This window comes from Antribacter sp. NEAU-D49, from assembly GCF_057158775.1.
This window is the reverse complement of sequence record NZ_JBXTSN010000014.1, coordinates 57,334-115,004: the sequence shown is the minus strand read 5'-3', so window position 1 is coordinate 115,004 and position 57,671 is coordinate 57,334. Positions and strand designations below refer to the sequence as shown.

At 72.5% G+C, this 57,671-nt stretch carries 48 protein-coding genes and 1 pseudogene (2 of these 49 only partly in view); 14 read left to right on the top strand and 35 right to left on the bottom strand.

The features are described 5' to 3' along the window. The 3 genes from AC060K_RS12655 to AC060K_RS12645 form a co-directional block, all read right to left on the bottom strand. On the bottom strand, positions 1-536 hold the beginning of the coding sequence (locus AC060K_RS12655; protein ID WP_483765767.1) for a DUF5719 family protein. Its footprint begins 1,045 nt before the window's first position; only the first 536 of its 1,581 coding nucleotides appear in the window; it begins with the start codon at positions 534-536; its stop codon lies off the left edge, out of view. Then, entirely contained in the window at positions 533-3,961 is a 3,429-nt protein-coding gene (locus AC060K_RS12650; RefSeq protein ID WP_483765766.1) for a glycosyltransferase, read from the bottom strand. The genes AC060K_RS12655 and AC060K_RS12650 overlap by 4 nt, the downstream gene beginning before the upstream one ends. 72 nt (positions 3,962-4,033) lie before the next feature. After that, positions 4,034-4,363, bottom strand: coding sequence for a WhiB family transcriptional regulator (locus tag AC060K_RS12645; RefSeq protein ID WP_125774468.1), 330 nt, complete (start codon positions 4,361-4,363; stop codon positions 4,034-4,036). A gap of 256 nt (positions 4,364-4,619) precedes the next feature. On the opposite strand from AC060K_RS12645, the gene AC060K_RS12640 reads away from it, so the two are divergent. Then, a complete protein-coding gene (locus AC060K_RS12640; protein WP_483765765.1) occupies positions 4,620-5,357 on the top strand; it encodes a TIGR03089 family protein in 738 nt (245 codons plus the stop codon). Positions 5,358-5,378: 21 nt separating this feature from the next. Here AC060K_RS12640 and AC060K_RS12635 read toward each other — a convergent pair whose 3' ends face one another. From AC060K_RS12635 to AC060K_RS12610, 6 genes are all read right to left on the bottom strand, one after another. Continuing rightward, positions 5,379-6,269 (bottom strand): hypothetical protein, encoded by an 891-nt coding sequence (locus AC060K_RS12635; RefSeq protein ID WP_483765764.1) that lies wholly within the window; start codon positions 6,267-6,269, stop codon positions 5,379-5,381. 166 nt (positions 6,270-6,435) lie between these two features. Next, positions 6,436-7,173, bottom strand: a complete 738-nt coding sequence (locus tag AC060K_RS12630) for a class I SAM-dependent methyltransferase (RefSeq protein WP_483765763.1) — start codon at positions 7,171-7,173, stop codon at positions 6,436-6,438. A 67-nt stretch (positions 7,174-7,240) separates the two neighbouring features. Next, on the bottom strand, positions 7,241-8,131 hold the full coding sequence (gene rfbD, locus AC060K_RS12625; protein ID WP_483765783.1) for a dTDP-4-dehydrorhamnose reductase: 891 nt from the start codon (positions 8,129-8,131) through the stop codon (positions 7,241-7,243). A 44-nt stretch (positions 8,132-8,175) separates the two neighbouring features. Beyond that, positions 8,176-9,120, bottom strand: a complete 945-nt coding sequence (locus AC060K_RS12620) for a lysylphosphatidylglycerol synthase domain-containing protein (RefSeq protein WP_483765762.1) — start codon at positions 9,118-9,120, stop codon at positions 8,176-8,178. Then, positions 9,117-10,277 (bottom strand): glycosyltransferase, encoded by a 1,161-nt coding sequence (locus AC060K_RS12615; RefSeq protein WP_483765761.1) that lies wholly within the window; start codon positions 10,275-10,277, stop codon positions 9,117-9,119. The genes AC060K_RS12620 and AC060K_RS12615 overlap by 4 nt, the downstream gene beginning before the upstream one ends. Continuing rightward, a complete protein-coding gene (locus tag AC060K_RS12610) occupies positions 10,274-11,353 on the bottom strand; it encodes a glycosyltransferase family 2 protein (RefSeq protein WP_483765760.1) in 1,080 nt (359 codons plus the stop codon). Before AC060K_RS12610 ends, AC060K_RS12615 begins: the two co-directional genes overlap by 4 nt. Positions 11,354-11,404: 51 nt before the next feature. Between AC060K_RS12610 and AC060K_RS12605 the strand changes: the two genes are divergently transcribed. Then, positions 11,405-12,811: a hypothetical protein gene (locus AC060K_RS12605; protein ID WP_483765759.1), complete on the top strand. Its 1,407-nt coding sequence runs from the start codon at positions 11,405-11,407 to the stop codon at positions 12,809-12,811. On the opposite strand, the gene AC060K_RS12600 is transcribed toward AC060K_RS12605, so the two are convergent. After that, positions 12,777-14,432, bottom strand: coding sequence for a DUF2142 domain-containing protein (locus AC060K_RS12600; protein ID WP_483765758.1), 1,656 nt, complete (start codon positions 14,430-14,432; stop codon positions 12,777-12,779). The two genes, AC060K_RS12605 and AC060K_RS12600, sit on opposite strands and share 35 nt — an antisense overlap. A gap of 86 nt (positions 14,433-14,518) precedes the next feature. Here AC060K_RS12600 and AC060K_RS12595 point away from each other — a divergent pair, with 86 nt between their 5' ends. Together AC060K_RS12595 and rfbA are read left to right on the top strand one after the other, a co-directional pair. Continuing rightward, positions 14,519-16,180, top strand: coding sequence for a peptidoglycan recognition protein family protein (locus AC060K_RS12595; RefSeq protein WP_483765757.1), 1,662 nt, complete (start codon positions 14,519-14,521; stop codon positions 16,178-16,180). Positions 16,181-16,270: 90 nt separating this feature from the next. Beyond that, positions 16,271-17,113, top strand: a pseudogene (gene rfbA, locus AC060K_RS12590) (glucose-1-phosphate thymidylyltransferase RfbA); the annotation flags it as partial. A 120-nt stretch (positions 17,114-17,233) separates the two neighbouring features. On the opposite strand, the gene AC060K_RS12585 reads toward rfbA, so the two are convergent. The 7 genes from AC060K_RS12585 to AC060K_RS12555 form a co-directional block, all read right to left on the bottom strand. Then, complete coding sequence (locus tag AC060K_RS12585) at positions 17,234-18,787, bottom strand: DUF2142 domain-containing protein (protein ID WP_483765756.1); 1,554 nt, start codon at positions 18,785-18,787, stop codon at positions 17,234-17,236. Beyond that, positions 18,787-19,188, bottom strand: a complete 402-nt coding sequence (locus tag AC060K_RS12580; protein WP_483765755.1) for a DUF2304 domain-containing protein — start codon at positions 19,186-19,188, stop codon at positions 18,787-18,789. Before AC060K_RS12580 ends, AC060K_RS12585 begins: the two co-directional genes overlap by 1 nt. Then, complete coding sequence (locus tag AC060K_RS12575; protein WP_483765754.1) at positions 19,185-19,928, bottom strand: glycosyltransferase family 2 protein; 744 nt, start codon at positions 19,926-19,928, stop codon at positions 19,185-19,187. Before AC060K_RS12575 ends, AC060K_RS12580 begins: the two co-directional genes overlap by 4 nt. After that, positions 19,918-20,427: a GtrA family protein gene (locus tag AC060K_RS12570; protein WP_483765753.1), complete on the bottom strand. Its 510-nt coding sequence runs from the start codon at positions 20,425-20,427 to the stop codon at positions 19,918-19,920. Before AC060K_RS12570 ends, AC060K_RS12575 begins: the two co-directional genes overlap by 11 nt. After that, on the bottom strand, positions 20,424-21,419 hold the full coding sequence (gene rfbB / locus AC060K_RS12565; RefSeq protein ID WP_483765752.1) for a dTDP-glucose 4,6-dehydratase: 996 nt from the start codon (positions 21,417-21,419) through the stop codon (positions 20,424-20,426). The genes AC060K_RS12570 and rfbB overlap by 4 nt, the downstream gene beginning before the upstream one ends. 76 nt (positions 21,420-21,495) lie before the next feature. Beyond that, complete coding sequence (locus tag AC060K_RS12560; protein WP_483765751.1) at positions 21,496-22,458, bottom strand: NAD-dependent epimerase/dehydratase family protein; 963 nt, start codon at positions 22,456-22,458, stop codon at positions 21,496-21,498. Then, entirely contained in the window at positions 22,455-23,462 is a 1,008-nt protein-coding gene (locus AC060K_RS12555; RefSeq protein ID WP_483765750.1) for a glycosyltransferase, read from the bottom strand. The genes AC060K_RS12560 and AC060K_RS12555 overlap by 4 nt, the downstream gene beginning before the upstream one ends. A 112-nt stretch (positions 23,463-23,574) precedes the next feature. Between AC060K_RS12555 and AC060K_RS12550 the strand changes: the two genes are divergently transcribed. Together AC060K_RS12550 and AC060K_RS12545 are read left to right on the top strand one after the other, a co-directional pair. Then, entirely contained in the window at positions 23,575-24,141 is a 567-nt protein-coding gene (locus tag AC060K_RS12550; RefSeq protein ID WP_483765782.1) for a GtrA family protein, read from the top strand. Further along, positions 24,138-24,986 (top strand): glycosyltransferase family 2 protein, encoded by an 849-nt coding sequence (locus AC060K_RS12545; RefSeq protein WP_483765749.1) that lies wholly within the window; start codon positions 24,138-24,140, stop codon positions 24,984-24,986. The genes AC060K_RS12550 and AC060K_RS12545 overlap by 4 nt, the downstream gene beginning before the upstream one ends. A gap of 73 nt (positions 24,987-25,059) precedes the next feature. Here the strand turns inward: AC060K_RS12545 and AC060K_RS12540 are convergent, their stop codons facing one another. The 8 genes from AC060K_RS12540 to AC060K_RS12505 all read right to left on the bottom strand — a co-directional run bounded on the left by AC060K_RS12540 (position 25,060) and on the right by AC060K_RS12505 (position 36,180). Further along, a complete protein-coding gene (locus AC060K_RS12540; RefSeq protein ID WP_483765748.1) occupies positions 25,060-27,366 on the bottom strand; it encodes a hypothetical protein in 2,307 nt (768 codons plus the stop codon). A 42-nt stretch (positions 27,367-27,408) separates the two neighbouring features. Continuing rightward, positions 27,409-29,460, bottom strand: coding sequence for an acyltransferase family protein (locus tag AC060K_RS12535; protein WP_483765747.1), 2,052 nt, complete (start codon positions 29,458-29,460; stop codon positions 27,409-27,411). Beyond that, entirely contained in the window at positions 29,457-30,176 is a 720-nt protein-coding gene (locus AC060K_RS12530) for an ABC transporter ATP-binding protein (RefSeq protein WP_483765746.1), read from the bottom strand. Before AC060K_RS12530 ends, AC060K_RS12535 begins: the two co-directional genes overlap by 4 nt. A gap of 8 nt (positions 30,177-30,184) precedes the next feature. After that, positions 30,185-31,048 carry an ABC transporter permease gene (locus tag AC060K_RS12525; protein WP_483765745.1) on the bottom strand — a complete coding sequence of 288 codons (864 nt, stop codon included), beginning with the start codon at positions 31,046-31,048 and terminating at the stop codon, positions 30,185-30,187. A 5-nt stretch (positions 31,049-31,053) separates the two neighbouring features. Further along, positions 31,054-33,081, bottom strand: coding sequence for a glycosyltransferase (locus AC060K_RS12520; protein WP_483765744.1), 2,028 nt, complete (start codon positions 33,079-33,081; stop codon positions 31,054-31,056). Beyond that, complete coding sequence (glf, locus tag AC060K_RS12515) at positions 33,078-34,265, bottom strand: UDP-galactopyranose mutase (RefSeq protein WP_483765743.1); 1,188 nt, start codon at positions 34,263-34,265, stop codon at positions 33,078-33,080. Before glf ends, AC060K_RS12520 begins: the two co-directional genes overlap by 4 nt. Before the next feature lie 107 nt (positions 34,266-34,372). Further along, a complete protein-coding gene (locus AC060K_RS12510; RefSeq protein ID WP_483765742.1) occupies positions 34,373-35,206 on the bottom strand; it encodes a glycosyltransferase in 834 nt (277 codons plus the stop codon). Then, positions 35,203-36,180: a glycosyltransferase gene (locus tag AC060K_RS12505; RefSeq protein ID WP_483765741.1), complete on the bottom strand. Its 978-nt coding sequence runs from the start codon at positions 36,178-36,180 to the stop codon at positions 35,203-35,205. Before AC060K_RS12505 ends, AC060K_RS12510 begins: the two co-directional genes overlap by 4 nt. A gap of 111 nt (positions 36,181-36,291) precedes the next feature. Between AC060K_RS12505 and AC060K_RS12500 the strand changes: the two genes are divergently transcribed. Together AC060K_RS12500 and AC060K_RS12495 are read left to right on the top strand one after the other, a co-directional pair. Further along, on the top strand, positions 36,292-37,581 hold the full coding sequence (locus AC060K_RS12500; RefSeq protein WP_483765740.1) for an LCP family protein: 1,290 nt from the start codon (positions 36,292-36,294) through the stop codon (positions 37,579-37,581). A gap of 7 nt (positions 37,582-37,588) precedes the next feature. Continuing rightward, a complete protein-coding gene (locus tag AC060K_RS12495) occupies positions 37,589-39,118 on the top strand; it encodes an LCP family protein (protein WP_483765739.1) in 1,530 nt (509 codons plus the stop codon). A gap of 36 nt (positions 39,119-39,154) precedes the next feature. On the opposite strand, the gene purE is transcribed toward AC060K_RS12495, so the two are convergent. From purE to AC060K_RS12470, 5 genes are read right to left on the bottom strand one after another with little or no spacing between them, the layout of a single operon-like run. Beyond that, on the bottom strand, positions 39,155-39,667 hold the full coding sequence (gene purE / locus AC060K_RS12490; protein ID WP_483765738.1) for a 5-(carboxyamino)imidazole ribonucleotide mutase: 513 nt from the start codon (positions 39,665-39,667) through the stop codon (positions 39,155-39,157). Continuing rightward, positions 39,664-40,875: a 5-(carboxyamino)imidazole ribonucleotide synthase gene (locus AC060K_RS12485; RefSeq protein ID WP_483765737.1), complete on the bottom strand. Its 1,212-nt coding sequence runs from the start codon at positions 40,873-40,875 to the stop codon at positions 39,664-39,666. The genes purE and AC060K_RS12485 overlap by 4 nt, the downstream gene beginning before the upstream one ends. A gap of 25 nt (positions 40,876-40,900) precedes the next feature. After that, positions 40,901-41,476 carry a dTDP-4-dehydrorhamnose 3,5-epimerase family protein gene (locus AC060K_RS12480; protein ID WP_483765736.1) on the bottom strand — a complete coding sequence of 192 codons (576 nt, stop codon included), beginning with the start codon at positions 41,474-41,476 and terminating at the stop codon, positions 40,901-40,903. A gap of 34 nt (positions 41,477-41,510) precedes the next feature. Further along, on the bottom strand, positions 41,511-42,872 hold the full coding sequence (locus AC060K_RS12475; RefSeq protein WP_483765735.1) for a sensor histidine kinase: 1,362 nt from the start codon (positions 42,870-42,872) through the stop codon (positions 41,511-41,513). 4 nt (positions 42,873-42,876) lie between these two features. Beyond that, positions 42,877-43,560, bottom strand: coding sequence for a response regulator transcription factor (locus AC060K_RS12470; RefSeq protein WP_125774524.1), 684 nt, complete (start codon positions 43,558-43,560; stop codon positions 42,877-42,879). Positions 43,561-43,710: 150 nt separating this feature from the next. Between AC060K_RS12470 and AC060K_RS12465 the strand changes: the two genes are divergently transcribed. The 4 genes from AC060K_RS12465 to AC060K_RS12450 all read left to right on the top strand — a co-directional run bounded on the left by AC060K_RS12465 (position 43,711) and on the right by AC060K_RS12450 (position 49,625). Then, positions 43,711-45,183, top strand: coding sequence for a sensor histidine kinase (locus tag AC060K_RS12465; protein ID WP_483765734.1), 1,473 nt, complete (start codon positions 43,711-43,713; stop codon positions 45,181-45,183). Beyond that, positions 45,180-45,935 (top strand): response regulator, encoded by a 756-nt coding sequence (locus tag AC060K_RS12460; protein ID WP_483765733.1) that lies wholly within the window; start codon positions 45,180-45,182, stop codon positions 45,933-45,935. Before AC060K_RS12465 ends, AC060K_RS12460 begins: the two co-directional genes overlap by 4 nt. Before the next feature lie 223 nt (positions 45,936-46,158). Beyond that, positions 46,159-46,926 carry an ABC transporter ATP-binding protein gene (locus AC060K_RS12455; RefSeq protein ID WP_483765781.1) on the top strand — a complete coding sequence of 256 codons (768 nt, stop codon included), beginning with the start codon at positions 46,159-46,161 and terminating at the stop codon, positions 46,924-46,926. After that, complete coding sequence (locus AC060K_RS12450; protein ID WP_483765732.1) at positions 46,926-49,625, top strand: ABC transporter permease; 2,700 nt, start codon at positions 46,926-46,928, stop codon at positions 49,623-49,625. Before AC060K_RS12455 ends, AC060K_RS12450 begins: the two co-directional genes overlap by 1 nt. Here the strand turns inward: AC060K_RS12450 and AC060K_RS12445 are convergent. From AC060K_RS12445 to AC060K_RS12430, 4 genes are all read right to left on the bottom strand, one after another. Further along, positions 49,572-49,889: a lactococcin 972 family bacteriocin gene (locus AC060K_RS12445; protein ID WP_483765731.1), complete on the bottom strand. Its 318-nt coding sequence runs from the start codon at positions 49,887-49,889 to the stop codon at positions 49,572-49,574. The genes AC060K_RS12450 and AC060K_RS12445 overlap by 54 nt on opposite strands. A 27-nt stretch (positions 49,890-49,916) precedes the next feature. Then, entirely contained in the window at positions 49,917-50,555 is a 639-nt protein-coding gene (locus AC060K_RS12440; RefSeq protein ID WP_483765730.1) for an ATP-binding cassette domain-containing protein, read from the bottom strand. A gap of 65 nt (positions 50,556-50,620) precedes the next feature. Further along, positions 50,621-52,678 (bottom strand): bacteriocin-associated integral membrane family protein, encoded by a 2,058-nt coding sequence (locus AC060K_RS12435; RefSeq protein WP_483765729.1) that lies wholly within the window; start codon positions 52,676-52,678, stop codon positions 50,621-50,623. Positions 52,679-52,768: 90 nt separating this feature from the next. Next, the gene (locus AC060K_RS12430) at positions 52,769-53,083 is read right to left on the bottom strand and encodes a lactococcin 972 family bacteriocin (protein ID WP_483765728.1); all 315 of its coding nucleotides are present in this window, start codon (positions 53,081-53,083) and stop codon (positions 52,769-52,771) included. A gap of 245 nt (positions 53,084-53,328) precedes the next feature. Between AC060K_RS12430 and AC060K_RS12425 the strand changes: the two genes are divergently transcribed. Both AC060K_RS12425 and AC060K_RS12420 read left to right on the top strand, forming a co-directional pair. Beyond that, positions 53,329-53,997: a hypothetical protein gene (locus AC060K_RS12425; protein ID WP_483765727.1), complete on the top strand. Its 669-nt coding sequence runs from the start codon at positions 53,329-53,331 to the stop codon at positions 53,995-53,997. 106 nt (positions 53,998-54,103) lie between these two features. Beyond that, the gene (locus AC060K_RS12420) at positions 54,104-57,250 is read left to right on the top strand and encodes an FtsK/SpoIIIE domain-containing protein (RefSeq protein WP_483765726.1); all 3,147 of its coding nucleotides are present in this window, start codon (positions 54,104-54,106) and stop codon (positions 57,248-57,250) included. Positions 57,251-57,279: 29 nt separating this feature from the next. On the opposite strand, the gene AC060K_RS12415 is transcribed toward AC060K_RS12420, so the two are convergent. Then, positions 57,280-57,671, bottom strand: the end of a protein-coding gene (locus AC060K_RS12415; protein WP_483765725.1) for an HNH endonuclease signature motif containing protein. 1,228 nt of this gene lie beyond the right edge of the window; 392 of the gene's 1,620 nt are visible here — the last part of the coding sequence; the start codon falls outside the window, past its right edge; the stop codon is at positions 57,280-57,282.

Genomic DNA, 57,671 nt, shown 5'->3' with positions numbered 1-57,671 from the left:
GTCGAGCCGCCCACGAGCCAGCCGTCGATCCCGGGGACCGCGCACGCGCCGGCCGCGAGCCCCCGCAGGTCGCCCGCCGTCGTGAGGGACGCGCTCACTCCCGCCACGGCCGAGGTCCCGTCGCCGGACACGTCGGCCCGCACCACGCGGGCGTCGCCGGGCAGGCTCCCGCCGGTCGTGGCGGCGTCGGGACCTGCCGCGAGCGGCCCGGTCAGCGGGGCGGCCGTGCCGCCGGCCAGCCCGGTGGTGCGGGCGCCGTCCGCGCTCCAGGCGACCGCCGCCAAGGCGCCCGCCGTCTCGACGGGGCTCGCCGCGAACTGGTCGTCGCCCACCTCCGGCTGGACGAGCCGCACGGGCGTGGGGCAGACGAGCACCGACTCGGCGGGGCGGACTGCGACCTCGCGGACGGCGCCCGCAGGAGCGTCGCCGCTCGCGGCGGGGGTAGCGGCCAGGGCCGCGACGGCGGCCACGCAGGCCGCTCCCGCGACGACGGCTCCGGTTCGCCGCAGGAGGTGCCGGGCGCGGGCGGGGATCATCGGTTCCTCCGTCGGACGACGGGCAGGGCCAGCATGGTGAAGACGGCGAGCGTCAGCACGCCGACGGCGAGCCACGGGGCCCGGTAGGCGGTGTCGTGCGTGACGACGACGTGCCCGCCGCCGGCCCCCAGAGCGAAGGCCTGGAGCCCGTCGGCCCCCACCGAGGCGCCGTCGACCTGGTCCAGCGGACGGCCGTCGAGCGTCGCGCGCCAGCCCGGGCCCGCGCTCTCCGCGAGCACGAGCACCCGCGCCGGGTCGCCCGGGTCCACCGGGGTGCGCACCGCCGGCCCTGCCGACGGGAGCACCGCGACGGTCCCCTCCGCAGGGACCTCGACCCGGGCCCAGCCGGGTGGCGGCCCGGTCTCGGGAACGACCCGCCACACCGTGACGGCCTGCCCCTCCGTGACGCGTGCCAGTCCGGGCACGAGGTCGAGCGTCGCCACCAGCTCGGCCGCGGCGGCGTCGGACGACCGCACCTGGACCGCCCCGAACCCGAGCGACGCCAGCCGCGGTCCGAGGTCGGGCGCGGTGCCGGCGACGAGCTCGGCAGCGAGCGTGTCGAGCTCGCCCTCCGGCTCGCTCGCCGGGCGCCCCGCCGTGGCGACCGACGCGTCGAGGAGCTGGGTGCCGTCGCCCCGCAGCGGCGTGTGGGTCACCGAGCCGTCCCGGCCCACGGCCAGCTCGAGCACGCGGGCCTGTCGGGGCGGCGCCTGCATCTGCCGGCCCACGGCGGACACCACCGGGTCGGCCGTGACGTGCAGCGTGCCGGGCGCCGAGCCGCTGACCGGCCCCTGTGCCACCCAGGCCACCACCCCGCCGACCGGGGCGAGGACGGCGAGGGTGCCGAGCACGCTCACCGCCACGAGGCGGGACACCCGTCCGGCCCGATGCCACCCGGCGCGCGGCTCCCCGGGCTCGGCGCGCGACTCCTGGTCCGCACGACGCGGCGAGGGCGCCTCGCGCAACCCGGCCGCGCCGCGCAGCGCCGCCGCGCCCAGACCGAGCAGGACGAGGGAGAGGCCCGGCCCCGTCCAGGCGCCGACCTCCTGGCCGGGACCCTGCGCGAGCACGGCCACGCCGAGGCCCGCAGCGGCGACGAGCCACCCCGTCCGCGCTCCCGCCCCGGACCGTCGGGCCAGCGCCGCCAGCGCGAGGCCCACCACGACCGCACCCGCGACGTAGGGGCCCACGCGGGCCACGGCGGCCAGGACGGAACCCAGTGCGCCGGGCACGTCGGCCGAGAACAGCGGTCCCGGGTCGTGCGGCAGGCCCAGCAGCAGCTGCCAGCCGGCGGCGGCGCCGGACGTGGCGCCCCGGCCGGACACCGGCTCGGCGAGCAGCAGCCGCCAGGCGCCCTCGGCACGGACCGCCTCCCACCACAGCGGCGCCCCCGCCACGAGGGCCGGGACGAGCGCGAGCGCCAGGTAGCGCCGCCGGGCCCGGACCGCGAGCGCCGCCCCGGCGAGGACCACCACCGCGACGGGCAGCAGCACCGGGGCTCCGCAGACGGCGACGGCGAGGAGCAGGCCCGCCGCACCCGCCGCCCCCAGCGACGGGCCCGGCCGGGCGGCGCCGCTGTGCGCCCCGTGCTGTGCGCTACGGGACCCGCGCGCCTCCGGGGTGGCCCGGGTCTCCGCGACGTCCACGACGTCCACGGCCTGGGCGCCGACCGCGCGCGCGAGCGCGAGCGCGGCCCACGGCAGGACCAGGTGCGCCACGAGGGCGCCGAGGCGGCCGGTGCCGACCGCGACGAGGAGCACCGGCGCGGCCGTCCACAGCAGGGCGGCCCAGGCTCGGAGCCAGGGCGACCGGGTGACGGCGCCGGCCGCGGCCCAGGCCCCGAGCGCGGCGAGCGGGAACGCGGCGACGAGCACGGCGTGCACCGCCGTCTGCAGCGAGCCCCCGGCGAGCGCCGACAGGAGGGTGAGCGGCAGCAGGATCGGGTCGGCGGGGGCGGAGGCCCCCAGCCCGTCGCGGACCCAGCCGGAGGTCGCGGCCGCCCAGACGTCGCCCACGGTGCCCCCGGCCGGCAGCAGGGCGCCGCCCACGAGGCGGCCGCCCGCCGCCACGGTTCCCAGGACCGGGCCGAACGCCACGAGCGCGAGGCCCACGGCAGCGAGGAGCGCGGTGGTCAGGGCTGTCCGGCGCCGGGCGGCAAGCCGCCGCAGCTCCGCCCGCTCGAGCTCCGACGGCACGGCCCCCGTGCGGTGCAGCTCCGCCCGGGCGAGGCGGCTGTCGCGCTGCTCGGACCACACGTCGCGCCAGGATGCGACCAAGGGGCGCAGGACGCTGCGCGGCACCACCTGGGTCCGCGCTGCGTTCCGGCGGGCCCGGACCAGCGGCGCCACCCGCGTGGCCACCCACAGGGGAGCCAGGAGCTCGTCCCGGGCCTGCACGGGCTGCTTGAGGGCCAGCCGGTAGGCCGCCTGCACCGGCGCCCAGAGAAGCATCGCGAGCGCCACGACTGGCACCAGCACAGCGGGGGCCGAGACGAGCCGCAGGTAGAGCTCTGCACGTCGCCGGGCTGCGCGGGTTCGGCGCGCGGCGCGAGCCGGGTCGAGCCGGGGCACCGGGCCCGCCCCGGGGGGCTCCGTCACGGGTGCCGCACCGCGCGCGGGCCGCCCGCGCAGCCCGAGGAGCGAGGCCTGCGCATGCCGCACCACCGCCTGCGGCACGACGACGACGCGGTGACCGGCCAGGCGCACGCGGCGGCAGAAGTCGGTCGAGTCACCGAAGGGCCCCAGCTCGGGGTCCGTCCCGCGCAGGGCCCGCCACACCTGGGTGCGGACGAGGGCTCCGGCCAGCCCGACGGCGAGGACGTCCTCCGTCGCGTCGTGCTGGCCCTGGTCGATCTCGGTGTCGTCGACCCGTGTGGTGCGACGGGACAGCCGCGTCACCGTGTGCCCCACCTCGAGGAGGACGCCGCGGTCGGCCGCCGAGGGGTCGAGGGGCGAGCCGTCCGCGGCGAGCTCCCAGCGGCGCTGCTTGCACCCGGCCACGGCGACGGCCGCGGAGTGCTCGATCGCGCGCATCAGCGCCGCGAGAGCGCCGGGCGCGGGAGCCGAGTCGTCGTGGAGGAGCCAGATCCAGCCCCGTTCCGGGACGCCCGCGGCGGCCAGCGCCGCGTCGACACCATCGCCGAACGTGCGGGCGCCCGCACCAGCCACGAACCGGGCGTCACCGAGCTGGAGATCGGGGTGGGCCGAGGTCGCCGGGGCGGTGTCCACGTCGACCACCACGACCGCGTCCGGGGCGTACGTCTGCGCGCGCACCGCGGCGAGCGTGGCCGCGAGGTACGGGCTGCGGCCGCGCGTGACCACCACCGCTGTCACCGTGACGACCACCGGAACAGAGCCGGTGACGGCCACCACGGCACCCAGCGACGGGTCGACGGGGGACTCGAGGTCCGTGCGTGGAGCGATCATCTCGCTCCACATCATGCGTTCCCGTCCCGCCGGCGCGTGGGACGTGGTCCCCGGCGCGTCGGCGGCGTGTTGCTATACGGCGCGGCGCTTCAGCTTGCGGCGCTCGCGCTCCGAGAGCCCGCCCCAGATGCCGAACCGCTCGTCGTTCGCCAGCGCGTAGTCGAGGCACTCGGCCCGGACCTCGCACCCCTGGCAGACCTTCTTGGCCTCGCGGGTGGACCCGCCCTTCTCCGGGAAGAAGGCCTCCGGGTCCGTCTGGGCGCACAGCGCCCGCTCCTGCCAGCCGAGCAGCGAGTCGTCCATCACCGGCTCACCGAACAGCGGCAGCACGGGCGCGACGCGCTCCGGGCGACGCCCGACATCCGACCCGAGTCCCACGTCTCCATCCAGCATGTTCCACATGGTGTGCCCCTCCATGCCGTCTTACGTGATGCGTTCTTACGAAAACTGCATACCTGGAATTACACGCGTGTCGTCTGGAGTCGTCAAGCGGAAGTGTGCTATCGACCCCGATCTCCACTAGGAGTTCACCACCCCTATGACCAGCAACGGTGCAGGTCCGCAACAGGTTCCGCCCCCAAGAGACGGATGAGGAACGAGTTTCGTACGATGTGCGCGGAAGAAAATTTCTGCAGCCCGCGCCGCCTACTCTGAGGGCATGCCTGTCGCTCCTGTCGCCACCCTGCTCGACCGCCTCCTGCGCGAACCCGGCCGCCCGCGCCTCACCTGGTACGGCGACGACGGCGAACGGGTCGAGCTCTCGGGCGCCGTCCTCGGCAACTGGGTCAGCAAGACCGTCAACCTCCTCGTGGAGGAGTTCGACGCCGCCCCGGCGACCTCCGTGGCGCTCGACCTCCCGGTGCACTGGCGCACCGCCGTATGGGCCCTCGCTGCCTGGCGGTGCGGGGCGACCGTCGTCGTTCCCGGACCCGGCGCCGAGGACGGCCCTGGGTCACGGGCCGACGTCGTGGTGACGTCCTCGCCCGACCGGTGGGCAGGGCACCCCGGCGAGCTCGTGGTCGTGTCCCTCCCGGCGCTCGCGCGGCGGTTCGACGGGGACCTGCCTGCCGGCGCCATGGACGCCGCGTCGGCGGTCATGACCTACGGCGACGTGATCGGCTGGGTGCCCGACGTCGACCCCGCCGCCACGGCGGTGGTCGCGCCCGGCGCCGGGACGCGGGTCACGCACGCCGACCTGGTGCCGAGCCCTGGTCCCGCCGGTGCCCGATCGCTCGTCGACGGCCGCGGTCCGGTCGACGCGGTGCTCCGCGAGCTGCTCGCGACCTGGGCGGGCGACGGCTCGGTCGTGCTGACGTCGCCCGCCACCGCGGCGGCCCTCGAGTCCGACGCAGCGCGCCTGACGCGGCTCCGGGACTCGGAGCGCGTCACGGCCTGACGGTGCCCCGGGCCCGTTCGGCTAGCTCCAGCAGCCGCCGGGCGGGGCCGGCGGCAGGGCTACCGGCACGACGTCGGGCACGGGTCGTCCCCCGGCGGCCCACTGCGCCTCGGTCAGGTGGACGTAACCGGCCGGGCCGTCGTAGACGACGGCCTCGGGCGGCAGCGCGCCAGGCTGCTCGCTCATGAGGTAGCGGTCGTACGTCGTCGACGACACCGTCACGGGGACCGGCGACCCGCCGTGGACCCACTCGGCGTAGGTCACGCCGTGGTGGCAGGACTCCCCGAACACGGTGGAGGTCGAGTGTCCGGCCGGGCCGATCGCTCCGGCGTCGACCAGGAAGACCGTGGTGCTCCACGGCAGCCGGTACACGCCCAGCGGGGAGAAGTAGTGGAACGGCGGCTTGAACCCGAGGGCCGCCCACTCCTCGTACGTGAGCTGGTGCCACGGCTCGACGTCGGACATCACGTAGAGGTGGGGAGAGGTGCTGTACCTCCCGATCTGGCAGTTGAGGTCGCGGCACAGCAGGATGTCGCGCGCCGGCCCGGGCCGCCCCTCCGCCTCCCACTGCTGGTGGCTCAGGTGGTAGACGCCGGAAGCGCCGAAGTCCGGCCAGTGCGTCCTCGCGAAGATCCGGTCGCTCCACGGCAGCGCCACGAACGTGTCGCTCTGCCACACGAGCGGCTCCGGCTCGCCGAGCTCGCGCCACGCCTCGGGCGAGAGGTACTCGCGGGGGGCGCGCGTCTCGGCCCACCCCTCGGCCGTCCCCGGGACCGTGTAGATCGTGTCGTTGTACTCCCACTTCACCAGGAAGTAGTCGTCCTGGGTGGCAGCGGCCGGGGCGGTCACGGTGGCCGAGAGCAGCGTCACCAGCAGCGCGGCCACGGCGACGACCGGGCGGGTCCTCGTCATCGAGTCCTCCATCGTCGGGCCGGCCGGACGGCACGCCCTCCGTCGAGAGTAGCCACCCGGTGGCCCCGGCAGGAAGCTCGGGGCCGGGGTTCACCCGGGCGGCGCTCGCGGTCCGCCGCCGCGGGGGGGCGCGGCCCGGGCGTGCGCCCGGGCCGCGCCCTCGCGATCAGCCGGTTGCGCTCCCCCAGGCCACCAGGCCCGTGCCGGTGCGCGGGAAAGCTCGCTGCGCCATCCGGAAGGGCCAGGTGGCGGTGGCGGTCGCCGCGCCCGCGAGCGCCGTCGACGGCTGGAACAACCGCCCGCTGCGGGCCGTCCGGTCCGCCACCGTGCCCTCCTCGCGCAGGCCGGAACGTCCGCGCGCCACCTGGTTACGCACCGCCTCGAGCGCGTACCCGAGGGGCATGCCGTACAGCCGGGTGCCGACCGAGGCGAGCCCGGCCCCCTCCAGGGCAGCGCGGAGCCGGTCCGGGTCGTAGCGGCGGAAGTGCCCGACGGCCTCGTCCATGGGCCCGAAGCGTGACTGCCACGCGGGCGTGGAGAGCAGGAGCACCCCACCGGGTCGAAGCCTCCGCACCCACTCGTCGAGGGCCTTCTCGTCGTCCTCGATGTGCTCGAGCACCTCGAACGCGCAGACCAGGTCGAAGGTCTCGTCGGCGGGCAGGGTGCCGAGCGCCCCGTGCACCAGGGTGCCGTCCAGGCCGGCGTCGGCCATGCGCCGGGCTGCCACCTCGACGCTCGCACCGTCGAGCTCGACCCCGGTGTACTCGTGCTGGGTCGCGAGCCGCACGCCCACGGCCCCCTGGCCGCAGCCGACCTCGAGGACGCGGGAGCGCTCGCGCGGGAGCAGCCCGCGGACGACGTCCCAGCGCAGCTGCGCGTAGAGCGTGAGAGGCGGGAGGGACACGGTGGCTCCTGCGGTTCGAGGTGGCGAGGAACGTGGTGCGGAGCGGGCGGTCGCCCGGCGCGGCGGGTCAGCCCTTGAGGATTGCGGGGTGCGCGACGGCCCAGCGCTCGGACCAGTCGCCGATCGGTGCGACGCCGGCCGCGTGGAGCGCCGCGTGCGACAGCACGGAGTAGGCGGGCCGGGGCGCCGGGCGCGCGTACTCGGCGCTCGTCACGGGGTCGACCCGGGTGGCGAGCCCGGCGGCCCGGACCACCTCCTCGGCGAACCCGTACCAGGTGGTGGAGCCGGACGAGGTGCCGTGGTAGGTCCCCGCCGGCACCTGGGCGGCGACGAGGCGTACGACCAGGTCGGCCAGGTCGACCGTCCAGGTGGGCTGCCCCTCCTGATCGGCCACCACGGTGATGACCTCCCGGTCGGCCGCGACGCGGGCGATGGTGCGGGGGAAGCTCGTGCCGTGCTCGCCGTAGAGCCAGGCGGCCCGGACGATCAGGTGGTCGGGTGCCTCCGACCGCACCGCCCACTCGCCTGCCGCCTTGGTGCGCCCGTAGGCGGAGCGGGGCGCGATCGGCGCGTCCTCGGGATACGGCTCGGTGGCGTCCCCGTCGAACACGTAGTCGGTGGAGATGTGGACGAGCCTCGCGCCCGCGGCGTGGGCCGCCCGGGCGAGGTTGGCCGGGCCGACGGCGTTGACGAGGAACGCCGCGCCCTCCTGCGTCTCGGCGTCGTCGACGGCGGTCCAGGCGGAGCAGTTCACGACCACGTCGTGCCCGGCCGCGGCCGCGGCCGTGGCCACCGGGTCGGTGATGTCCAGCTCGGCGCGTCCGAGCGCCGTGACGGTGGCACCTGCCGCGCGTGCGGCGTCCACCAGGTCGCGGCCGAGCATGCCGGCGGCCCCCGTCACGAGCCAGCGGCTCGCGGTGGGCAGCGTCGCGGCGGCGGTCGGCGTGGGCTCGGTCAGTTCGGCGCCGGGGCCGGTCGTCGTGTCGTGGGCCGGTTCGTGGGTCACGGCGTCGATCCTAGGTGGTTCCGCGTACGGCGCCGGGCGAGCAGGGCGCCGGCCCCCGCGAAGGCCAGGTCCGCGAGCGTGAGGAGCACGCGGCTGACGATGACCGTGAGCGCGACCGCGGGCGCGGGCAGGGCGCCGCCCAGCGCCGCGGCGAGCACCAGCTCCCGCACCCCCGCGCCCGCCGGCGCGAGCACCGCGACGAAGCCGACCACCCAGGCCGCCGCGTACCCCCCGACGGCGAGGGCGAGGCTGCGCGCCGACGGCGGCAGCCCGAGCGCCGTCACCAGCAGCCACACCTGCGCGCCTGCGAGCAGCCAGCCGACGACGGACCACGCCGTGGCCGCCCCCAGGCCCTGCCAGGTGAGCGGGTGCTCCAGCGCCGGCCGCCGGGCGAGCCGGAGGGCGAGGTCGATGACCCTGTTGAGCACCGCCGGGACGAGGAGCACGAGGACCAGGGGCGCGGCCCACGCCGCGGCCCGCCACGGGCCGAGGTCGCCGGTGACGAGGAACGGCAGCGACGCGGCGCCGACGGCGCAGCCGGACACCACGCCGATCAGCACCCCGACCGCCATCGCCGCGAGCGACCGCCGCCGCGGCACGTGGTGCTCCGAGCCGAGCTCTGCGGCAGCCACGACGTTCCACACGGCACCGGGCACGTACTTGCCGACCTGGCTGATGCCGAACACGCTCACGGCCACACCCAGCGGGAGCGGCGACCCGAGGTCGGCGAGCACCCTGCGCCAGGCCACGAACGTGCACGCCACGTACGCGACGCCCAGTGCGAACGCGGCGACCAGCAGCCCCGGCGACAGCTCGCGCCAGGCGACGCCGAGCTCCTCGCGGTAGGCCAGGACGGCCCAGACGGCGCCCCCGAGCGCCACGACCAGGAAGCCCCAGCGGACGGCGGGCGACCGCAGCAGCGCGAGCAGCCGGGCGGTCACGCGCCTGCCCCGGCGCCGTCGGCGGCTCCCTGGTGCGTGGAGCGGGTGGCCTGGGGCACCCCCTGCGGGCGGCGCAGCACCTCGACGAGCGGCCCGACGACGGCGCTCGCCCGGGTCCGGTCCCTCCCCTCCGCGGCCCTCGCCCGGGCGGCGGCGAGCCGCTCGGGCCGCGCGAGGTCGGCCAGCGTGGCCGCGAGCGCCGCCGGGTCGGCGGGTGGCACGAGCTCGGCGACGTCGCCGACCACCCGGCGCTGCGGCGGGGTGTCCGACGTGACCACGACGCATCCCGCAGCGAGGCCCTGGTAGACCTTGTTGGGGACGACACGGAGCCCCTTCGGGGTGTCGGAGAAGATGCCGAGGCAGACGTCGTGCGCCGCGACGAGGGCGGGCAGCGTGGCGGGATCCGTCCAGCCCAGCCACGAGACCCCCGGCACGTCGGCGGCGAGCTCCCTCGTGCGGGCGAGGTCCTGCCCTTCCCCCACCATCGTGACCTCGAGGCGCGTGCCCGCGGCTGCGGCGAGGGCGAGCGCCTCACCGATGACCGGCGCGCCCTGGAGCGGTGTGAAGAGCCCGTAGAAGACGACCCGGAGCGGGTCGCCGTCGCTCCGCGGCGCAGGCGGCAGAGCGGCGTCGAACCACTCGTCCCGCGCACCGACCGGGACGACGACGCCCCGGCCGGGCTCGCGCAGCATGGCCCGGTGCTCGTCGGTGTCGGTCACGACGACGTCCGCGCACGCGGTCGCGACCCGGTCCAGCAGCCGCAGGAGCCGGACGCGCAGGCCGTGCGCTCCCCGGTCGGTCGCGGTGTCGCCGGCGAACACGAGGTGGTCGAGGACGACCGTCGTCCGGGGGTACAGGGCGCGGGCCAGGAGGACGTCGAAATGACCGAGGTATCCCACGAGCACGGCGTCAGGAGCACCGGAGCGCCTGCGCAGGCGGACGGCGTCGCCGACGAGGTGCCACCAGCAGGTGACGAGCCGGGCCAGCAGGCTCACCACCCGCCAGGGCTGCTGCAGCATGCGCACCCGCTCGGCGGTGGAGAAGCCGAGCGGGCGGTTTAGCTCGGTCACCTCGATACCGCGCCCGCGCAGCCCGTCGACCAGGACCGCGACGCGCGGGTGGCGGGACGCGTCGTACGTGCCGAACGCGACGATCACCGGGTGGCCGCCCGGCTCGGCCTGACGCCGAAGGCCGCGGAGGCGGGGGCGGCGTCGGACGCACCGTCCGAGGCGGTCCCGTCCGCGGCGGGCACCGCGACCGGGGCGGTCGTGGCCGGGAGCACCCCGGGGACCGCACCGCCGTACTGCAGCTCCTTGAGCCGTTCGAGCGTCTCCTCGGCCAGGGCCCGGTTGGACTGGAGCAGGTCGGCGAGGACCAGCAGCGCGAAGCACAGCAGCGAACCGACGAGCATGGCCGCGCCGAAGACGAGCGACTGGACGTGCCCGCCCGAGTCGCCCATCGCCGCGAGCACCGCGAACCGCACGAACGGCACCAGGGCCCCGACGAGGAAGATCAGGCCCAGCCCCACGAAGACGAAGTGCGGGCGGTACATGATGTAGCTCCGCGCGATCGCCTGCGCGGACTTGAGCATGTGCTGGCCGATGCTCTTGAACAGCCGCGACTCCCGGGTCTTCGGGTTGGTCGTGACCGGGACGCTGAGGATCCGCATCCGCTTGCTGCCCGCCTGGATGATCGTCTCCATGCAGTAGCTGAACTGCGTGACGACGTTGAGCCGCAGGAGCGCGGCGCGCGAGTAGGCGCGGAAGCCGCTCGCCGCGTCCGGCAGGTCGGTTCCCGCCGCGAAGTTGACGACCTCGCTGCCGACCCGCTGCATCGCCTTCTTGAAGGGCGAGAAGTGCTCGATGGTGGCCGTCTGCCGGTCGGCGATCACGATGTCGGCCTCGCCCCGCACCACCGGCGCCACCAGGTCCCCGATGCGTTCCTGGGGGTACTGGTTGTCGCCGTCCGTGTTGACCACGATGTCGGCGCCGTGCCGCAGCGCGTAGTCGATGCCGTCGCGGAAGGACCGCGCCAGGCCCATGTTCCGGGTGTGCCGCACGATGTGCCGCACCCCGAGGCGCCGGGCCACCTCGGCCGTCCCGTCGGTCGACCCGTCGTCGACGACCAGGATCTCGATCTCGTCGATGCCTTCGATCTCCCGGGGGATGGTCGCCAGGACGAGCGGGAGCGTGGCTTCTTCGTTCAGGCAGGGGATCTGGACGAACAGTTTCATCAAGGGTCCGTTCGAGCTGGTGCCGCGGGCGGTGGCCCTAGGCTGTTCCGTGTGCTCCACACGATAGTCAGGTCGTGGGGTCCCGGGCGCACGGCGGTCGTCATGTCCGTGCTCGCGGGCGTCCTCTTCGCCCTGACCCAGTCCCTCGCCGTCTCGCCGTACGCGTCGGCCGACGAGGCCGCGCACGTCGACTACGCCTACCAGGTCTGGCACGGCGAGCTCCCCGTGTTCGAGGAGGGGCTCGACCTGCGGCCGGAGCACGCCTTCGTCCCCCCGGTGCAGTGGACCGCGCAGCACCCGCCCCTGTACTACCTGCTGCTCGCGCCGCTGGTCGGACCGCTCGCGGACGCAGGTTGGCCGGTGGCCGCCGCGTACGCCGCCCGGGCCGTCAGCACCCTCCTGCTCGCGCTGCTCGTGCTGGCGTCGTGGTGGGGAGCCCGGGAGGCGACCTCCCCCGCCAGCCCGGTGCCGGCGGCGACGGCCCTCGTGGTCGCCTGCACCGCGTGGGCGGCCCGGCTCGGCGGCTCGGCCTACAACGACATCCTTGCGGCCCTCCTGGTCACCCTGCTGCTGGGGCTCACCCTCCGCGCCCTCCGGCGCGGGCTCGACCCGCGGCTCGTGACGGCGCTCTCCGCCGTCGCGGCAGCGTGCGCCCTGGCCCGCGCATCGGCGCTCGTCCTGGCCGTCGTGTGCCTGGGCGCCGCCCTCCTCGCCCAGCTCGTGCGCACCCGCCCGCCGGTCCTGCGCCCTGCCCTGGCCCTCGCCGTCGTGGGGCCCGTCGCCGTGCTCCTGACGGCAGGGTGGTTCTACCTGCGCAACTGGCGGACCACAGGAAGCATCACCGGCGGTCACCCGGACTGGTCGACGGAGCACCTGGGCCGCAGCACCCGAACCTTCGGCGAGGCGGTGACCGACACCAGCACGTGGGCCCAGCTCCTCGACGTGTTCCAGTGGGACGGCGTGCTCCCGCGCGGTGCGGCGGCCGTGGTGCTGCTCGTGGTCCCCGCGGCCGCCGGCGCCGTCGCGGCGGTCCAGGGCCTGCGCCGCCGGCCGCTGCCGGTCGTCGCACCAGGCCAGGTGCGCGGCGACCGGACGGTGCCGCCGGCCGCGTTCCTGGGAGCCGTGACAGCCGTGGCGCTCACCGTCCAGGTCGCGTACACGACCACCAACGGCTCGGCGCACCCCCGGTATCTGCTCCCCGTCGTCCTGGCGCTCGGGCTGGCGGTGGCCTGCTGCCTCGTGGCCTGGCCACGGGTGGCCGTCACGCTCTGGACGGGCCTGGTGCTGGTCGACTTCGCCGTGTGGCTCTCCGACCGGGTGACGGCAGCCCCCGTGGACGGGCGCTACCCGGTGCTCGCCGGGCCTGCCCTCGTGGTGGGCTGCGCCGCGGTGGTCGCCGCCCTGGTGGCGGCGTTCCTGGTCGTCAGGACGGCACGGGATCGGGCTCCGGCCGCCTGAGGGTCACCCGCCCGTCGAGGTCGGCCACCACCCGGCGCGCCAGGATCGCCGACACCGACAAGGCCGCCAGGCCTACGCCGAGCACCCCGGCCAGGACGGCACCGAGCGCCCACCCGCCGAGCGGGCTCCACCCAGCCCACCGTTCCAGCACCGTGACCAGGTGCTCCCCCGGACCCCGGTACATCCCGGTGAGGCCGAACCAGAGACCCCACGCGGCGACCAGGCCGCCCAGCAGCACCACCACCGGGAGCGCCACGGCACCCTTGCGCGGGTCGCCGCCCAGGCACCACCACGCGCCCAGCGCGAGGACGGCGCTCACCGCAACGAGTGCCCCGAAGAGGTACCGGCCCTGGATCCCCGCGTACCAGCCGTGCTCCGAGTAGAAGCGCCAGGCGTTGCCGAGGACGGTCACCGCGAGCAGCAGCGGGAAGGACAGGAGCGTCACGACGGCGCGGCGCGTGCCCCTCGCCCGCACCGCCGCGGCCGTCAGGGCCACCACGGCGAGCGCGGCGACGACGAGGAACGGTACCGGCGCCCGCAGCTCGAGCCACCCCAGGTCGCCGAACGACGACCGCACGAGGCGACCCACCGCCGTCGGCCAGAACGTCCAGAACGGACCGGGCGGGACGTCCTCGAACCGCGGGCCCATCCCGTCCGGCTGGACCGTGCCGTACACCAGGAGGTTCCGCGCCCACCACCAGCCGCCCACCACGAACGCGACACCGAGCGTCGTGGCTGTCCGGGTGAGGCGGACGACCACCGGGGCGCCGCTGCCGGCGAGCGCGTAGGCGAGCACCACCATGGGCAGGGCCAGGCCGGCCATGACCTTGGTGAGGAGGCCCAGGCCCACCACCACCCCCAGGGCGACGGCGGTGCGGGACCGCAGGTCGCCGGTCAGAACCCGGACGCAGAGGTACGTCGCGACGGCGCCGCTCAGCGTCATCAGGGCGTCGTTCGTGACGCTGCCGAGGACGTGCCCCACCTGCGGGGCGAAGAGAGTGGGCGTCGCGGCCAGGAGCGCCGCCCGGTCGGACCCGGTGAGCCGCCGGACGCACGCCGCGGCGAGCGGGACGACGGGCACGAACAGCGCGACGTCGAGCAGCCGGAGGGCGAGGAGCTGCACGTCCCAGCGGGCGTCGGCCAGGCCGGCGGCACGCAGGACCGCCGCGCCCAGCGCGTAGTACAGGGGCGGGTGCTGGGTCATCTGGTCGATGTCGGCCGGGTCGTCGGCGGGCCCGTCCGCGAGCGCGCCCCGGGCGTCCAGGCGGGTGCGCTCGGCATCCGGCGTGGGCTCGGCGTCCGTGAACTGGGCCCGGCTCGGCCGGTCATGGTACCGGCCGGGCAGGTCCCGGTGGAGCGCAGCCTCGGCCTGGGCGTCGAGGATCGCGGGGGCCATCGCCGCCTGGCCCGGCTCCGGCCAGCCGCCGCCGTAGGCGAGGCGCACCACGCTGTTGAGGTGCTGGGGCTCGTCGGGGGCGCGGAACGGCGGCGTGAGCACCGCCCAGGCCACCGCCACGGAGGCGACGAGAGCCGTCAGGACGGCGAGGACGAGCGCGTATCCCGGCGCGCCGGGCCCGGTGGCGATGCGACCGGGACGCGGAGCGCGGGACCGGAGGGGCATGCGATCGAGGCTACCGCCGGGGGCCTTCACCCACACGTCACACGGCGTTCGATCGGATCAGGACATAGCGCCTTTACGCTGTAGTGATGCAGAGACTCTTCCGAACGTTCCTGCGGATGGCGCCGCTCGCTCTCGCCGTCTCGTTCGTGGGCGCCCCGCCGGCAGTCGGCAGCGCTCACCTCAGCCGGCCCGCCGCCGACCCCGCGCCTGCGCCGGCCGGGATCACCGAGGTGGCCCTCGAGCGGGAGACGCCCGGCGACGTGCTCCTCGCGTCGGCACCCGTCTCCGGCTTCGCCACCGTCGGCGTCACCTGGACAGGCCCGGCCGAACCCGCGAGGTTCGAGATCCAGGCCCGGTCCGCCGACGACGCCGGGACCTGGGGTGCCTGGACGGCGCTCGAGCCCGAAGCCGGCCCCCGCGGCACGAGCGGCACCGCCCCCCTCGTGATCGGCGACGCCGCGCAGGTGGAGGTGCGGGCGACCGGTCCGGCAGCGGCAGGGGTCCGGGACCTCGTCCTGACCGTGGTCGACCCGGGCGCGCTCGCTGCCGACGCCCTCGTCGAAGCCCCGGCCCCGGCGTCTGGGCCGTTCGGCAGGTCGGTCCCGGCCGCCACGGCGGTGAACGCCGGCGGTCCCGTCACAGCCGGGTGGCCGGGCAGCACCGGCGCTCCCGCTGTTCACTCCCGCGCCTCGTGGGGCGCGGACGAGTCGATCATGACGTGGAACCCCGCGCAGGGGGACGTCAAGGCTGCGGTCATCCATCACACGGCCGGCACCAACGACTACTCCCCGGAGGACGTCCCCGCGATCCTCCGCGGGATCTACACCTACCACGCGATCACGCGTGACTGGGGCGACATCGGCTACAACTTCCTCGTCGACAAGTACGGGAACATCTGGGAAGGCCGGGCCGGCGGAATCGAGCTCGAGACCATCGGCGCTCACGTCAGCGGGTACAACACGAACACCGTCGGTGTCTCCGTCCTGGGCGACTACGGCGTCACGACGGTGACCAACGAGGCGGTGGACGCCATCGTCCGCCTCCTGTCATGGAAGCTCTCGTTGCACGGCGTCGACGCAGGCGGCACCGTCACGCTCAACCAGCGGAGCCTGCCGACGATCTTCGGGCACCGCGACGTCGCGGCGACAGCGTGCCCGGGGCAGACCCTGTGGGAGAGGCAGGGCGAGATCCGGTCGCGGGTGTCGGCGGGACAGGCCGCCTACGCCTCGATCCGTGGCCAGGGGACCGGCGCGTTCGTCCTCGGCCCGTCCAGCGGCGAGGTCTACCTCGTGTCCGGGACGACCAAGCACCCGGTGACGATGCCCTCGCTCCTGGCGCTCACCTCGCTCGGTCGCGTCAGCGACGCCTCCCAGGTCTACGTCGACTACCTGACGCCGGGAGCGGTGCTGCGCCAGTTCGTGCGGAACCCCGCAGACGGCGAGATCGCGCTCGTCGACGCGAGCACCCGGTACCCCGCCTCGTCGTGCGCGATGCTCGCGGCCTTCGGAGCACCGTGCAACGGGGTGAATCTCACCGACGTGCAGTGGACGACGCTCGGGAGCGGCGGGCTGCTGAGCGACGCGGTCATGGCGTCGGACTCGGCCACGGTCTACGTGATGCGCGACGGCGTGCGTCGCCCCGTCACCTCGTGGGCCAGGCTGCTCGAGCTCTACGGCGGCACAGCCCCGGCGATTCTCTCGCTCTCGCCGTCCACGCTGGCCCAGTACCCGGTCGGCCCAGCCGCCTGAGCACGCGTGAGGGGGACCGGACCGGCCCCCCTCACGCGCGATCGGGTGCAGCTGACATCCTGCCAACGGCTCCGTGAGATGATCCCTCCCATGCGCGGAATCATCCTTGCCGGCGGCTCCGGCACCCGACTGCACCCCATTACCCTCGGTGTGAGCAAGCAGCTCGTGCCGGTCTACGACAAGCCGATGATCTACTACCCGCTGTCGACGCTGATCCTTGCGGGTATCCGCGACATCCTCGTCATCACCACACCCCACGACGCGGAGCAGTTCCGTCGGCTCCTCGGCGACGGGTCGCAGTTCGGCGTGTCGATCGAGTACACGATCCAGGCGGAGCCGAACGGCCTCGCGCAGGCGTTCGTGCTCGGTGCGGACTTCGTCGGCACGGACTCGGCCGCGCTGGTCCTCGGCGACAACATCTTCTACGGCCCGGGCCTGGGTTCACAGCTCGGCCGCTTCGACCGGATCGACGGCGGTGCCGTCTTCGCCTACCGCGTCGCCGACCCGACCGCCTATGGCGTGGTCGAGTTCGACGACGACTTCCGCGCCGTGTCGCTGGAGGAGAAGCCTCTGCAGCCGAAGTCGAACTACGCGGTGCCCGGGCTGTACTTCTACGACAACGACGTGGTCGAGATCGCCCGCGACCTCAAGCCTTCGGCTCGCGGCGAGTACGAGATCACGGACGTCAACCGTGCCTACCTCGAGCAGGGCCGGCTCCAGGTCGAGGTGCTGCCCCGCGGCACCGCCTGGCTCGACACGGGCACCTTCGACTCCCTGCTCGAGGCCTCCGACTACGTCCGGACGATCGAGCACCGTCAGGGCCTGAAGATCGGCGCGCCCGAGGAGGTCGCGTGGCGGCGAGGATTCCTGACCGACGACGAGCTCCGCGCCCGAGGGGAGGCCCTCCTGAAGTCGGGTTATGGCTCGTACCTTCGGTGGGGGGGGTATGCATGGCCCCCCCCCCCCGCCCCGCTGGGGGGGCCGCCCCCCGCGGGGCCGCCACCGCTCATTCTCTGTTCCCGGCCGGGCGTCCGGGCCCTCGCTGGCGCTCGGCTACGAGGTCGCAGTCGCGGCCATGTTCCGCCGCTCGGCGCCCGGCTCCTCCAGGAACGGTTCAGCCACGGTGACCGCCGCCTCGCGTTCTGCCGTTGCCCGAAGCACTACCCAGGTGAATGCGGCATACGCCACCACGAAACCGACGATCAGCACGGGAAGCGGGACAGGCGGGAGCCAGGCGTTCTCCGCCACGAATGTCCTCGGCCCGTCCGAGCCGTTGACGTACCGGTGGAGGTTGGACATGAACGCGACCACGCTGACCACCGCGAAGATCCCGGCGACCGCGACCACGAGGTTGCGCTGCAGCCGTTCGGGGAGATCGCGTCCACGGAAGCCGATCACCGTGCAGGCGAGGACGAAGAACCCGATGGACAACGGGAACACGTACCGGCCCTGCCAGAAGATGCCGATGGTGTGCGCCTGGATCCCCTGGATCACGACCGGGAGGGCCCACAGCACGAGGGCAGTGCCCCCGAGGACGAGCCTGTCGCGACGGTTGCCGAGGCAGAACGCCATGATGGCGACGAGACCGAGCGAGGCCGCCCCGGCAGAGTAGATCCACTCGGGGAAGGGCACATCGATCCACCCGAGCGCCGCGTACCACATTCGGAGGTAGAAGCTCGTGCGGTCAATGGTCAGGATGGCCGCGTCGCGGAACGGCGTCCCGACGCCCGGCTGGGCGAAGTGGCCACCGCCTGCCTGAAGGATCCACGCGGTCCCGACAGCGCACATCACGACGGCACCACCGACCCCCCACCACAGCTGGCGATCGGCGAAGGCCGCGATGACCTTCGTCCACGGGACGCTCAGTACCGCGATCACACCGATGAGCGTGACCCAGAACGGCCCCATCGGCCTCGCGTTGGCGACCAGCGCGGCCGCGAACACCACACGGAGCAGCCTCCGCGACGTCAGAGCCTGGTCCGGCTCCACGAGCAGCGCCAGGAGCGCGACCCACAGCAGCGCGCTACCGGTGATCTCGATGGACTGGGGCTGGACACCACTCACCATACCGACGGCAGTGGGAACGAAGGCGAGCAGCAGACCGAGGCCTAGCCAGCGCCGCGTGCGCAGCTCCGCGACGGTCCGGACTGCCATCCCGAAGGCCACCGAGGCGAACAGGACCGAGAGGATCCGCATCAGGTACACCGTGTGCTCGCCGGGGTTCGGGAGCAGCGCCGGTAGCCCGACCACCACGTAGTAGAACGGGTTGTAGTTGTAGGCCGACGTCTGCACGGGGGCCGGAGAACTCAGGTCGCCGGAGAGCTCCGGCTGGCAGGAGGCGTCCTGCGCCGGGTTGAAGCGCATGCACCGCTCGTACTCGGCGAGCTGCGCCCACACTCCCGGAAGCTCGACCGTCCCGATGCCTGTATCGGCGCCCTCGCCCGACACGTCCGTCTCGCCGTTCAGCACGGCGACGGCCTTGATCACGTGAGCAGGTTCGTCGGGCGAGGCCATGATCGGGTTCGAGACGGCGAAGAACGAACCCACGGCGACGAACGCGACCAGCGCCGCCCAGAACGCCTTCCGGGGCGTGTCAACCAGCCGCATCAGTACGCCTCCCCCTGATCGGCGCGCGCATCGCCGCCCGCCGTCGTCGGACCGCCAGACGTCACGCCCCCACCGGGCGTCAGGTCCGCACGGACCAACGCCAGCTCCTCGGCGAGGCGGTACATCCGGCGCTCGATCCGTGTCACCTCATAGCTCAGCTGCAGCGTCACCGCGAGCAGCAGGCCGATGGACAGGAAGAAGAGAAGGTTGGCCGGGACCTCGAAGCCGAGCAGCTCCGCGAAGTTCGCCAGCAGCCCGGGGACGCTGGCGAGCAGCATGAGGATGAGGCACACCGCGATCCATAGCGCCGCGTACTTCACCAGGAGGCGACGCTGGAGGACGAGCCTGAGCACGACGACGACCGCGACGACGGTCAGGACGATCCCGATGATCCCGATCACTTGACTGCACTCTTCTTTCGCTTGACAAGGAGCCTCGCGCCCGACAGCGCGAAGAGCACGACCGCACGCACGAGGTAGACGGCCGCCTTGCCGGGGTCATGGCTCGGCACGCCGCCCTGCCGCTCCCGCATGTGGACGGGAATCTGCCGCACCACGAGGTCGTTCTCCCGGCTGATCACGAGGGCTTCGACCGTGTCGCCGAGGTACTCCTGAGGCATCTGCCGGCTCAGGACGTTGATGGCCGCGGGACCGAACGCCCGGAAACCGCTCGTGACGTCCGTCAGCCGGGCGTGGTGGATCTTCGACATCGACCAGGCAAGGAACTGTGCGGCCCACTTGCGCGGCCCGCGCATCTCGTAGTCACCGACGCCCGCGAAGCGGGCACCGATCACCAGGTCCGCCTCCTCGAGCCCCGCGACAAGCAGCTCGATACCGGCAGCGGGATGCTGGCCGTCAGCGTCGCACTGGACCACTGCGTCGTAGCCGCCGCGCCGCCCGTACTCGAGCCCTGCCCGGACGGCACCGCCGACACCCACGTTGAACGGCATCTCGAGCACGTCCACGCCGGTGGCCCGCGCGATCGCGGCGGTGCCGTCGACGGACCCGTCGTCGACCACGAGGATGTCAACGCCCGGCGCCCCGGTGCGGATCTCCTTGATCACCGCGGCGACGTTCTCGCTCTCGTTGTACGCGGGGAGAACCGCGAGCACCTTTGCGGCACCCTGCACCTCACTCTCCACGCTCCCTCCCCGACGGTGTCTCTGACACGACACTCCTCCGACTTTCTGGTCTGAAGACCCACTTGTTGTAGACGATCACGTTCATGAGGATGAGGACGGCGCTCACGACGAGCTTGCCGACGAGCACCCGCCAGCCGAGAACAGGGATCCACCGGCTCAGAAGATCCGTGACCAAAGGCACGAAAGCCGTGGTCAGGGCCAGGTTCGCAGCGAACAACACAAGGTACCGCACCGCCTGGGCACCGGCGTTCCCACTGCTGGCGCGGAAAACAAGGCGGTTGGCCGCGAAGTTCACCACTCCGGAGAGTATGAACGCCGTCGCCGCAGAGAAGGCGACAGGCAGACCGAACGAGACGCTGAGCAGCCACAGGATGCCGAAGTCCACACCCCAGCTGACCAGTCCAGCCACGCCCGACCCGATGGTGACCCGGAACCAGCTCACGAGTCTGCCGCGCCACGTCGGCGTCCCGGGCTCGGTTTCCGGCGTCACGACGCTCATTGACCCTGGGCGGCGTAGCTCGCCTCGACGGCCGCCTTGGCGGGGCGCCACCAGGCCTCGTTGGCCCGGTACCACTCGACGGTGGCCTCCAGGCCCGATCGGAAGTCGGTGTACCGGGGCGTCCAGCCGAGCTCACCACGGAGCTTCGAGGCGTCGATCGCATAGCGCAGGTCGTGGCCGGGACGGTCGTTCACGTGGTCGAAGTCGTCCGTCGGGCGGCCGAAGATCTCGAGCAGTGCCTGGACGACCTCGAGGTTGTTCTTCTCGCCGTCGGCGCCGATGAGGTAGGTCTCCCCGACACGGCCCTTCTCAAGGATCGCCCACACCGCGGAGTTGTGGTCCTCGACGTGGATCCAGTCGCGCACATTGAGGCCCGCTCCGTACAACCGGGGGCGCACGCCATCGATCAGGTTGGTGATCTGGCGTGGGATGAACTTCTCGATGTGCTGGAACGGGCCGTAGTTGTTGGAACAGTTGGAGATCGTGGCCTCGACGCCGAAGGACCGGGCCCACGCCCGCACCAGGAGGTCGGAGCCGGCCTTCGTGGACGAGTACGGGCTCGAGGGGTTGTAGGGCGTCTCGGGCGTGAACTTCGCGGGGTCGTCCAGCTCCAGGTCGCCGTACACCTCGTCGGTGGAGATGTGGTGGAACCGGACGCCGTGCTTGCGTACGGCCTCGAGGAGCGTGAACGTGCCGACCAGGTTTGTCTGCACGAAGGGCGACGGGTCGTTCAGCGAGTTGTCGTTGTGCGACTCGGCGGCGAAGTGGACAACCACGTCGGCCCGGCTCACGAGGCGATCGACCAGCTCGGCGTCCGAGACGCTCCCCTCGACGAAGGTGATCTCGTCCGCGACCGCCGCCAGAGACGCCTGGTCCCCCGCGTAGGTGAGCGCGTCGAGAACTGTCACCCGGACATCGGGGCGCTCACGGACGGTCTGGTGCACAAAGTTCGCACCGATGAAACCGGCTCCGCCGGTCACTACGAGTTCCACTGGTCCTCCGGAGAGTGTGATAGGGCCGCAGCAGAATCTACCGGACGGCGGCGCGCCGACGTGCGCCCGGACGCGCTCAGGAGGCGGACCGGCCGCCGGCGCGCAGCTTGCGACTGATGTCCTCGCCGGTGGCCACCATGCCGACGACGAGGGGGGTGAACGACCGACGGTCCAGGTCGGGCCATACGACCGAGCGGAGCCGGAGGTCGCGTGCCTGCTGGAGCGCCCGTGCTGACGGCGCCACGACGACCTTGGGACGGCGCCGGTGAATCCGGCGCATCTCACCGATCAGTGCGGCGATCGACACCGACCGCTGGGAGGCGAGCACCTTCGTCACCGTCGGCGACCCGGGCTCGAGCCGGTGTGCCCGGTCCGTCATGTCGACGACGAGGGCCGCACAGTCGTCCACGTAGATGTAGTCGCGGAGCGTGTCCATCGACACGTAGACGCCCAGAGGCTGGGACGTCAGCTGCGCGAGGGCGAGCTGGGAGATCAGCCCCTGCTGCTTGGTGAGATCCTGGCCCGGCCCGTACAGGTTCGCGATACGGCCGACGACCACGCGGATACCGGACGCCGTCAGCTCCGCGAGCCGCTCCTCCGCCTTGAGCTTGGCGCGGCCGTACGGCGCCAGGGGTCCCACCGGGGACCGCTCGTCGAAGGGAGGCTCGGACGGGGAACCGGCATAGACGCCTCCGGCCGACGAGGCGAAGAACACCGTCAGCCGGCGTCGGGTCGGCTCGGGCAGGGCTGTCAGCAGCTCGGCGAAGCCGCAGAGCGTGCGGTACTCCCCGTCGAGCACGTCCTGCGGCGTAGCGGTCACTCCGACGCCCGCGCACCACGCGATCTGCACCGGGCTGTCGCCCGCGGCCTCCAGCGCCTGGCCGAGGGACTGCTCGAGGTCCGCCCGGGCGTCACCGTCCCAGTGCACACGCGCACGGACCGCGGTGCGGCCTCGCGCGGCCACCTCGCGTACCACCGCCTCGCCGAGGAGCCCTCGCGAGCCGACCACCAGCACCGGCCCGGTCCCGGAGCTGCTCACCGCCGCGAGACCTTGCGCCCCAAGGGCCCGTTCTCCGGGTCTCCCACGATCAGGTAGAGGGGCTTGCCCATCGCCATGTTGACCGCGACGCCGATGTACTCGGCCACGATGCCCAGCGAGAAGAGCACCGCTCCTGACGTGAGGAGGGTGACCACCATCATCGAGGTCCAGCCGCTCGGTACGTCACTCCCGAGGATGCGCGTCACGGCGAGATAGACAGCGAGGACGACCCCTGCGGCCGCCAGGACCATGCCGACCCCCGCGACCAGCCGCAGCCCGCGCGTGCCGCTCGTCAGCACCATGCGCCAGAAGTGCGAGACGAGCCGGCGGAACGAGTATCCGGAGCTCCGGCCACCCTCTTCGCGCAGGGTGATCGGCGCCAGCGCCACGTCGCCGGCGACCCAGCCCAGCGCGACGTCGAGGTAGACGCCCGCGCCGGCGTAGGCGGCGACGGACCGCCCGACTTCGCCCAGGATGAGCCGGTAGCTCTGGTAGGAGGAGGTGTCGGTCCCGCCGAGGAGGGTCTCGATGACCTTCTTCGAGCCCTTCGATGCGATGTTCCTCAGGAAGCCGTGCGGCGCCGGGTTCGTCGGCGATCCGTAGACCACCGTCGCTCGCTTCTCGACGGCGGCGTCGAGAAGCCCCATCATCTCGGCCGGGTCGTGCTGACCGTCCTCGTCCAGCGTCACGATCCAGTCCCCGCCCGAGGACGCCATGCCGGCGAGCGTGGCCGCGTGCTGTCCGAAGTTCCGGCTGAGCCAGACAGGCCGAACATACTCGTACCGGTCGGCCAGATCGCGGATCGTCACGTCCGACCCGTCGGGACCGTGGTCGAACACCAGGAGGACCTCGGCGACGATGCCGTCGGCGCCACCCGGCGTCGTGAAACCCTTCGTCAGGACGTCGATCTCGGACAGGACTCCGGGCAGCGTACGTGACCCCTGGTACACGGGGATGACGACGGAGATCCTGTGCTGCGCAGGCTGCGCGCTAGGGTTGTCCACGCGTCCGACTATAGTCGTGAAACGCGACCCGGATTTGCACCGAGCACGGTGTCGCGCGACCCCTTCGGCGCCCTTCCGACCGGACAAACAGCAGGAGACTTCGCACGTGGCAATGGACTCCGAGCCCCAGCCCGACTCCGCGAGCACTGCCGTCACGAAGCCGCCGGCCGGCATGGAAGGCTCCCTCGGTCCTCTCTTTCGCCTCGTGAAGGACCAGCGGATCGCCTTCCTCCTCGTGGGTGGGTTCAACACTGTGCTCGGCACAGCCTGGTTCATCTTCTTCGAGCTGGCCTTCGGCGAGGACGTCGGGCGCTTCGGCTACCTGCTCAGCCTGCTCTGCGCACACGTCGCGGCCGTGCTGTGCGCCTTCGTGCTCTACCGCTATTTCGTCTTCCGCGTCCGCGGCCACCTGTGGCTCGACCTCGCGCGCTTCGAGATCGTCAACCTGACCTCGCTCGCCATCAACGCGGTCGCCCTGCCACTCGTCGCCGAGGGGACCGGGATGCGCCCGATCTACGCGCAGCTCCTGGTCACCTGCGTGACAGCGTTCGTGAGCTACTTCGGCCACCGCGACTTCTCGTTCCGGAGGAAGAAGAAGCCCTTGGGCACCGCCTCCACCGACCCAAGGACCGGCGCTCCCCCCTCCACCCCACCGAACACCACCGAGGTCCCGCGATGACCCCCCGCGTCTCCGTCGTCATCCCCGCGTACAAGAACGAGCAGTACATCGAGGCAACTGTCCGATCCGTCCTCGGCCAGACGTACCAGGACTTCGAGCTCGTCATCGCAGACCACTCGTCGCCGGACAGCACCTGGGACCTCCTTCAGCAGTTCGCCGGCGACCCTCGGGTCAGCCTCCACCGCACCGAGGCCGGTGGTGGCGCCCGCCGCAACTGGAACGCCGTGTCCCACCGGGCGACCGGGGACCTCATCAAGCTGGTCTGCGGCGACGACCTGCTCCACCCGCAGATGCTCGAACGCCAGGTAGCGGCCTTTGACGCTGCCGACGACGACCTCGTCCTCGTCGCTTCTCAACGTGACCTGGTGGACGCACGGGGAGATGTCTTCCTCACGGGCCGCGGACTTGGCCAGCTGGACGGCCTGGTCGACGGCGCTACCGCGCTGCGCGCGACCGTGCGTTCGGGAACGAACATCTTTGGCGAGCCGGCCTGCGTCATGATGCGCACGGCCGCTCTCGAGAAGGCTGGTTGGTGGCAGGACCTCCGGTACTACATCGATGCTGGTTCCTACGCCCCAGTCCTCGTACAGGGCCGGATGTACGCGCTGCGCGAGAGCCTCGCGTCCTTCCGCGTGAGCGACAGCCAGTGGTCTGTACGGCTCATGCGCAGCCAGGCGCAGGAGGCTGCCGAGTTTCACGAGATCGCCCGCTCGCTCGCACCCGAGGTCATCTCGGAGCGAGACGTCCGGCGGGGCAATGCGATGGCTCAGGTCGTCGCCCTCCAGCGTCGGGCCGCATACATCGTCCTCGGCTCACGTATGCGCCCCGCGAAGCACGGCTCCTGACTGCTCTAGTCAGACAGGGAGGGCGCCCGGACGGATGATCCGTCCGGGCGCCCTCGCTGTCCGGCCGTGCGACTCAGGCCAGGTGCCTACGCCCTCGCACCCCTCGAACGATCGGGTGGGCGGCTCCCCACATGACCGCGCCGGAGATGCCGGCGAAGAGCAGCACCAGGTTGCCTGTCCACCCCGGCGGCGAGAATCTCACCGTCACGTCGGTCCCGGCGGAACCACCCGCCAGGTTCGCGGTCAGGAGATAGCCACGCAGCGGCGTGCCCTCTGTGGCGCCCGTCATCGTGTAGCCCGGCCAGTTGAGCCGGGAGAAGACCACCTGACCGCCGTCGCCGGAGACCTGATCCACGTGGAAGGTCACCTCCCGCTTGGTCACCTTGACGTCGCTCACCGTGACACCGTCGCTCGTGTGCACGATCCCCCCGGCCTGGTCCACCGGCTTGTCGCGCACCCAGAGCGCTGCGACGTCGTCCCGGGACTCCACGTGCCACCCCTCCGGGGGCGTCGCGTTCTCATAGGGGTCCGAGATCGGGTCGGGGCCTTCGTCGGAACGGGACAAGACCTGCAATGCGCTCAGAGACAGCAGGTCGGCGAGCGGCACGCCCGTCGCCTCGTCAGGCGTCATGAGCTTGTCGAGCGTCTCCCAGCACACGACCCCGTGGGCATCTACACAGAGGTCGGCAGCATAGTTCCGGTGGAGGATGGGCGAGTAGGTGTTGACCACCGATGTGTCACTCAGGTACCACGCGTTCGCGTACAGGGTAGACCGCCACCACTCGGAACCCGGCTCCCACGAACGCTCCCTCAGGGGATCTCCGATCACCATGACGTCACCCTCGACCCCCTCGAGGGCGTGCTCGTAGGCCGACACCTCCGCGGGGAGGCCGAAGTCAGGCAGGGGAGACGACCTGAAGGAGTAGTGCTGGGCGATCGTCACGACACAGGTGACAGCGAGGACCACCGCGGCGAGACGATGACCGGTGTCGCCCCGGTGTACGACGACAAGGACTGCCGCGAGCCCGGCGGCGGTCACCAGGACGCCCACAGCGAGCACCTCCCACGCAGCCGGTGCCTCGAACCACCCGAACGCCGCCCCGACGACGACGAGAATCCCTGCTGCGACGACGCGTCCGCGGGTCGTCTCGGCGCGGGCCCTGCTCAGCAGCACGACCAGGGTAACCACGACGACGAGGGCGAGGTACGGGTAGACGCGCGCAGGGAAGCGAAGCGGTCCGATATCGCTAGGACCGAAGACGAGGACCGCGGCGAGCACCCCCACCACGAGCAGCCCGGCGGAGCGAGCGAGGACCTCGCTCACCTTGCGAGCATCCAGGAAGGCGACGAGCGGCAGGATCCACGCGATGTACATGAGCGGCGCGCCGGCGGGCGGCGCCCAGAATCCCGTCAGCCACGGCTGCGCGAACGGTGTCCCCGCTGTCACCAGCCCGGACAGATCCGGGGACATGAAGTTCGAGTTGAGAATGCCCACCGAGTCCCGCACGGTAACCGCCGCCGACCGGATACCGGGCAGGTAGACGGCCAGGGCGACGAGGCCGAGCGTGACGCCGACGCCGAAGCCCTTGAGGGCGTCCCGGACGCGGCGGGCAAGGAGTGCCTCGACGAGCACGCCCAGGATCACACAGCACATGAGCAGCGTGCCGTGCACGTAGCCCACGGTGATGAGCACGTAGCCCGCGACGAACGGCAGCAACGGGTTCCTGCCGTGGAAGACCACGCCACGGAACGCAGCCCAGACCCACGGCACCAGCGCCCAGACGAAGAGCGACGTCACCCAGGACCCGGAGTCGACATACATCGTGAACCCGGCGGCGGGGACCAGCACACCGCCCACGAAAGCCCACACCCGCTGGGCCTCGTACGACCGCGCGAGCAGGTAGACCCCCACGCCGGCCACGACGAGCGCGACGATCTTCACGACAGAGCTCGCCACCACGCCGTCGTCGGACCCGCTCACGAACCAGCCGATGAACCAGACGACCGGGTTGAACAGGCCCCACTGGCCCTCGGCCGGGTAGTTGCCCGACATCCAGCGGGTGGGCTCGAAGAACGGCAGGTGGCCGGCGCGGAGGTGCTCACCGATGGACACCCAGATCGGGTACGCGCCCGCCTGCGTGTCGTCCGCGAAATAGAACCGCCGGTTGAAGACCAGGGGCACCAGGGCCAGCACGGCGACGGAGCCCGCTGTGGCCGCACCCCATGCGAGCTCCTCGAGCGGCCTCGTGCCTTCGCCAGGAGGCCCTGGCTCGAGCGGAGAGCGAGCGGATCGCCTCTGCCCGAGGGCGAAGAGCAAACCGACGGCGAGCATCACCACAAGGGCGACGCCCACCGGCAGGACTACGTTGAACCAGAACATCGGCATGAACCTTCCATCAGCCCGCCTGCCAGCGCCGCACGGTCACGGGACGAGAAGGGGAGAGTGCTCCGCGAGCGCGGGCACCAGTGACATCGCGTAGGTGTTGGTCAGGTGGTTGTCGCGGTAGACGAGGACGTTTCCCTCCACCCCGTGACAACCGTCAGGCCGACAGATGTGGTCGGTCAGGTCCACGACCGGAACCCCGAGATCGTCGGCCACCTCCGCGAGAGGGTCGGTCGCCACCGCGACGTCCACCGGCGACACGCAACCGTCACGCCCGTGCTTCTCCACGCACTCCGGCCCGTCGAAATCAGGGAACGGGGCGTCCCGTACGACCGTGACGCGGGTGCCGGTGTCCAGCAGCGCCCGGAGCGTCTTGCGGTAACCGTCCCGGGCCTCTGCGTCGGACGGCCAGGTCCAGCCTAGCGCCCGACGGTACCCGTCCGGCGTCATCGAGGTCACGACCACCAGGTCCGGACTCCGCTCGTCGATCCACTCGATCTCGCGCGCGACCTGGTCGCTGCACACCGTGATCGGATGACCGTTCTGATCAGTCATCGGGACAAGGTTGAACGGGCAGCCCTGGCGCAGCAGGGCGGTCAGGGACCGGTCGTTGCGGGTGGCGAGCTCGATCATCGGGGCGGTCAGGACGCCGGCGTGGGAGTCGCCCGCGACGACGATGTCGCCGTCGACATCGTGGTCGGTCCCGTACCGGCAGATCGAGGCGCCCGCCTCCGGGCTCGTCAGGTCGGTCTCCACGCACCCGTCCGCATGGACGGGTGGCAGGTCGCCCCGCGCCACGGTCGTCGCCGGGACGACCGGGACCTCCGCGCGCGGGTCGCGCGGGGCGGAGAGGGCACCGGCACCCACATGGACGGCGTCGAGGACCGCCGGCCGCGACAGCTCCCCCGCGGCCCACACGGGCGCCATGCCACACGCTACGGACAGCGCGACAGCCGACGCGCCCGCGGCGAAGACGCGAGGTGTGACGCGGCGCGAAGCGCTCCCGCTGGTCCGTCTGCGAAACGGACGCTCCACGAACTGTGTGGACGCCCAGCCGAGCAGGAGGCTCGCCCCGAGGGCGACCAGCGCCCACCGCCACGGGAGTGTCTCCCGGTCGAGCACCGCGACCATGATGACCACGACCGGCCAGTGGACCAGGTAGAGGCTGTAACTGATGTCACCCACCCACACGGGGAACCTGGTCGAGAGCCATCGCGTGGGATTGGCGAACCCGGCGCCCTTGCCACCGGCCACGAGCAGCAGGCAGGTGCCGGCAACGGGAAGCAGCGCGAGCGCGCCGGGGAACGGGTCGGTGGTGCGAAGGAGGAACGCGCTCGCGACGACCGCGCCCAGACCGAGCCACCCGGCCACCGACCGAACGACGGGGTGCCGGAGCGTCGGCGCGGTCATCGCCACAAGGCCGCCGGCGGCCAGCTCCCACACACGCACCGGAGTGACGAAGTAGGCGGCAGCGGGGTCCACCAAGGTCCACACGATGCTGGTCCCGAGCGAGGCCACGAAGAGGACACTGAAGAGTGCTGTGAGAACTGTCCGCACCGGGACGCCCCTGCGGCGGAGGAGCAGCACGCTGCCCATCATCAGGAGCGGCACCACGAGGTAGAACTGCTCCTCGACGGCCAGCGACCAGAAGTGCTGGAAGGGAGAGGCATGTGCCGTCGCTTCGGCATACGAGTCCGACGAGAACGCCAGCGCCCAGTTGTGCACCTGCAGAGCCGAGGTGATCGCGTCCTCGCCGATCCGCTCCCACCGCGTCGACGGGAGAAGGAGCCAGCCGGCAATGACGGTCAGGATGATCGTGACCGTCGCTGCTGGGAGCAGACGCCGAATCCGCCGGGCGTAGAACCGGAGCGCGTCGATCCTCGCGGTACCAGCCACCTCGGACGCGAGCGAGCCGACGATGAGGAAGCCGGATATGACGAAGAAGACGTCAACCCCGACAAACCCACCGGGCAGCATCCCTGGCCGGAGGTGATACAGGACGACGAGGCCGACTGCCAGCGCCCGGAGTCCTTGGATATCGACACGGTGGCTCGGGTTCACCTCGGTGTCGGAACGGTGGCCGTGGTTCACCCGCGCATCTTCTCGACGATCGCCTTCGCGGTCTCGTCGGCGACGAGACGGCCCCTCTCCAGGAGCACGCCCCGCTCGCAGAGGTTGGCAACCATGTCCAGGTCGTGGCTCACGATCACGAGCGTGCGACCCTCGTCCCGCAGCTCCCGCACCCGGTCGAGGCACTTGCGCTGGAACGGCTCGTCACCGACGGCGAGGATCTCGTCGATCAGGAAGACCTCGGGGTCCGAGTGGACCGCGACCGCGAACGCCAGACGCAGGAACATGCCCGAGGAGTAGAACTTCACCTCGGTGTCGATGAACCGCTCGATCTCGCTGAAGGCGACGATCTCGTCGAAACGCTTTGCGATGTCGGCCTCCGACATGCCGAGGATCGCCCCGTTGAGGAAGACGTTCTCCCGCCCCGTGAGGTCGGGGTGGAACCCCGCGCCCACCTCGATGAGGCCGGCGACCCGGCCGCGGGTCCGGATCGTTCCCCGGTCCGGCCGGAGCACGCCGGAGATGAGCTTCAGCAGCGTCGACTTGCCGGAGCCGTTGAATCCGAGGAGGGCGACAGTCTCGCCCTCCTCGATGGTCAGGTCGATCGAGTCGATCGCAAGGAACTCGTCCTTGAGCTTCTGCCGCCGGATGGACGACATCATCAGTTCTTTGAGAGACCTGTTGTGCCGGAGCGTGAATGACTTCTGCACGTCCGAGATCTCGATGCTGGAGACCACTTCGAGTTTCAGAGCTCCTGCGCGAAGCGCCCCTCGAGGCGCCGGAAGACGGCCTGACCCACGATCAGGACCAGGAAGGAGACGACCAGACCGATGCTGCCGAACAACCAGAGGTTCTCCGGCTCGCCGTTCCCGTGAGCGGAGGTCCCCGGGAGCCAGAACGCCCGATGGAAGAGTTCCACGGCAGCAGTCAGCGGGTTCAGCTGGTACAGCGTGACGACCCACGCCGGCGCGACCCGCTCCACTGCCGACAGGGGATACAGCACGGGCGACGCCCACGTGGCGACCATGACGATCAGGTCCACGAAGTTCTCCGAGTCGCGGAACAGCACGTTGACGGCACCGAACAGCAGACCGAGGCCCAGGGCGAGCGCCCCGACCGTCAGGAACCCGGCGACCGCCGCGACGAAGGCCAGCAGGTCAGGACGCCAGCCCATGACGACAGCGCCGATGACGAGCACGAGGAGCTGTGGCAGGAAGTGGGCCACCGACACCCATACCGAGGCCACCGGGAAGAGCTCGCGCGGCAGGTAGATCTTCCGGATCAACGGCGCGTTCCAGACAATCGACCTCGTCGCGTTGGAAAAACCCTCACCGAAGAAGTTGACCACCACGATGCCGGAGAACAGGTAGACGGCGTAGTCCTCCATCCCCTTGTTGAGCTCGAGGAACACTCCGAGAGCAAGGAAATAGACCACGAACTGGGTCGCCGGTTTGACGTACGACCACAGCATGCCGAGCACCGAGCCGCGGTAACGGACTCGGAGCTCCTTCTTGACGATCAGGCTGAGGAGGAACCGGTGCCGCACCACGTCGAGCAGCCCCTGGCCCTTGCCCGGCTCGACCAAGGGCTGCTCCGACCTCGTCGCCACTGCCGTCACTTCTTCTCCACCGGCGGGTTCGCCGCGAAGGTCTCCTCCCACGCCTCGAACGAGGTGATCCGCGGGAGCGCGTCGCGGTAGGAGTCGTGCAGGTTGGTCCACCGGGCGAGCAGCTCGGCGTGCAGTCGAAGGCCTTCGGCAAGCATCCGCCGGACCTTGCGGGGGTCGCGCACGTGCCAGGAAGCACCGGTGCCCTCGGCGTTGGAGACCACCGCGCTGTCGTACTGCGACAGGCGCCACCAGCGGGCGTCCTGGTGTGAGATGAACGTCTGAGGACGCTCGGTCCTGGAGCTCTTGACCGGCGCGACCACCTGTCGTACGACGGTCTTTGCCGCCCACGGGACGAGTGACGCCCGCCTGGGCATGTCGCCGACGCGCCCCCTGTTGCGGGGCTTGCTCCGCGCGGGCGCCGGGAACTCTCCCGGGTCGGCCTTGTACTGGGCGTCCGGGAACTCGCTCGTCATGGAGCGGATCTCGGGAAGCTTGGTGCCGATGATCGAGTGCAGGTGGTCCGGGCCGGCGAGCACGTCGCGCATAGCCATGAGCCGGCCCTGCTCCGAGTAGTACTGCATGGAGATCAGGTGCTTGATGTCCATGTACGTGGACTCACGGAGCACGCGACCGCCCCGCTCGTACATCGAGTAGAGGATGGCGGTGATGAGCCTGTTGCGCTCGTGGAAGTACGCCTGCCAGCCGACCAGGTCGTCCTTGTCGGCCCACGACACGTGCCACACCGCAGCACCCGGCAGGGACACCGTCGGGAACCCGTGGTCGCGGGCACGTAGACCGTACTCGGCGTCGTCCCACTTGATGAAGACCGGCAGGGACAGCCCGATCTCACGGATCACCTCGGTGGGGATCAGACACATCCACCAGCCGTTGTAGTCGACGTCGACACGCCGGTGGAGCCACGGCGTGGACCGCAGGCCCGCACCGCGGAAGTCGTGGCCGTTCTCCATCTCCGGGTGCGGGAGCCCGGGCTGGATACGCCAGGGCTCCACGATCTCGCCGAAGGTGTGCAGCACCGAGCGGTTGTACATGTCAAACATGTGACCGCCCACGATCGTGGGGACGCGCGTGAAGTCGGCGAAGGTCACGAGGCGCAGGATGCTCTCGGGCTCCAGGACGATGTCGTCGTCGAGCAGGATGACGTAGTCGCTCTTGCCGGCCTTGACGGTCTCGTACATGCCGCGCGAGAAGCCGCCGGAACCGCCGATGTTGCCCTGCTCGATGATCCGCAGCTGCGGACCCATCTCCTCGGCGACCTCGGCGAACCCGTCCTCGTCGCGCACCTTCTGCGTGCCCTGGTCGACAATGATCAGCTCGTCGAGCAGCTCGCGGACGTCCTCGCTCGCGGCGACCGCGCGGATCGTCTCGAGGCAGTAGTCGGACCGGTTGAACGTGGTGACACCGACGCTGGTGCGTCCGCGACGACGGCCGGCTTCAGGCACAGACCATGTCCCGAGCTCGAGCGCCAGGGGCTGGGCGCCACCGATGAGGTCGAACCAGTACCAGCCACCGTCGCCGAACATCTTGAGGGGCAGGTCGACGACGAGCGTCGAGTCTCCCGACACCTGGTGGGACTCGACCCGCTGCTGGACACCGCGAGCGTTCGACCGGTAGATCGTGACGGTGCCGGTGCCCGTGGTCATCACGGTGAGCCGCACCTTCTCGACGACGGTCCACTTGCGCCAGTAGCTGGCCGGGAACGCGTTGAAGTACGTGGCGAACGACAGCCGTAGGCCAGGCTGCGTCGTGATGGAATACCGACCGGTCACGTCCTGCGAACGGACGTTGTCGGCCGACTTCACGGCGCCGTCCTGGGTTGTCGCGGCGGCCCGCAGAGACATCGACTCGAAGTCGGTCCGCATGTGCGAGGAGCGCATCTCGCCGGCCTCGACGTACAGCGGGATGCTGTCGGAGTCCACCTCAGGTGGAAGGATGACCCGCTGGACAACGCGGTACGGCTCGCCGGACACCGTGTCGTGCTCCTCTGCGAGGTTGGCAACCTGGGCGGTGCTCATGCGTCGACCCCTCCGCTCTGGATGCCCTCGCCGCGCCCGAAGTGCGGGGCGAGCTTGTTGTCGACCATCGACAGCGCCGCACCGATCGCCATGTGCATGTCGAGGTACTTGTAGGTACCAAGACGACCACCGAACAGCACATCCCGCTCGGCGGCGGCCAGGTCGCGGTACTTCAGGAGCCGCTCGCGGTCCTCCGCGGTGTTGATCGGGTAGTACGGCTCGTCCGAACGCTCGGCGAAGCGCGAGAACTCTCGCATGATGACCGTCTTGTCCGTCGGGTACTCCCGCTCAGGGTGGAAGTGCCGGAACTCGTGGATGCGGGTGTACGCGACATCGGCGTCCGCATAGTTCATCACCGGGGTGCCCTGGTAGTCCCCCACGTCGAGCACCTCCTCCTCGAAGTCCAGCGTGCGCCAGGACAACTCACCCTCGGCATAGCCGAAGTAGCGGTCGACCGGGCCGGTGTAGACCACCGGAACGTTGCCTACCACGTTGTTCTTGCTGACCGGCTGCGTCTCGTCGAAGAAGTCGACCCCGAGGCGGACCTCGATGTTCTTGTGGTCGGCCATCCGCTCGATCCACTTCGTGTACCCGTCGACGGGGAGGCCCTCGTGGGTGTCGTTGAAGTAGCGGTTGTCGTACGTGTAGCGCACGGGCAGACGGGAGATGATCGACGCCGGCAGCTCTCGCGGGTCGGTCTGCCACTGCTTGGCCGTGTAGTCCCGGATAAATGCCTCGTACAGGGGTCGACCGATCAGCGACACGCCCTGCTCGTCGAGGTTCTCGGGCTTCTTGTCGCCGAGTTCCGCGGCCTGCTCCTTGACAAGGGCGCGCGCCGCGTCCGGGCCCAGTGCCGACCTGAAGAACTGGTTGATCGTGCCGAGGTTGATCGGCATGGGGTACACCTCGCCCTTGTGCGTCGTGTAGACGCGATGGACGTAGTTCGTGAACGCGGTGAACCGGTTCACATACTCCCAGACGCGCTCGTTCGACGTGTGGAACAAGTGGGCACCATAACGGTGCACCTCGATCCCGGTGACCTTCTCCTCCTCGGAGAAGGCGTTCCCGCCGATATGCGGTCGGCGGTCGATCACAAGGACCTTCCGGCCATATTCCTCAGCAATGCGCTCGGCAACGGTCAGGCCGAAAAAGCCCGATCCGACGACGACGAGATCCGCGTCCACTCATACTCCTCGATCGGATGACAGCGGGAACAGCGTAGCGTGCGATGGATTCCGCACCGACCAGATCGGACGGGATGCGCGATTCCACCACAGGACATGCACGGCCCTCATCGCCGCAGGGCGTCAGCGCGGTAGGCGCGCCGACGCAAGCCCTCGGGGACGAGGCGGTAACCACCCCGGAGAACGACGTTCCGGGCGTACTGGGCGGTGCTCGTGACCCCGAGCGCGTGCATACGTCGTTGCATCTCCACCTCGCTCCGGAGCAGGCGCGTGCCTCCGCGTCGCGCGTAGGCGCCGGCCCCGACGCGGTAGAGCACGAGCGGGTCCGGGACGTTCGCCATCCGGAGTCCGAGCGCGACCATCCTGACGAACAGCCAGTAGTCCTCCATGAGAGGCAGGTCCTGATAGCCGCCCGCGCGCTGGACAGAGGTCCGGCGGTAGACCACCGACGGGTGGTTGAACGGCGAACGGAACCGGATCGCCCGGACGATCGCCTGATGGGTCAAGGGAGGGGTCCGCACCAGGCCGGCGGGCCCGTCGGCCAGGGTCGCCTCGTCCTCGAACTCTTCGATCGCCGACCCGACGAGGTCCAGCCCCTGGTCGACGAGCGGGACCTGGACGGCGAACCGTTCCGGCCGCGAGATGTCGTCGGCGTCCTGACGGGCGACGATCTCGTGGTCGCACGCGTCGAGGCCCGTGGCCAGCGCCGGGGCCAGGCCCCCGTTCGTCGGGATGCGCACGACGGTCACCGGGACGGGGGAACCGGCCTCCAGGTCCCGGAGGGCCGCGTCGAGCGCCGCACCGACGGGCCCGTCCTGGACCACGACCACCTGGGCGGGCCGGAGCGTCTGGTGCGACGTCACGGAGTCGAACGACCGCCGAAGGTGCGCTGCCACGTCACCGTGGTAGACGGGGAGCAGCACGGAGAACGGCGTCGTCACGTCGCCGGACCCTGTCCGGCACCGATCGGGCCGCCCGCGGCGATGACTCCCGCGAGCACCTCGTGGTTCGGCCGCGGGGCGCGCAGCACCCCGTCCCGCAGCCCGCGCAGTCCCGCGGAGCGGAGCACGTCGCGGTTCTGGGACCCTCGGTAGGTGCGGGCCCAGCGGCGCAGCGAGGCGCCGGTGTACAGCACCTTTTCGAACGGTGAGAGCGAGCCCGACCGGGTCAGCATCCAGAGCTTGTTCCGGACCTCGTAGTAGAACCGCTCGCCCGGGTCGACGTCCGTGGCGCCGAACTTCTTGGTCCGGTGCTCGACGACGGACGCCGGCACGTGCAGCCCGGTCCCGCGGCGCAGCAGCCGGCAGGAGTACTCGAAGTCGTCGTTCCAGATGAAGTAGTCGGCCACGGGGAGGCCATGGTGCCTGACCGCGCGTGCGTCGACGAGCATCGAGACGAAGGACGAGGAGCGCACAGGGACGGCGCCCGCGGCCGCCGCTCGCCCGACGGCCGCGGAAGAGGCGCCCGGCCGGCGGCGAGGGGTGTTCATCGGGTGCTCCCGGCCGTCGTGCCAGACGACCTTGCTGCCGAGCACCGCGACCGGTCCGTCGTAGGCGGCGCGCGCCCGCAGCAGCTCCGCCAGCGCGGTCGGCGTCGGGATCGTGTCGTCGTCCATCAGCCACACGACGTCCGCGGCGAGCGGCCCGACGGCGTGCTCGAGCCCCACGGCGAACCCGCCCGCCCCGCCGGTGTTCCGCGTCAGGGAGAGCACCTCGGCGCCGACCCGGTGGGCGCGCGCGACCTCCGCCGAGTCGTCGTCGGACCGGTTGTCCACGACCAGGACGACGTCCACCGCGCGCGTCTGGTCCGCGAGGGCGTCGAGGGCCTCGCGGAGCAGGTCACGGCGGTTGTACGCGACGACGACGGCGACGACCCTGTCGCCCTGTCGTGCGGTGTTCGCGGCAGGATCTGGCACGTGGTGCAGCGTACCGGAGGGTGAGATGGCGGATGCCCTGCACAACTCCTCCACCCGGTGAAACCCCGTTCCCCGCGGCACTTCGACACCGCCGGGCTAGTCTCATGGGCTGTGACGACCCCTGCGCCGAGCCCCTCGCTCCCGGAGCTGACCGCTCCGGGAGACGCTGCGGTGCCCGTCCGGCGGCCGGCGCACGCGGCGAGCCTCCGGACGCACAGGGCGGCTCGCACCGCAGGTCTCGTCCTGACGGGTGTCCTGACGCTGGCGGTCGTGGGCGGTGTGACCGCCGCCCTCACCCTCACGGGGAACATCGACTCGGTGAACATGGACGACGTGCTCGCGGGCGTGGACCGGCCGGAGGCCGTCGAGCCGACCGACCCCAACGCCGGCCGTCCGCTCAACATCGTCCTGCTCGGTAGCGACGACCGCAGTGGCGAGAACGCGAACCTCGTGGCCGACGGGGAGGAGGGTGCTCGCTCGGACACGACGATCGTCATGCACGTGTCCGCGGACCGCAGCCGGGTGGAGCTGGTCTCCGTGCCGCGCGACTCGACGGTCGACATCCCGTCCTGCCCCACCACGGACGGCGGCTCCACGCGCGCCCTGCGGGACTCCAAGTTCAACGCCGCCTTCGCCCAGGGGGTCGTCACGGGGGGCGACATCCACTCGGGTGCGATCTGCACGATGCTGACGCTCGAGCAGCTGACCGGGATCCGCATGGACGGCTACGTGGTGGTCGACTTCGCCGGCTTCCAGCACATGATCGACGCGATCGGCGGCGTCGAGCTGTGCATCCCGCAGGCCATCGACGCCCCCAAGGCGAACGGGCTCAAGCTGGAGCCCGGGGTCCAGCCGCTCGACGGCTGGACCGCCCTGAACTACGCGCGGGCACGCACGGGTACCGGGCTGGACGGCTCGGACACCAGCAGGATCGGCCGGCAGCAGGAGCTCCTCGCGGCGGTCTCCCGGTCGGTCCTGGCGCAGAACGTGCTGACGGACGCCCCGGCGCTGCTCTCGTTCCTGAGCGCCCTGACGGACTCGCTCACGACGAGCGACAACTTCGCCTCCGTGTCCGAACTCACCGGCCTGGCCTTCAGCATGCGGAACGTCCGGGCTGAGAACATCTCCTTCATGACCGTGCCGTGGGTCCAGGACCGCGCCAACACCGCCAACGTCGTCTGGACCGAGGAGGCGGACGCCCTCTGGGCGAACCTGCTCGCCGACGTGCCGGCGGCGGGCGAGCCCTCGCCGGACATCTCGGCGAGCACCACGACGCCCACCACGACGCCCGACCCGACTGCCACCTCCACGGCACCCGAGCAGGACCCGACACCGACGGAGACGAAGAAGGCGGGCGAGGACGCGTTCTCGTCTGCCGACGTCACCTCCGTCTGCGGCTGAGGACATCATGACCAGCGACCAGAGCCCAGGCGCCGACCCGGCGCACCGACTTCCCCCGAGCTTCACGCCGCAGGCCCGCTCGGGCTCGCGACCGGACTCCGCCGACGACGCCATCTCGGTGGGGCAGTCAGGTGCGACCAAGCGGCAGCCCGGCCGGATCGGCCGCCCGGACGACGCCGTCCCGATGGCACCCCGGGTCCAGCGCCAGTCCTCCCGCGAGATCCCCGTCATCAAGGACGGCCGCGCCGGGGGCCCCCGGAGCATCGCGCCCCGGAGCGGACAGCCGCCCCAGGCGATCCCTCCGGCGCGTGGCCGGGCCGGGGCGCGCCCCCGGCAGGGCGAGCCCGCGGGCGCGCCGCCGAGCGTCCCGCCGGCAGGCTCCGCCCCGCGCCAGGGCGCCGCGCGCCCCGGATCGAGCACCGCCCGCTCGGCGACCCCGACCGGCCCCACCCGGCGCGTCACCTCCCGCACGGCGGGTGCTGCGGCACCGGTGGCCGCCGGGACCCGGCCTGCCGCTGCCCGGACGGCGGCCGCACGCCCCGGTGTCACCCGACCCGGCGTCGCGCCGGCCCGCGTCGGCACCGGCGGCATCCGCGTGCGCAAGGGCCGGGTGGCCGGCCTGGTCGCCGTCCTGCTGCTGGTCGCGGTGATCGCTTGGCCCGTGGGCCTGCTCATCTGGGCGAACGGCAAGATCCAGCACGTCGAGGCGCTCTCGGGGGCGGACGGCACGGAGGGCACGACGTACCTCCTGGCAGGGTCCGACGCCCGCGGCGAAGGCATCAGCGAGGACGGCACCACGGGCGCCCGCACGGACACGATCATGCTGCTGCACAAGCCGCGCAGCGGTCCCACGGCGCTGATCAGCCTCCCGCGCGACACCTACGTCGAGATCCCCGACCAGGGGGGCACCAAGCTCAACGCGACCTACGCGCGCGGCGGCGCGCCGGGACTCGTCCAGGCCGTCGAGGGCATGACCGGCTTCACCGTCGACCACTACGTCGAGGTGGGCTTCGGCGGCGTAGAGGGAATCGTGGACGCGCTCGGGGGCGTGGAGCTCTGCCTGGACTACGACGTGAACGACTACCGCAGCGAGCTGGTCTGGACAGCCGGCTGCCACCCCGCGGACGGCCATACCGCGCTCGCGTTCTCCCGCATGCGCTACTCGGACCCCAAGGGCGACATCGGGCGCGCCGAGCGGCAGCGGCAGGTCATCGCCGCCATCTCCGCGAAGGCGGCGGACCCGTCGATCCTGTACCGGCTCGGCGACCAGGTCACCCTGGCCGACGCCGGGCTCTCCGCCCTGGTGGTGGACACGGACACCGGCATCGTCGACCTCGGCGGCCTGGTGCTCGCCTTCCGCGCCGCGAACGGCCCCGAGGGGATCACCGGGACGCCGCCGATCTCGAACCCGGACTTCCGCCCGGGTGGCAACATCGGCTCGGCGATCCAGCTGGACCCGAACACCGTGGGGCAGTTCTGGACCGACATCCGGGACGGGAACCTGGCGCCCGGCCAGGTGGGCGGGCTGCCCCAGTAAGCCGCACAGCACGGCGCACGGGGGGCGAGCCGCACCTCAGACCCCGTCGCGGCTCGCCCGCAGCGCGGCCCCCTTGGCCCGGGCGACGTCGCTCAGGGCCGCCTGGAACTCGACCATCCGCTCGCGCAGGGCCGCGGCCGCCTCGCCCTCGCCGGCGGCGAGGATGCGCGCGGCCAGCAGGCCGGCGTTCCGGGCACCACCGATCGAGACCGTGGCGACGGGCACCCCGGCGGGCATCTGAACGATGGACAGCAGCGAGTCCATGCCGTCGAGGTGCTTGAGCGGTACGGGAACCCCGATCACGGGGAGCGGCGTCACCGCCGCGAGCATGCCGGGCAGGTGCGCGGCACCGCCCGCGCCCGCGACGATCACCCGCAGCCCGCGCTCGGCCGCCGAGCGCCCGTAGTCGATCATCTCCACGGGCATCCGGTGTGCGGACACCACGTCCACCTCGACCGGGACGCCGAACTCCTCGAGCGCATCGGCGGCGCCCTGCATCACGGGCCAGTCGGAGTCCGACCCCATCACGATGCCCACCAGCGGGTTCATGCCACGACCTCCAGGTTCTCGCGTGTGCCCTGCAGCAGCGCCGCCGCCGCGACGGCCCGGCGGCGCACCTCCTCGAGGTCACCGCCGCTGACGTTCACGTGGCCGAGCTTGCGGCCCGGGCGCACGGCCTTGCCGTACAGGTTGACCCGCGCGTCGGGGAAGGCGGCGAGCACCTCCGGGAGCGCATCGGTCAGGTCGTCGTGCGTGGATCCCAGCACGTTCGCCATCACGGTCCAGGGCGCCACGGCGTCGGTCGAACCGAGCGGCAGGTCGAGCACGGCGCGGAGGTGCTGCTCGAACTGGCTCGTCACCGCGCCGTCGATGGTCCAGTGGCCGCTGTTGTGCGGTCGCATCGCGAGCTCGTTGACGAGGACCTGCGGCTCGCCGCCTGCTCCAGGCACCTCGAACAGCTCGACGGCGAGGACGCCCGTGACGCCGAGCCCTTCGGCGATCTCCACGGCGATCTCGCGGGCCTGGGCGGCAAGCTCGGGCGACAGGCCGGGCGCCGGCGCGACCACCTCGGAACACACGCCGTCGCGCTGGACGGACTCGACGACGGGCCAGGTCCGGACCTCGCCGGACGGCCGCCGGGCGACCAGCACCGCCAGCTCCCGGGTGAACGGCACCTTCTCCTCGACGAGCAGCGCCGGCCCGCCGGCCGCCGCGGCGGCGAGCCAGTCGTCGGCCCCGTCGGCGGAGGAGACCACGCGGACGCCCTTGCCGTCGTAGCCCCCGCGGGCGGTCTTGACGACGGCGGACCCGCCCACCTGGGCGAGGAAGCCGCCCAGGGCCGCGCGGGCGTCGTCGGCCACCTCGTGGGGAAGGGCGGTCCAGCGCGGGCACGGGACGCCGAGCTCGGTGAGCCGGCGGCGCATCACGATCTTGTCCTGGGCGTAGATCAGCGCGTCCGGGCCGGGCCGCACCGGGGTGCCGTGCTCGATCAGGTCGGTGAGCAGGCTGTTCGGCACGTGCTCGTGCTCGAAGGTCAGCACCGCGGCCGGTTCCCGGACCTCGCCGGGGGCGATCAGAGCGCGGATCGCAGCCTCGTCGGACGCGGCGCCCACGGGGGCGTCGGTCACGACCTGCGCCGCGGACGATCCGGCGTCCTCGACGAGGACCCGCAGCCGGACTCCGAGCCCTGCAGCCGCCGGTGCCATCATGCGTGCGAGCTGTCCTCCGCCGACCACGGCGATCACTGGTGGTTCCACGCTGGTCAAGGGTACCGGCAGCGCCCTACGCGACGGTCGTGGCGAGGTCCGAGAACTTCGGGGCGCCCGCGTCCTTGGCCGAGACCTGGGCCGGGTCCGACGGGTCGATCGCCACCGGCCACTCGACCCCGAGGCCCTCGTCGAGAGGCGTGAAGGCCGTACCCGCCATGCCCGGGACCCACTCCTGGTCGAAGCAGTAGAGGTACTGCGACCCGCCCTCGCTCACGCTCTGGAAGCCGTTGCAGACCCCGGCCGGGACCAGGACCTGGGTACCGGGCTCGAGGTCGACCGTCACGACGGCCCCGTAGGAGGCCGACTCCCGGCGCGCATCGAGGTACACGCCGAACGCCCGGCCGCTCACGATCGCGACGAGCTTCGTCATCGCCTCACCGTGCAGGCCGCGGACGGCTCCGTACCGCGTCTCCGTCGCGTTGATCTGCTGCCAGGGTCCGACGCCCGCCAGCGTGGCCGCGTAGGAGGAGGCCCGGTAGAGCTCGCGCACGGTGCCCCGGTCGTCGCTCACCTGCTTCATGGTCAGGACGACGAGCCCGTCGATCGCGGTGGTGGTGGTGTCCATGTCGATGATCTGCGGAGCGCTCACGCCGGGATCATCTCACAGGCCCGGCGGGCGCCGCCTACCTCCACGAGAAGCGGCGGCGCTTGGTCCCGGGGGTCGAGAACGTCGAGCCGACGGGAAGCACCACGTGCGGGTCGTACGACTTCGGGATGCCCGCGAGGAAGACGGAGAACACCGCCGGGTTGCGCTGGGAGAGCTCGAGGCGGCCGCCATCGGCCGTGACCAGGTCACGGGCGAGCGCGAGGCCCAGGCCCGTGCCGGCGCCCGACGTGACGCCGCGCTCGAAGATCTGGCCGGCCAGCTCCTCGGTGACGCCTGGGCCCTCGTCCGCGACCTCGACCGCGACCGCGCCCGTGTTCCCGGAGAGCCGGGCCCGCAAGGTGGTGGTGCCGTCGCCGTACTTGAGCGAGTTCTCGATCAGGGTCGACAGCACCTGGGCGAGAGCACCCGGCGTGGCGAGGACCTGGAGGTCCTCGGGTACCTCGACGGCCAGGTGACGGCCCTCCTTCTCGAAGGTGGGGCGCCACTCCTCCTCCTGCTGCCGGAGCACGACCGAGAGGTCGACGGTCTCCGTGGTGCCACCCTGCGCCTTGCGGGACCGGGCGAGCAGGTCGTCCACGACCCCCACGAGTCGCTCCACCTGCTCCAGCGAGATGCGCGCCTCCTCCTGGACCTCGGGCTCGGTCGACAGGAGCGTGATCTCCTCGAGCCGCATCGTCAGGGCCGTGAGAGGGGTGCGCAGCTGGTGCGAGGCGTCGGAGGTGAACTGCCGCTCGACGGCGAGGCGGCTGGCGAGCCGGTCCGCGCTGCGCGCGAGCTCGGCCGCGACGAGGTCGATCTCCTCGACGTTCGTGGGCTCGAACTGCGGGCGCACCTGCCCGGAGCCGAGCAGCTCGGCAGATGCCGCCAGGTAGACGAAGGGCGCCGCCAGACGGTTCGCCAGCCAGGACGCCATGATGTAGCCGGCGGCGATCGCGGCGAGACAGCCCAGCGCGACGAGGGCGACGGCGTACGACGCCTTCACGTAGGCCGGCCAGGCCGGGACCTGGACGATCACGTAGAGCCGTTCGGCCTCGCTGTTGACCGCCACCTCGATCCGCGGCTCGCCCACCGGCTCGCCCGTGGTGTGGACGGTGCCGTCCGACATCGTCACCTGGATGTACGCGTCGGGCTCAGGCTCGGCGCCCGCCGCCATCTCCTCCAGATAGGACGGGACCAGCGCGACAGCCGCCGGATCGCCCTCGTCGAGGCTGTCCGCGTTGCTCTCGAACCACTCGGCCACCTCCACCGCGCGGGCGCTGATGGCGTCGACCTGCAGGGCGTAGACCCACTTGCCACCGACGATGGCGAGCGGGACGCCGAGGAGGAGGACCGCCACGGAAACCGCTGCCAGTGTGGCGGTCCTCACCCGCTCGCGCATGCGACTAGCTCGCCCCGATCTCGAACCGGAAGCCGAGACCGCGCACGGTCGAGACGTAGCGCGGGGCGTTGGCGTCGTCGCCGAGCTTGCGGCGGAGCCACGACACGTGCATGTCGAGAGTCTTCGTGGAACCCACCGGGTCCGAGCCCCAGACGTCACGCATCAGCGTGTCGCGGACCACGACGGAACCGGCGTTGGCGACGAGGACGCGCAGGAGGTCGAACTCCTTGGTGGTGAGGTGCAGCTCGCGGTCGCCCTGGAACGCGCGGTGCGCGGCCACGTCGACGCGGACGTCCTGCGCGTGCAGCTCCTCCTCCTCGCCGGTCTCGCCGTGCGACCGGCGCAGCAGCGCGCGGACGCGGGCCAGGAGCTCGGCGAGGCGGAACGGCTTGGTGACGTAGTCGTCAGCACCGGCGTCCAGACCCACGACCAGGTCGACCTCGTCGGCGCGTGCGGTGAGCACGAGCACCGGGACGGTCAGGCCGCTGGCCCGGATCTCGCGCGCGACATCGAGCCCGTCCATGTCCGGCAGGCCGAGGTCCAGGACGACGATGTCCGCCCCGCTAGCGTTCTCGATCGCACCTTTGCCGGTTCCTTGCACGACGACGTCGTAACCCTCGCGGGTGAGCGCTCGTGCCAACGGCTCGGCAATGGCCGGGTCGTCCTCGGCTAGGAGTACGTGAGTCATTCCCCCATGCTAGGGCATTCCGCACCTCGCGGCGTCACCGCGAGGCGTGTCGGGTTCGCCCTTCCCGAATCCTTTCGGGCGGTTGCGCTACGAGAGAGTGCTACCACGGGATGACGCGGCGACGCAATGGTCCGGCTTAATGTGACCCGCATGGGCTGGTACGAACGCGTCGCGCGATGGTCGGAGAAGCATCGCTTCCTCATGGACCTCGGCGGCACCCTCGTCCTCGCCCTGGTCGTCGTGGTCCCGGCCGCGCAGCTGAACCTGTACGGCCCGGGCTCCGAGTCGGGGGACCTCAGGCTGGCGCTCTGGTCGGCCGCGGTCATCGCGCCTCTGCCCTGGGCCCGGACTCGTCCGGTGGCCGCCACCGTCGCGGTGTACGCGGCTGCCCTGGGCCACCTGCTGGCGGGCTACCCCCTCGTCGGCCCGGCAGACCTGCTGGCGGTGCCGTACTCGTTGTACACGCTCACGGTGTACGGGCCCCGGTGGGCCTACCGGGTGGGTGCGCTGTCCGCCATGGCCGGGTCGGTGGCCGTCGGGATCTCCCTGTGGTGGTGGACCGGGGAGAGCGTCCTGTCGTCCGTACCGGTGATGGTCTTCTCCGCGCTCGTGTTCCTCGCCGTCTTCGCCTTCGGCCTCGTCCGGCGCGGACGCCGCACGATGCTCGTCGCGATGCAGGAGCGCACCGTCCGCCTCGAGATCGAGCGGGACCAGCAGGCGCAGATCGCCACCGCGGCCGAGCGGGCCCGCATCGCGCGCGAGATGCACGACATCGTGGCCCACTCGCTGTCGGTCGTCATCGCCCAGGCGGACGGCGGGCGCTACGCCGCGGCGAACGACCCGGACGCCGCCACCCGCGCCCTCGGCACCATCGCCGAGACGGGCCGGGCGGCCCTCACCGAGATGCGGCGTCTCCTGGGCGTGCTCCGCGAGGACGCCCCCGGCACGGGCGCCGCGGGAACCCCGCCGGGTCTGCCCGGTGCCGGCAGCCCGCCCTCCTCGGCAAGGTCGCCCCGGTCGCTCCTCGGCCTGGAACGGGTGCTGCCCGCGGTCTGGACGGCGGCACCCGGGCCGACGCCGGACGCCCCTCCCGCGCCGGAGCCCGCCGCGAGCGCCCCGCCCGCGCCGCTCACGCCGCAGCCGGACGTCACGGAGATCGAACGGCTCGTGGAGCAGGTGCGCGAGAGCGGCGTCCGCGTCTCCTTCGTCCGGGTCGGCGCCGAGCGCAACCTGCCGCCCGGCATCGGGCTCACCCTCTACCGCGTGTGCCAGGAGGCGCTCACGAACGTGCTCAAGCACGCCGGGCCCGGGCCGCGGGTGAGCGTCCTGCTCCGGTTCGGCGACCGGGAGGTGGAGCTCGGCGTCGACGACGACGGGCGCGGCCTGGCCGCCGACGGCGCGGGCCCCCACGCCGTCGGCGGTCCCGGCGGCAGCCGGGGGCCGGACGCGGGATACGGTCTGACAGGGATGCGGGAGCGCGCGGCGCTCTTCGGCGGGTCGCTCACCGCAGGACCCCGGCCCGGCGGCGGGTTCCGCGTGCGGCTCACCATCCCGGTGCCGCCTCCGGCGACGACCCTCGCGCCGCTCACCCCGCACGCCGCCACGACCACCGAGGAGCCATGACGTCCGCAGCCCCGCACCCCGAGCCCGCCGGAGGCCCCGTCCGGGTCGCCCTCGTGGACGACCAGCCGCTCGTCCGGGCCGGGCTCCGGATGGTGATCGACTCCCAGCCGGACCTGTCCGTGGTCCTGGAGGCCGGCGACGGGGTCCAGGCGCTGCGGCTCCTCGCGGACCACCCGGTCGACGTCGTCCTCATGGACGTCCGCATGCCGCACCTGGACGGGCTCGCCACCACGGCGAGGCTGCTCGGCGGGACCGGCGCCTCCCCGGGGGCCGCGACCGGGGCCGGCGTCGTGCCGCGCGACGGCTCGCCCCGGGTGGTGGTGCTCACCACGTTCGACCTCGACGAGTACGTCCTCGACGCCATCCGCGCGGGGGCAAGCGGCTTCCTGCTCAAGGACGCCCAGCCGGAGGAGCTGCTGGCGGCCATCCGGACGGTGCACCAGGGCGACGCGGTGATCGCGCCGTCGTCGACCCGGCGCCTCCTGGAGCACCTCGTCACGGCGCTGCCCGCCGACGACCCCGCCCGCTCGGACGCCGACGCGGCCCTCGCCGCGCTCACCGACCGGGAGCGGGAGGTCCTCGTGCTGATGGCGCGCGGCCGGTCCAACACGGAGATCGCCGCCGACCTCTACGTCGCCGAGGCCACGGTGAAGACGCACGTGGGACGCATCCTGGCGAAGCTCGGTGCCCGCGACCGGGTGCAGGCGGTCGTCACCGCGTACGAGACGGGCCTGGTCCGCCCGGGGTCCTGACCGGGGCCGCCCCCGAGCCGTCAGGGTCGGCCGTACGACCTGGGGATGACCTGGGAGCCGGCGAGGACCATCCCGCCGTCCGATGCCCCGGCGACGGCGCGCCCGTAGCGTCGGTGGTGCACCCGGGCGATGGCCCAGCGCCCGCCCGGGTGCACCAACAGACCACCGAACGCGTCCGACTGGAGAACCCGTGGACACCACCGTGTACGTACCCCTCGACGGCATGGGGCCAGGCTCGCCCGCCGTGCGAGCGCGCAGCCTGACCAAGACCTACGGCAAGGGCGAGGCGGAGGTGCACGCGCTGGCCGGCGTCGACGTGGACTTCGCGGAGGGCAGGTTCACGGCGATCATGGGGCCGTCAGGCTCCGGCAAGTCGACACTCATGCACCTGCTCGCCGGGCTGGACTCCGCCACGAGCGGCCAGGCGTTCCTCGGCACCACCGACATCACGCGCCTCGGCGACCGCGAGCTCACCGCGCTGCGCCGGGACCGGGTGGGCTTCGTCTTCCAGCAGTTCAACCTGCTGCCGATGTTCACCGCCGAGCAGAACATCATGCTGCCCGTCGAGCTCGCGGGCGGCACGGTGGACCGGGCGTGGTTCGACACCCTGGTGGCGACGCTCGGCCTCGAGTCGCGGCTGTCGCACCGCCCGGGCGAGCTCTCCGGCGGGCAGCAGCAGCGCGTCGCCATCGCCCGTGCCCTGGTCGCGCAGCCCGACGTCGTGTTCGCCGACGAGCCCACCGGCAACCTCGACTCACGTTCGGGCGCCGAGGTGCTGTCGTTCCTGCGCCGCTCCGTGCGCGAGCTGGGCCGCACCATCATCATGGTCACCCACGACCCGGCCGCGGCCGCGTACGCCGACCGGGTCGTGCTGATCGCCGACGGCAAGATCGCGGGCGACATCAGCGACCCGACCCCCGAGGCGGCCCTCGCCGGCCTCGACGCCCTCCGCACGCTCGAGCCGTCCGTCGTCGTCGGGGGCGACGCCTGATGGCCGGCACCCGCTTTCCCACCGCGCGCCTCACGCTCGGCCAGATGCGCCGCAGCGCGGGCCGCCTCACCGCGGCAGGCGTCGCGATCGCGATCGGCACCGCGTTCATCGCCGTGACGCTGCTCGCGGGCGACCTCATCAACCGCACCGCTCGCGACATGGTCGCCGCCGAGTATGCCGACGCGGACGTCGTCCTCTCCATCGACGACCCGGAGGTCGGCGCGGGTTTCGACGACGCCACGCTGAGCGCTCTGGCAGAGGTGGACGGCGTCGCCGCCGTGCAGCCCCTCATCACCTACTGGGGCGACCTCCGCCACGGCGGAAAGGGTTCGTTCCAGATCCTCGTCCCGGCTCCGTCCGACGAGCGCCTCAGCCCGCTCGAGCTGTCCGACGGGGCCTGGCCCGGCCGGACCGGCGAGGTCGCCGTGCCCGAGGCGCTGGCCGAGAGGCTGGGCATCGCCGTCGGCGACACGGTGACGCTGCAGCGCACCATCTTCCCGCCCGAGCCGGAGGCCGGCGAGGAGGTCGTCGAGGCCGACCCGGTGCAGGTGACCGACGACCTGCGGGTCACGGGCATCACCACCGACCCGTACGGCTCCTACGCCGGCCAGGGTGGCGCCGTGGCGGCCACCTTGACCGACCTCAGCACGTGGATCGCCGAGGCGAACGAGGACACCACGTACGAGGAGGCCATGGTCGCGCTGGACGAGCCGCTCTCGAGCGCGGCAATCCCGCCGGCCCTGCAGCAGGCCCTCACGGACGCGGCCGCCCTCGCGGACGTGCCCGCCGAGCAGGTCGTGGTCGCCACGACCGAGACGCGGGCCGCCGAGAAGACCGCCGAGCAGACCGGCGGCCAGGACCTCGTGTTCCTGGTCTTCGTGCTGACGTTCGCGGCCGTCGCGCTGCTCGTCGCGGGGCTCGTCATCACGAACACCTTCCAGGTGCTCGTCGCCCAGCGCACCCGCACGCTGGCCCTGCTGCGGTGCATCGGGGCGGGTACCGGCCAGCTCTACCGGAGCGTGCTCCTGGAGGCCGCGATCCTGGGCGCGCTGGCCTCGTTGGCCGGCGTGGTGGGCGGTGCCCTCCTGGCTCAGGGCGCCCTCATGGTGGCCCCGTCCTTCGACCTCGGGGTGCCTCTGCCCCCGACCATCACCCTGACGTGGCCCGTCGTCGTGCTCCCGCTGCTCGTGGGCACCGCAGTGACGGTCCTCGCGGCCCTCTCCCCCGCCCGTGCGGCCACCCGGGTGGCCCCGCTCGCTGCGCTGCGGCCGGCGGACGCCCCGTCGCTCCGGGCACGCTCCGGCAGGGCGCGGGCGGCCCTCTCGACGCTCGCCATGGTGGGCGGCTTCGCCCTCCTCGCCCTCGGTACCGCCCTGGGCATCGGCGAGCGCCCCGATGTGGGTCTCCTCGCGGGGGTCGCGGGCGGCGCGGTCTCGTTCGTGGGCGTGGTGCTCGGCTCGGTGCTGTGGCTGCCCAAGGTGGCTGCGGGCGTCGGCCGGCTGGTGGGCCGCTCGGGCCCGTCGGCCCGGCTCGCGGTCGCGAACACCCTGCGGAACCCTCGCCGCACCGCGGCGACCTCCACCGCCCTGCTCATCGGCGTCACGCTCGTCACCATGATGCTGACCGGCGCGGCCGGCGCGCGGCAGTCCGCGGACACGATGATCGACGAGCAGTTCCCGATGGACCTCCTGGTCACGGCCGGTTCCCCGGACACCTTCGACGACGTGCGGTCCGCCGTCGACGGCGTCGACGGCATGGCCGCGACCGCGACCGTCACCCACGGCACCGTGACGATCGGTTCCGCCGACGACCTCCTGGTCACCGCCGCCGACCCCGACCGGCTGGCCGACGTGGTCAACACGCCCGACGAGGCGGCGAAGCTCACCTCGGGGACGATCCTCCTGACGGAGGAGGCGCTCGAGTCGCTCGAGACCACGGCCGGCGGCACCCTCACCGTGACAGGGCCTGACGGCTCGGTCGACCTGACGGTGGCCGTCACGTCGACCGCCAGCCTCAACCGGTTCGTGACGCTCGAGGACCTCGAGACCGTCGACAGCGCGGCCGTCCCCGGGCAGGTGTGGGCCCGCCTGGCCGCCGACACCGACGCGTCAGCGGTGCTCGGCGACGTCCAGGACGCCGTCGGCGCCACGGACGGCGGCGCCATGGTCATGGGGCCGGCCGCACAGGCTGCGCAGTTCCGCCAGGTCGTGGACGTGATCCTCGGCATCGTCGTGGGCCTGCTCGCGGTGGCCGTGGTGATCGCCGTGATCGGCGTGACCAACACGCTGTCCCTCTCCGTGATCGAGCGGACCCGCGAGTCGGCCACCCTCCGCGCGATCGGCCTGAGCAAGGGCCAGCTGCGCCGCATGCTCGCCATCGAAGGCATCCTCATCGCGGGCGTGGGCGCCGGCGTCGGCATCCTGCTCGGGGTGCTGTACGGCTGGGCGGGCTCCGTCACGGCGTTGTCGCTCATGGGCGACGTGGCGCTCGTGGTCCCCTGGACCGAGCTGGCGGTCGTGGTCGGCATCTCGCTCGTGGCGGGACTGGTCGCCTCGGTGCTCCCGGCCCGCGCTGCGGCCCGGACCTCACCGGTCGCCGCCGTCGTCGTGCTCTGTCAGGCTCTGCCGACCCGCAGGCCTCCCACGTCAGCAGGTGTGCCAGTACGAACGGTTCACGGTCCACCAGCGCTCCGTGGCTGACGCCCTGGCCCAGTAGCCCGGGGCGATGCCGGTGACGCGCACAGACTCGGTCCCCTGGACCGAGGCACCGTGGCAGCTGGACCCGTGGTAGTAGTGCGACCACACGCGACCGTCGTCCGTGCCGGAGAGCCAGGTGCCGCCGCCGGCGCTGACCGCACCAGCCACACCCGCCCCGCCGGCCACCATCGCACCGCCGATGACGAGCGCAGCCACTGCACTGCGGAAACGCCCCGGCGTGGTGCTGTTCCTCGTACCGAACATCATCTGTCTCCTTCGAGGTGGATGGTGCTTTCAGGCCCTACCGACCCGCAGGACGTCCGTGCACGCCTCGACGACGTGCTCGGAATGCGTGGCGATGAGCACAGCGGCGCCGTCGTCGGCGATGGATCGCAACGAGCTGAGCACCATGTCGGCGTTGGCACCGTCGAGAGCGCCGGTCGGCTCGTCCGCAAGGACGACCGTGGGCGCCTTCACGAGCAGTCGCGCGAGAGCGACCCGCTGCTGCTCCCCGCCGGACATGCGGAAGACGGGCTCCTTTCCGCGTCCGCCGAGACCGACGCGCTCCAGCGCCTCCTCGGCGGGCACGCCGGCGGCGCCCTTGCGGCCGGGGGCCAGCGCGATGTCGAGGTTGAAGCGGACGGTGGCGTTCTCGACGAGGGCGTAGTTCTGGAAGAGATAGCCCAGCGTGTCCCGGCGGAACCTGCGTGCCGTGCCGCTCCCGAACTTGGTGATGTCGCGCCCGTCCACCTCGATGGCGCCGGACGTCACGTCCTCCAGCAGTCCCACACAGTTCAGCAGGGTGGACTTGCCCGACCCGGACGGTCCGGTCAACGCCACCATCTGCCCGGGGGCGACCTTGAACGACAATCCTTCGAACAGGACGCGGTCACCGAAAGCCTTGCTCAGCTCGACGGCAGTGATGCTCGACATGATTGGCGCTCCTCAGAGGATGGACAGACCGGGATACGGACCGAGGACGGTGGTGACGGGCACGATCATGAGTCCGCCGAGCGGGTCCTGACCAGGCGTTCGGTAGCGGTACGCACCAGGAAGGCGGTGAGAGCAAGGCCGCCGACCGCGCTGACTGCGGCGATGCTCAGCTGCCATGCACCGGCGCTGTGCCTGACAACGTCGGCGGGGCCCACGGGGCCGGCGGGGCCGAGCGCCTCGTTGACGGTCCAGACCAGCACCAGCACCACCAGGGCCGCCTCACCGGCGAGGAACGTCAGGTGGGACCGCCAGAACGACCAGCCGGAGATGTAACGCACGAACAGCGCCTGTGCCGACCTGCGAGCGTGGATCGTCGAGACACCGAACGCGGTGGCGACGACCACGGCGAGCACCCCCGCCGTCGCGAAGACGGCCAGCCTCAGGTCGGCGACCAGCGCACGATACTGGTCTGCCGCCGCCTGGGCCACAGGCTGGACGCCGATGATGTAGTCCGAGAGGCCTGCGGCGTCGACCCTCGCGAGGGCCTCCGCCGGGTCGAGAAAGACCACCGCGCCGACGGTCAGCCACGACAGGTAGCCCTGGTCATCGACCATTCCTGTGGTCTCCGGGATCACGAGGAGGACCGCGTCGGTCGTGTAGGGGGACACCCGCGCGTCGTTGGGGCTCCCGTAGGTGAAGTGTTCCTGACCGGCCGCCACCGCCCGCTCGGCGATCAGCGGCGCCTCGACACCGGCCAGGCCCGACTGGAACGTCGTCCAGGCCGCGATGCCCGACCGGATGTCCTCCCCGCACCGAGGCGGCACCAGCGCGGTCACCTCGTCCGGCGCGACGTCCGTCAGACGGGCCCCGGCATCGTCGAGCACCGTGTGCTCCCCGAGATACGCGGGGTTCACCGCGAAGACCGGGCAGGTCAGGTCCGGGACGGCGTTCGGCGACGACGGGTCGGCGGGCGCCATGAGGTAGGAGACGTCCAGCACGACCACGGCATCGCCGGCCTGCCCCGCCTCGCGCACCATGGCACCTGCCCGGGCGTCGGTCTCGGGGTCGTCCCCGCCGACCTGGCCGCCCACCAGGAGGTACGAGGCGTCTCCCACCGCCTTCCAGGCGGACTGCGCCGCCTGGCGCTCGAGCACCTGGAGGGCCGCGGTCACGCACCCGAACGCGACGGTGACGACGAGCAGGACAGCGGGGACCCGTACCGCGTACATGGCGACCAGCGCCCAGCCGGAGGCGTACTCACCCTTGACCGCCCCGAGGATCTGTGAGCGGAACGTCAGTCCGAGAGCGGCGACGTGTGTCAGCACCGCCATCGCGAGGAGAGCGCCCACCGTGGTACCCGCGACGGCTGAGAACTCCCCCACGCGCGCGAAGCCGTTGTAGAACCACAGCGCCACGCCCACCACGAGGGCGAGGACGCCGGCGAGCGCGGCAGCACCGCGGACGGCCTCTCGCAGGTCCCGGGCAAGGATCGTGCCGAACGACCGCCCCTGGAGACGCTGGACGCCGTACGCCGGAGCGTTCATCACGACGCCGGACCCGATGAGCACGACGACCGCCAGGACGGCCATGAGGGCGCTCCAGGCCAGCGGACCGTAGCCGAGCTTCTCCGGGATGTCCGCGAGACCCGGATACGGTGCGACCTCGCCGTCGAGCCCGAGCGCCCGCAGCTCGCCGAGGAGCTCCTCGGCGTCGGCCTGGTCACCCCAGACCACGTAATAGCCCCGCGGGTCGGTGTCAGCAAGGTCCGACATCGGGTGGTAGCGGACATCGGTAAGCCGGCTGAAGCCCTGAAACCCGTGCGCGATCCGGTCGGCAGCCTCGCCCTCCGGATCACCGACCGCCACGTAGATGTGTGTCACGTTTCCCGGGGAGCGCAGGTCCGTCACGATGCGGCCGACGTCGGCCCCGGTCTCCTGGGCGACGCGCGTGACGGCCGCTTCCACGTCGGCGGCCGAGGCCGACGGGAGCTTCTCACCGATGCGGACCTGCTGGTCCGGGCCCGCGGGCCCCAGCTCGTCGAACGCATGAAACGCGAGGAACGCGAGGAACGTCCCCAGCAGCACGGACAGCGCGTACGCCAGACGGGCACCGCGATGAAGCATGTCGACTCTCCTGGGGGCCGTGGGTCGGACAGGCCTGTGCGGCCGAGCACAGAGCTGCTCGGCCGCACAAGGTCTCGCACAGTGACGTGATCAGCAGGTGTGCCAGTACGAGTGGTCCACGGCGTACCAGCGGTCCGGCGCCGACGCCCTGGCCCAGTAGCCGCCGGGCACGCCCGTGACGCGCACGAAGACGGTCCCCTGGACCGAGGCGCCGTGGCAGCTGGACCCGTGGTAGTAGTGCGACCACACGCGGCCGTCGTCGGTGCCGTAGTTCCAGGTGCCACCACCGACGCTGACCGCGTTGGCCACGCCCGCGCCGCCGGCAGCGAGCGCGCCGCCGACCACGAGCGCGGCCACCGCCCTGCGAACGCTACCGGGCTTGGTGCTGTTCCTCTTGCCGAACATCATCTGTCTCCTGTCGAAGGGGGATGTTGTACGGTGTCGCGGCGCCGCAACGTGAACCACCTTCGCAGAGCCGTGTCCAGCCCGGTACCCGGGTGATACGGGGTACTCCGGGCGGGTGATCTCTGTTCGCCACGCGCACACCTCCTGCCGGACTTGTGTCCATTTTGTTACGGTCCACAGGGGTCGGCGGGCAACCACCGGCAAAGACAGGGGGAAAGATGACAACGCTCTGTACAACAGACATCGTGCTCACGGTCACGTTGGCCGAGGGGGTGGAGGGTACGGATGCCCGGGAGGTCATGGACGCGCCCGCCGGGCGACCGGTGACGTTCAGCGGATGCGTCACGGGATGCTGTCCCACGCCGGACCTGCTCGTCCAGGGGGCGGCGGGGACGATCAGCGCCGACAACGACGGAACCTGGCACCTCACGAATCTCAGCACCGGGGTGGCCCTGCGGGTCTGGAACCTCGACGACCCGCGTGACCAGGTCCGCGTCGCACCGGGAGCCACGCTGTCGCCACCGTTCGACCTCGCGGCCGTCGCCGGCGCCACCGGGCACATCCTTACCGTCTTCGGCCCCGAGCCGGCGGGCGCCCCGGCAGGGTGGTGCGTCGCCGACGTCCCCGTGGCGTGGGGCATCGATCCCACGAGCCGCCGGCATGACGTGATGGTCGCGCTCGTCGCGCCCCGCATGCGCGGCGACGCCTCCGCACCGCTGCCCACCGCCCGCACGATCGGCGAACAGCTCGGCATGTCGCACCGCACCGTCCAGGAGCACCTCTGCGCCCTGGTCAAGACGCTCGAGATCCCGACCACCAGGGTGCGGCGGCCGGGCTGGGTGCAGGAGGCTCTGGTCACCTACGCGCTGAACCATCCCTACGTGCCGCCGAAGGGAGAACGTCTCCCCTGGTGACGCGCTGCCGGACGGAGGCCGACGCACGGCCTGTGGAGAGCCCGCCCGTGCACACCTGCCGCGCGCTCCCACGCGGCAACCCCGGACGCCGTCGGACCCTGATGGCGTGGCACGTGACCCCGTACGACTGACCCTCCACCGCGGCGAGGACCTCCTCCTCCGCACCGGGGCCTCGCTCGGCGCCCTGCGCCCTGCGCTGGCCGACCTGCTCCGCCGCCCGGAGCTTCGGCACGCTCCGCTGCAGGCCGACGGGGTGGTCACCACCGACGCCCGACGCGTCGGCGAGCACCCGCTCGTGCCCGGCGCCACGCTCGCCACGCTGGCCACGACCGAGGCGCTGGACCCGGCACGGCAGCGGGAGGAGCACGCCCTCCGTTCCCGGTGGGTCGTCGCCTCCACGTCCGGGCCTCGGGCGGGTGACCTCTCGGCCACCACCCCCGTCGGGGCCGTGCTCGCCCGGGCCGGCAGAGGCCGGCTCGTCGCCCGGCGGTGCCCGGGCGGGCTCGCCGGCTGGCTCGTTCCGCCGAGGCCGGCTACGCCGGGACCGGCAGGCATCCTCGTGGTTCTCCTGCCGGTGGTGGCGTCGCTCGGCCTCGCCGCCGCGCTGCGGCAGCCTGCCCTCGCCCTCTTCGCCGCGGTCGGGCTGGTCACGGCTCTCCCCCAGCTCCAGGCCGCCCGACGCCGCCGCCTGGCCTCCCGCAGAGCACGGCTCGGCGACGACCGGACCGGGACCGCGAGCACCGCACCGCAGGACGGCGCACGCGCGCCGCGAGCCCTGCCGGGCCCGGCGGGCCTCATGGCCTTTGCCGCGGCCGCCGAACACGCGTCCGCCGGCGCCTGGGCCGCGGTGGCACCTTCCGAGGAGTCACCCGACGGCATGCCACCCCACCCCGGGCGCGACGAGCGGCCCGGATCTCCTGAGACGCTGGCACGCTCCCTCCTCACCGACGGGACGCTCGGCATCCGCGGCCCCGCGGAGCCCACACGTGCGGTGGCTCGCGCCGTGGTGGCCGAGCTGGCCGCCCAGGGGATCCCCGTGGACGTGCTGGGGCACGGGGCGTCGGCCTGGGCCTGGTGCCGCTGGCTGCCCGCTGCGAGCGCTCGGGTCCCGGACGCCCGCTCCGGCACACCGGGCGGGCGCGCGCCCGACGGGGCGACGACGGCCACCGGGCGGCAGGCCGTCGTCCTCGTCGACACCGACGGGGCCGACGCCGACCTGGCGCTCGCCGAGTCCGTGGCGCTGTCGAACGGCACGGTCCTGCTGTGCCACCCGCACGCCGGTGCGGCGACGCCGGGGCCCGCCGGGCACGGCTCCCAGGCGCCCGCCTGGTGCCGCACAAAGGTCGAGGTGCGCGACGACGCGCTCCAGGTGCAAGGCCCGGACGGCGCCGTGGCCGCTCCCCTGGTGGGGGTCAGCGCAGCATGGGCGGAGCGCCTGGCCCGCCGGCTCGCGGCAGCGGCCTGGCTCGGCCGGCTGCCCTCGCCGTTCACCCGACCGGGCGGGACGTCGAGCATGGGTCCCGTGACGGACCCGCGCCTCCCCGGTGTCGTGCCGCTCGCCACGATCCACGGGCTCGGCCCGCGACCCGATCCCCGCAGGATCGCCGCCGGCTGGGCAGCGGACAGCGGCTCGGCGACCGGCGACGGCTCGCCAGCGGGCGGCGGCTGGGCTGTGCCGCTCGGGGCCTCCGCCGAGGGCGTCGTCCACCTCGACCTGGTGGCTCAGGGTCCACACCTCCTCGTCGCGGGGACGACCGGCTCTGGCAAGTCGGAACTTCTGCAGACGCTGGTGCTCGGACTGGCCCTGCGCCGCTCGCCCGCCGACCTCTCCCTCGTGCTGGTCGACTTCAAGGGCGGCGCGAGCCTCGGCGCGTGCGGCCGCCTGCCGCACGTGGTCGGCCAGGTCACCGACCTCGACCCGGGGCTCGCCGGCCGGGCCCTTGCGGGGCTGCGGGCGGAGCTGCGACGGCGGGAGACGGTGCTCGCGGTACATGGGGTCGCGGATGTCGCCCAGCTGCCCAGGGGCGTCCTGCCCCGGCTCGTCGTGGTGATCGACGAGTTCCGGGCCCTCGCCGAGGACCTGCCCGAGTTCCTCCCTGGCGTGCTGCGCGCCGCGTCCCAGGGCAGGTCGCTCGGTGTCCACCTCGTGCTGGCCACGCAACGGCCCGCCGGTGCCGTGAGCGCCGAGCTGCGAGCCAACGTCGGCGCACGGGTGGCGCTCCGCGTCGTCGATGCGCTGGAGTCCCGCGACGTGGTGGACTCTCCGCTGGCTTCCCAGATCCCTGCCGACCGGCCCGGCCGGGCCGTGCTGCGAGTCGGGTCTGCACCACCGGTGGTGCTCCAGTGCGCGCAGGCAGGGAGACGCGGCGAGACCGAACCCGACCTCGTCCGGCGGGCGCCGGCCTGGCCTGGCGCGCACGGGGGCACGAGCCCGACCGGACGCGAGACCGCCGCGTCCGGTGCCGCACCGGCACAACGGCAGGACGTTGCCGCAGAGATCGTGGACGCCGTGCGGGCTGCCGCCAGGGGGCTGGGCCACGTGCCGGGTCCGCCGCCCTGGCTCCCCCCGCTCCCAGCGCGGGTCAGCGCGGCCGACCTGGCCGAACACGTCCAGCCGGGCACCGCACCGCCGGGCATCGCCCTCGCCCTCGGCGACGTACCCGCGCAGCAGCGCCGTTCCACCGTGGCCTGGAACCCGGAGGACGGGCACCTCGCCGTGGTGGGCCGTCCGCGTTCCGGTCGCACCACGGCACTGGTGACCATCGCGGCCGCGGCGCTGCGGGCCGGCCACCGGGTGCACGTGGTGGCGGGTGCGCGATCCGCTGGGCTGTTCGACGTGCTCGCCGGCCATCCTGCTCTCGGGACGGTGACCGGACCACGCGAGCCGGAGCGGCTCGCAGAGCTGTTGCGGTCCTTGACGGAGGATCCGGACCCCGGCGCGTCACGCGGAACCGTCGTGGTCGTCGACGGCATCGAGGATCTCCGGACGGCCCTGATCTCGGCACCGTACGGCCGGGACCCTTTGATCGGTGCGCTCACGGGGAGCGCCGCCTTCGCCCTCGGTGCGGACGGCCCCGGTCTTGGCGGAGTGGCCGGCAGGGTAGGACCCCGGCTCGTCCTGCTGTCCGGCGACCGGGCAGGGGACGTGTCGCTGGGAGCACCGGCGCCGTACGCGGGGACGGCTGGGGCACCGGGGCGCGGGGTCTGGCTCGATCGTGGGGAGCCGGTGCTCTGCCAGGTGCTGATGCCGTGATTGGGACGACGGCTCGGCGGGATCGCCGGTCAGAACGGCGGGTCACCCAGGCCCTGCTCCGGCAGCGGATCCGGCAGCACATCGGTCGGTGCTGCGCCGGTCAGGGAGACCGTGTGCACGACGGCGCTGCCGGGGACCGTCGTATAGCGGTGGCCCGCAGGCGAGGTCCAGTCGAGCATGCCGCCGCCCGTGTGCCGCACGTGCCAGGCGGTCTGGTGCTTGAGCGTGTGGTGAGCACGGCAGAGGTGGGCGAGGTTGCCGGCGTCCGTGGCGCCGCCGGCAGCCCAGCCGGTCGTGTGGTCCACGTCGCAGCGCGCGGCCGTCCGCCCGCACCCGGGGAACCGGCAGGTGACGTCACGGACGCGAAGCCACTCGCGCAGGTCTGCCGGCACCACGTACGAGTCCCGGCCGACGGACAGCA

What these genes read in the sequence shown, in the direction of transcription:
- AC060K_RS12465 (WP_483765734.1), top strand. Translation starts at nt 43,711, where the DNA reads ATGGGCTGGTACGAACGCGTCGCGCGATGGTCGGAGAAGCATCGCTTC.
- AC060K_RS12570 (WP_483765753.1), bottom strand. Translation starts at nt 20,427, where the DNA reads ATGAGCGTCGTGACGCCGGAAACCGAGCCCGGGACGCCGACGTGGCGC.
- AC060K_RS12435 (WP_483765729.1), bottom strand. Translation starts at nt 52,678, where the DNA reads ATGCTTCATCGCGGTGCCCGTCTGGCGTACGCGCTGTCCGTGCTGCTG.
- AC060K_RS12430 (WP_483765728.1), bottom strand. Translation starts at nt 53,083, where the DNA reads ATGTTCGGCAAGAGGAACAGCACCAAGCCCGGTAGCGTTCGCAGGGCG.
- AC060K_RS12450 (WP_483765732.1), top strand. Translation starts at nt 46,926, where the DNA reads ATGGCCGGCACCCGCTTTCCCACCGCGCGCCTCACGCTCGGCCAGATG.
- AC060K_RS12470 (WP_125774524.1), bottom strand. Translation starts at nt 43,560, where the DNA reads ATGACTCACGTACTCCTAGCCGAGGACGACCCGGCCATTGCCGAGCCG.
- AC060K_RS12640 (WP_483765765.1), top strand. Translation starts at nt 4,620, where the DNA reads ATGCCTGTCGCTCCTGTCGCCACCCTGCTCGACCGCCTCCTGCGCGAA.
- AC060K_RS12445 (WP_483765731.1), bottom strand. Translation starts at nt 49,889, where the DNA reads ATGATGTTCGGTACGAGGAACAGCACCACGCCGGGGCGTTTCCGCAGT.
- AC060K_RS12635 (WP_483765764.1), bottom strand. Translation starts at nt 6,269, where the DNA reads ATGACGAGGACCCGCCCGGTCGTCGCCGTGGCCGCGCTGCTGGTGACG.
- AC060K_RS12550 (WP_483765782.1), top strand. Translation starts at nt 23,575, where the DNA reads ATGGACTCCGAGCCCCAGCCCGACTCCGCGAGCACTGCCGTCACGAAG.
- AC060K_RS12650 (WP_483765766.1), bottom strand. Translation starts at nt 3,961, where the DNA reads ATGATCGCTCCACGCACGGACCTCGAGTCCCCCGTCGACCCGTCGCTG.
- AC060K_RS12440 (WP_483765730.1), bottom strand. Translation starts at nt 50,555, where the DNA reads ATGTCGAGCATCACTGCCGTCGAGCTGAGCAAGGCTTTCGGTGACCGC.
- AC060K_RS12495 (WP_483765739.1), top strand. Translation starts at nt 37,589, where the DNA reads ATGACCAGCGACCAGAGCCCAGGCGCCGACCCGGCGCACCGACTTCCC.
- AC060K_RS12460 (WP_483765733.1), top strand. Translation starts at nt 45,180, where the DNA reads ATGACGTCCGCAGCCCCGCACCCCGAGCCCGCCGGAGGCCCCGTCCGG.
- AC060K_RS12595 (WP_483765757.1), top strand. Translation starts at nt 14,519, where the DNA reads ATGCAGAGACTCTTCCGAACGTTCCTGCGGATGGCGCCGCTCGCTCTC.
- AC060K_RS12455 (WP_483765781.1), top strand. Translation starts at nt 46,159, where the DNA reads ATGGGGCCAGGCTCGCCCGCCGTGCGAGCGCGCAGCCTGACCAAGACC.
- AC060K_RS12540 (WP_483765748.1), bottom strand. Translation starts at nt 27,366, where the DNA reads ATGTTCTGGTTCAACGTAGTCCTGCCGGTGGGCGTCGCCCTTGTGGTG.
- AC060K_RS12475 (WP_483765735.1), bottom strand. Translation starts at nt 42,872, where the DNA reads ATGCGCGAGCGGGTGAGGACCGCCACACTGGCAGCGGTTTCCGTGGCG.
- AC060K_RS12520 (WP_483765744.1), bottom strand. Translation starts at nt 33,081, where the DNA reads ATGAGCACCGCCCAGGTTGCCAACCTCGCAGAGGAGCACGACACGGTG.
- AC060K_RS12645 (WP_125774468.1), bottom strand. Translation starts at nt 4,363, where the DNA reads ATGTGGAACATGCTGGATGGAGACGTGGGACTCGGGTCGGATGTCGGG.
- purE (WP_483765738.1), bottom strand. Translation starts at nt 39,667, where the DNA reads ATGAACCCGCTGGTGGGCATCGTGATGGGGTCGGACTCCGACTGGCCC.
- AC060K_RS12585 (WP_483765756.1), bottom strand. Translation starts at nt 18,787, where the DNA reads ATGCGGCTGGTTGACACGCCCCGGAAGGCGTTCTGGGCGGCGCTGGTC.
- AC060K_RS12600 (WP_483765758.1), bottom strand. Translation starts at nt 14,432, where the DNA reads ATGCCCCTCCGGTCCCGCGCTCCGCGTCCCGGTCGCATCGCCACCGGG.
- AC060K_RS12610 (WP_483765760.1), bottom strand. Translation starts at nt 11,353, where the DNA reads ATGAAACTGTTCGTCCAGATCCCCTGCCTGAACGAAGAAGCCACGCTC.
- AC060K_RS12545 (WP_483765749.1), top strand. Translation starts at nt 24,138, where the DNA reads ATGACCCCCCGCGTCTCCGTCGTCATCCCCGCGTACAAGAACGAGCAG.